Here is a 54682-nt window from a genome sequence, read left to right as displayed (position 1 = left end):
GCTCTCTATATGATGGAGGAAACCCCTTATCCTTTATATGTTTTTCAATTGCCTTCAACGCTTCTAATTGTCTCTCTGTGATTTTACGCATAATTCCTGACCCCTCTTTTAGTTGCTGCAGGAGAAACAGCAAGGATATTTTCGATAGTAAACGTCTTTGTTTGTCGGCTGGTGAAACAATAAGCTCGAATGTAACTCTGATTAATTTGCCGTACAATTATTGATCTCTTTGAAATAAAACCGTCATTTCTCATATAAATCATCTCTAGGACTGTTTTCTCTGTTAAAGAACGTTTTAAAATCGATTCCATGCTTTCCTCCTCCTTCTTTACCATTATTTTATACGAACATTAGTTCTATTTCAAGTTGAAAAACGAATGTTTGTTCTGGTATTATTTACTCAAGGAGTGATGAACATGTCTGAAGGAATTTATGATAAACGCTGGGAACAAAAATTTATTCTGCCCGAACACAGAGAAGCTTTATTACATAGAAAGATTGAAACTAAAAAAATTGAAAAGCCTGTTCTTGATGAATACCAACTCGAAGAAATGGCGCGGATTATTTCTGAAGCAATGGAGAACAATACGGCTATAACCATTAGTTTTTATAGAAATGGCTTTATTGAGGACATAATCGGGCATGTTCATTACATAAATGAAATCAAACAACAGTTACATGTGAAGGATTTAAAGGGGGATACAAACTTTATAGCGTTTGACTCTCTAACAGCTGTAAAAACAGAATAACCCTCTCTTATATGAGAGGGTCTAATATCGGTCAAGTCTGTAATCTAATTCCTGCCATCTGCATTTCAGCATTAGTCGTATGAGCCTCAATATGCTGGTTGGATTGCTCAGGAGCTGCATTAAACGCAAATAAACCAGTGGTAACAATAACAGCAGAGAGAAATACACAAACACCTTTTTTAATACTCATATAAACAGTCACCTCGCTGAATTTGAAGCTGCGCTTCAACCATTTTATCATAGAAAAAACTGGATTCTTCAAATTCTCCGCCTTCTCTATAATATTCTGCAGTTAGCAGCGTTATGTGTTCCGTAAATGAAAACATGTGACTTTCATTAAGATGATTCAATATATTGAGGATACCCTGTTTATCAACAGACTCAATATATAGGGCATTCAGAAACTGATTCATCGATAGGAAAAGTTCATCATTGAATTTTTGTGCTGTTTCGATCCCTTGCTGTAAAACCTTCTGTCCTTCATTAAACTTTTCCTGCTTGAATAAAACTGTGGCCAACGAATGGAGCGTATGAGGAAGTGTCCTTAAATTTGCTCTTTCTGCAACCTCAGCTGCTTCTTTCAAATATCCTTCAGCTTTACTTGGTTGTCCCATGTAATGATAACATTCACCTAAATTATACAAAGCAGAACTTATTAGTCTGTCGTGCCCTAATTCCTTAGAAAGCTTCAGGGCTTCTTCAAGATGTTTTAACCCTTTTTCATAATGTTTAAAATCGAGATAGTTACCTACGATTACAAACAAGCTTTGAATTTTCCTTACAGTATACAGCGGATTCTGATCATAAATCTCTAATGCCTTTAAAATGTGATGCATGGAAACGTGAGTTTGTTTCATGTTGTAATAAGCTTCTGCCACCTTAAAATGAAATTCAGCTTGTTCGATTTCATCAGTAACAGCATAAAGTTCTTTTTCAGCTTTACGGTAATAGTTAATAGCTTCCACGAATTCTTGCTGATCAAATTCATACATACCGCGGAAAAATAGTGAGTAATATTTCAGGAGACCGGTTAATTTCTTTTGGGGAGCTTCAATTTTTTCAAGTAATTCTGAGATGGTTGGACGTGCTGTTCTATACTTTTTTTCCGGCTCTAAGTAGTCGAGCATAAGTTGGTGTCGAAAGCTCATTAGTGAGTAATAAATTAGTAAATACTCATCCTCTTCCATTTGTTTAATTTCTCTTTCAACTTCTGCTTTTAAAATTTCAGCATCCGGAACACTAAACTGACGTATCATCTTATACCATTCGGTAATCTTAACCCCTACATGTGAGGAAGGTAAAACCGGATTCACAGGATCCCTCCTTTTTGTTTCTTTTTATGTAATATTCTAACATTTCCAAAAAGAGTTTGAACCGCAAAAAAACCGCAAACTTTTTCTTCGGTTAGTTTTGTGGTGGATTCATTTTCCAGATAAAAGGTTTTTTTGTATTTCTCACTCTCTTTATATGGTAAAATTTTGTTGATTATTGTACCGCAAAGCTTAACAAGAAAGGATATGATCATGAAAGTTTTTGAAGCCAAATCACTACTTTCAGAAGCAGATAGACGCGCAAAAGAATACAAGGAATTAAGAGGCCAGATGATCAATCTCAAGAAGGCATTTAAAGCCGTAGCTGATTTAGATGACAGTGAGTTTTCCGGCAAGGGCGCCGACAACATTAAAGCATTTTATCAAGATCACGCAGGTGTAGCTGACAATTGGATTGACTTACTTGATATGAAAATTGCTTTTTTGACAAGCATTTCAGGCACATTAGAGGACGCCAGCTTATCTGACGCATACATAGAAGAATCCTTCTTAGAACACGAACTAGCTAACGCTTACACAAAATCAAAAGCCATTATGTCTGAACAAAAGAAAGCGATGAAAGATATCTTACATGATATCGACGATATTCTTCCGCTTGATTTGTTCTCGACAGAAACCTTTAAAGACGAACTCGCCGATGCGGAGAACCAACGCAAAAAAACAGTCAATAAAGTAGGCAGCGTTGACGAAGCACTTGTTTCTGAATATGCTCAGTCAGAGCCAAACGAGCAATTCATCAAGAAGGACTTTCAGAAGCTTGAGGAATCCACTGGCAAGGGTAAGAATGCTACACCCATCCACTACAACGCTAAAGCGTATAGAGAAAGTGACATACATAAGAAAAAAAGCGATATTGAGAAACAAACTGAAGCTTATTTGAAAATCAAGAAAGATGAAGCGAAAGAACGAGAAATAAAAGATTTAAAGAAGAAGCTAGCTGACGGAGTAACGGATCCGGATGAATACTTAGAAATCGCCAAGAAGGTCGGATATGAGAACCTTACCCCTGAGCAGCTTGAATTTGTTTCATTTCTTGAACAGCGTAAAGCATTTATGGATAACGGAAAAGAAGTGTTGCGAATCATAGGTGATGGCACTAAAGGTGCGATTGTTGGTGTATACGATCTTGCCAAGGATACCGGTGAAGGAGCTATTCAATTCGGATGGAATATCGGTTGGACAATTGACAACTTAAACAAAGATCCTCAAAAAGTGCTGGATACAGTTCTGGAATACGACTATCAAGCTGCCTTTCAAAGCATGGTTGACACATTGAAGGATAATTGGGATAAAAAAATGATTCACGGAGATGCATACACACGGCTGCACTATGTTACTTACTTGGGCGGAAGTCTTATGTTATTGAAAGGTGGAAAGTCCTCTGTCTCAACAGGCTCGAAAGATCTTGCTAAAGTCGGGAAAGCAGCTAGTGAAAAGATTAAAAATGGTAATCCATCTGCCAAATCTTATGTTAATGAATACACTCCTGCATTAGAAGGGATTCTACAAGACGCCGGAAATACTATTAATGTTAAAAATACGCCACTATTAAAGAGATTAGTTCAATCAAAGGATGATTTGTTTACTAAAGCCGCACCATATACTTACAGAGATGAATACGGAAACCTCAAAACAGTTAACTTGAAAATGGGTCATCTTAAAAACGAAAAACATCCTAAAACTGGTGTTCCATATGATAAAGACGGTTTCCCAATTTTCAAACCAAAATTTGATACGAAGATTGATTCTAATCTTTATAAGGAAAGCGATTATTTACAATTTAAAAATGCAACCTTAAAATTAAAAGAAGAAATCGAAACGGATCCTTTACTTAGAAATCAATTCAATGACCTTCAAATCGAGATGATAAAAGCAGGCGAAACACCGGACGGTTATACTTGGCATCATCACCAAGATCCAGGGAGGATGCAATTAGTTGACCAAAAGGTGCATCGGAAAACAGGCCATACAGGAGGCCGACACCTTTGGGGTGGAGGAAGTAAGAACAGATAGGAGTTGGACAATATGACAGAGTGGAGATTTGCAGAAAAACCTATTGGGGAAACAACTGTTAAAAAAATCGAAAAGGCATTAGATATTAAGTTCCCTAGCGACTACGTTACAACTATATTAAACAACAATGGGGCGCGCCCAAGTAAAAAGATATTTGACTTTAAAAATACAAAAGGTGCTGTTTTTAATCGATTACATGGTCTAACTGAGGATAGTTCAAGTTTTATTTTAGAGGTCTTAGAAGATTACCAGGATGGAAGAATGCTTCCTGGGATAGTTCCTTTCGCCTGTGACCCTTTCGGTAACGAAATCTGCTTCGATTATCGTCTTAATAAAGAGAATCCGTCCGTAGTTTTCTGGGATCACGAGATTGCATATGAAGATCCTGATAAAGCTTTGAGTCATATATGTGATTCATTTACCGAGTTGGTTAATAAACTATACGAGGAATAAACGGATAAATCCCTTCTCATAACGAGAAGGGATTCTTTTATTTTAGTAGGGACTCAAGCTTCGCTTTTGTCTTAGGTCCATAAACGCCATCAGCAGTCAGACCATTTACTGACTGGAACCGTTTGACTGCATTTGCTGTTTTCGGCCCATATACGCCATCGATGCCGTTATTTTTCGCTCCTTTATCCGGGTAGAAATAAAGAGCAGCCAGAGCATTTTGAACTTGTCTGACATTCGTTCCTTTCGTCATCGGACTTGTCACTTTAATAATTCCGGAAGGAAGCGGGTATGATGTCTTTTTGCCGCTTGTTTTAGTGCTGCTGGATGAACTTGATCCTTTCAGTTTCAACTTTTGGCCAACTGTAATTTTATTCGGATCTTTAATGTTATTCCAGCTCTGAAGACTTGCCACACTCACCCCGTGCTCTTTTGCAATTGCAGAAAGAGTATCGCCTTTTTTCACTGTATACGTTGTTCCGGATCCTGAAGAACTACCTGAAGTCGTTGAGCTTTTTCCGCCGATTTTGCTTAATTCATCAGCAATAGCAGCTTTGACTTCATCCCATCTACCTTCATCTAAAATACGGTGCGGACAATACTTGCCGTTCCAGTCTTGATGCTTTCGCACACGATCAACACCCCAGCCGCGCTCTTTAAGCAGCTTCGCTACAAATTTGATAGCCAGCTTTTCAGCGGCGTAGTATTTAGGTCCTCCTGACTTGCTGTAGCAGATCTCTACTCCGATAGACTTGCGGTTTCCTGGACCATCTTTCCCGTCTCCTGTGTGCCATGCATTACGATTCAACGGAAGCCCTTGAATAACCTGTATATCATCCACCGCAAAGTGATAGCTTGTTGAGCTTGTGTTGTTCTTCATATAAGAAATTTCATTCTTCGCTGAAGCGTCGTTTGCTGTATTGTGAATAGTGATATATTCCGGAACCATAGGATTCGGACATTTCAAACTGTATTTTTCTTGGGAAACTAAATTTTTCACCACTTTTATGGCCATAGTATTTCCTCTCCTATCATAAGATTAAAAAAGGGCTGCCAGCCGGCAACCTCATTTAGTTAGATTGTTTTGTTTTAAAATTGCTTTCTGCTTGTGCCCTTTGGTTGTCACATAGTTATTTTTGAACCAAGCAGCCAGTGTCGTGCCGATAGTAAAGATGACAGACCCTGCTGTGTAAAGAGCATCCGCAAGCTGATTCACTTGGTCCTCAGTAATATCTAAAGGTGACTTTCCAAACATCAGCATAGTCTGGTTGATCAGTGCAATTGAAAGAAGCACCGTCCGAATGACCGTGCCTTTGTCGTAGTTTTTCATATTGTGTGTTCCTCCTTATTTTTGCAAAACAGTATAGAAAATAGCGATTGCACCGCCAATAACTCCGGTACAAACAGCTGTAATGATAGCGCCTGTGATGGAACGTTTGATCCATGTTGTATTTTCTTCTATTTTGTTTAGTTTTTCATTCAGCGTCATGATCTGCTGATCTTGCCTATCCGAGACACGCTCAAGGGCATTGACACGCTGTTCTATCGCTTTATTCTCACTTTTAATCTCTGATATTTCTCTTTGTAGTGCGAGCAAATCCGGTACCTCCGTCGGTTGTGACATCAGTACACCCCCCTTTTATTTCATCTTCTTCACCTCCTCCGAGGCAAAATAAAAGGACAACCGGATTTTATGAGACGGCCGTCCCTCTTACTGAAAAGTTTCCATTTGTTAACGCTGTGAGCTCCATCATGATTTCTTTAAAACCGGTAATGTCAAAAGACCAGGCTTCCGATTTCCCTTTTGTGCTAGTGGCAAACGTTCCGTCATCCACTTTCTGCCCTCTCAGGGCCCTTTTTGTTCCTGATAGGGATTTACCCCAGAATTTCAATTCGCTTGTCTCAGCTGTCCCATAAACCTCAATAAGCAACGTTTTAAATGATCCAACAGTGAACGGAGTACCTTCCCCAATCGTTTCTGTTTTATCGTGAAAAATAACATCTATCGTTTTTGCTTGAGTGTCTAATGAGCCGAGATTCAAGCCTTCAGTCTGAACTTTTAAGCGGCCATCATCGGTTAAGCCACTCTTATCTATTTGCATAGTGAGCGGAGCAGCTGTCGTAATTGGAACAGCTTGTTTAATATTTATATCTTCTTCCCCAGCACCCAGCGACTGATAAAGTAAGAATTCAGATTGCTGCAGGTTACCATTTGCATATCTGAAACGGAAATATCGTTGTGTTAAGTGGATCCATTCAGTCTCACCAAGTGTCCCTGACTTAACTACTAAGGAAGATACTGTGGTCCACGTATTCATATCATTACTTTCTTCGATGAATAAGGTTCCTTCGCGATCAGAATAAGCGTGCCCTTTCACTTTTGAAATTAGTACCTGCCCTAATCGATCCTGGCCATACTGTGTATATACTTCAGTTGCTTTTAAGACTGCGTTTGTCAGCAGATCTGCATTACCCGAAATGGTGGCCATCGGGACCACAAAATCTCTGTTTCCTTCTCTGTATGGCTTGGCTGCCCCCGGCTTACCGGCTGCATCTGTTGGAAATTGAAAACTGTACTGCGTCATTTTAAAATTCCTCCTTGCTTGTGTTAGTCTTTAGAGGTCTATCATGGGTGTTACATCGTGCCCACCCCCTTTCAGGCAAAATAAAAAAGCCCTACATGGCTTCTCCTGTGATTTCTTTATACTGTTCTGCAGTGATTAGATTTTTCTCTATTCCTTTTTGTAAATCCTCAGGCGAGCAATCTTTATAGTGGATTGCCTGCTTTACCATTTCAGGGGTAGCCCAGTTATAATACAAAGCCAATACCCAATAATTCATACGTTATCCTCTCCTTGTAAGGAAAGCAGCTGTAGCTTTATTTCAGACAGCGCATTTCCTAATGTCTGGTTTAATTCTTCAAGTTGTTTGCGGGCCAGCTTCTCTTGCGACAATTCTTGTGCAAGCAACTCGACCTGATCAGGAGGCTCATAAGGTGGATTGCTTTTCGATTCTTCCCACCAAGCTTGCAATTCTTCTTGTGTTGGTATCGGTGCCCTGATGTTCCATTCCGCTATATAAGATGGAGATCCATCTCCATTATTCTGAACAATAAAATCCTTCGTAGGATCGGCTGTCGGATATTTGTAAAGGATAGCTTCGCCTATATTCATTGTTACCTCCTAAAATCTTGGATAATTGCGACCTCCAAGTTCTTGAATATCAAAAAAGTTGAAAACACCGTTTTTGTCATCTACCGCTCTTTTTAGCGTTTCATCTCCACCGTAGTTACAATAACACCAGATCTCAACATAATCTCCTTTATTCATTGGTACAGTGGCATTCCCATTAAGGCCAAGATTCATTCCGTTATCCTTTTCAGAAAAATCTCCCCTCATATGGTGAAGGGTCTTATACTCCTGGCCATTTAAGTACACTTTCAAATGAAAGTTTATATATGAGGTGTAGTTTATTGTATATATTCCTGCTCCAATCAAATACATTCCGTCATTTGGCGCAATAAATCGATTATTTTTTGTATCAAAGGCATTATGACTGTCCTTGATTTTTCTATTAAAAGCAATTTTAGTGTGGTCAATCTTTTTCAAATATTGAATTCCTGTAGTTCCTATGTTTGCATGCGCAAATCCTGAAATTTTATCCCACGGAGTCCAGCCGGAACCGCTCCACCAATGCCTAACCCATACACCAGTGCTATCAAGATAAGTCCCTGACTCATTACCTGTGCCGTAAAAGTATTGTGTGAAGCGGGAATTATTATATTTCTCGTTTTTTACAATTCCATATCGCAAAGGATATCCAGTCGTATTTCCTTGGCCAATATCCATAAGAGTAAGCCCAAGCGGATATGATTCTCCACTAGTTCTCGCGTCTTGAATTGCATTTGTTCCCGTGAGGAGGGTGAGCTTCTGATTTGTAAAGTTGTTTTGAACAAATGCTTTTGCATCTGAAAGAGCCTTGTCAGCTTTCTCTTGTGATGCAGTTTCTGTTTCGAGTTTCTTCCACCCCTGCCATCCGACAGTATTACCGTCCCAATAATTCGTAAAGACATTATTTCTGTAGTCCATGGCATAAACCCAGCCATAGCTGCCTTTTCCATCAGATGATTGGCTTGTCATTTGATAAAACCCTCTCGTAGAGGCGGTAGAAGGAGAATTTACCGCTTTTCCATTTGCATAAAAGGTCCCCATACTTCTACCTCTATCTATAATTGCCTGAAGCATATCTTCGCCTTCATTCACTGCAAAAGATACACCCCCAACATCATTTGTAATTTTAGATAGTTGAGCACCATTCCATTTATCCTTATCACTTTTAGTAACATGGATATCTTTATCATCAGTGTGAACAGCCAATCTTTTTATTGATCTTTCTTCTGTTTCGTACTTTATCCAATCTGACCAAGTTCCATTAACTAATGACTTTCTCCAAAAGCCGCCATCTGTGGCCATGGCCATTGCTTCTCCGCTCGTCGAAGAGGAGCACAAGTAAATACCGCGAACCGCTTGGGGCGGTGCATTAATAGCATCACTCGACATGTAAAAAGTAAAAGTCTTTTTCTGCCCTATCGCAACACTATGAAAGTCATAGCCTTGACCGATGTTAATAAGAATGGATCCATCGTCTTTCGTCATTTTCGAAAGCTGCGCCCCATTCCATTTAGCTCGCTCTTCATTCGTAACATGCCGTTCCTGATCTTGATTGTGCAGATCAAAATCTTTCTTCGCCGCCTGCTGCACGTTATCAACATTACCCAGATCCAGCTGTTCCTTTGTCACCTTGTGAGGGTTGTTCATGTCATTTTTATGTGCGGCTAAATCTTTATGCGCTTCTTCAATACCTTTCTCCCAACGGTTCACATCATCCTCATTGATTGGATCATCCGGCAGCCAGTCTGTTTTTGCTTCATATGCCATTTGTTACACCACCTCAAAAGTAAATCTAAAGTCCAGCGTTCTGTTGTTACTTACATCTAAATCTGTTGTTCTTTCCGTAATCACGTTGTTTTGCTCATCAAGTATCTGAACACTCTTAATATGTTTGATGTCTTCCTCTCGTTGAGTAAGCACCGTGACAACGGCACCCTGAATGGTGAGTTCCACAATTTCTGTTTCATTTCCATTCAGCAGCACTTTCGATATTCTATTTTTCAAATCTGCAGCTGTACGCTCTCTATAAAGCTGTGTAATCATACAAGGACCACCTCGTTATTATTGAGCGTGACGGAATAACCTACCTTTAGCTCACTTGCTTTTCGATACCTTCTGTTATTCAAAATGACAGTATCTTTTATTTGGAGTGGCTCATTCAAAGCAGCTCGCAAGGTATACGCCAAGTGAGCCGGCTTCATATTTTCTAATGTTTCTATGAGCTCGCTCATGTGCTGCATATCATCTATATCAATATCAACATTAAAACGGTACTCTCCAGGAAGTAGCCGGACCTGAGCGGACGGATTCTTCAAGAACCGATTCAATGCCTGTTCAATGGCCATATATGTTGCGGGCGGTATATTGGACATTTTCGAGATCAGCCGCAGCCGGCGGATCTCATCGGTGTCACCTGATTCCCGCGGTACGTTCAAAATCTTTTCCCATCGTTCAAGCCCCCAGGTTGCCGTAGTAACAAACAGCTGATCTGTCAGATCAAAGATGCTATTATTTTGCTTTTCGAATTCCGGAGATTCCGCTTTAAGAAGTTCAGCCATTTCCTTTAACTTGGTAAGGAACGGCGGCAGGTAAGCAGTCATTTCATCGAGTTTGCTCAATGATGTTCACCTGCCCCAATTTAGGGATTTCGACGTCACTCAGAACCAAATTTTCAGCCAAACCGTTTATTTTAATATCTGCATAATCACTTACTGAGGGTGAATTATAGACAATATTATTGATCTGCGATAAGCGGATGACATTGTCTTCGAACGCCATCTTTTTAAAGAGGTTTAATACACCTGATTCGATTTCTTTCTTCACCTGATCAATAGAGCTATTGACCTCGGGAAGCACCTCAGCTGATATCTCAATCTCTTTCCAAACCGCACTCTCCACCGTGACAAAGGCGCCAATAGGCGCCTGTCCTTCGCCTTGTCCCGGTTCAGGATCAATATAGTTCTTGACCTTGGATATTAAAATATCGGATGCAGGTTCCAAGTTGGCGTTGGTCACGACAATTTTGACCGTTCCGTCCCCATTCCAAAGCGAAAAGATTTTTGCCTTACCGACTCCGTCAACTTCTTCCGCCCACTGCTTATAATGCTCTTTATTTGCACTAACAGCTTCCCGGCGTACGCGAGTAAAATATCTCGCTCTTAAACTGTCATCATCCTCTTCTTCACGTCCAGGTATCAGGATCTCTTTCACAATTGCTTTTTGAAGTCCTGGAATGGTATCCAATGACAATAGATTCTGGCCGGAAATATTCGCGTTCCCCGCTTCTCCGGCTGTTTCACATTCCAACGTCCCGTCAGCTGTGTATTGAAAATACAGATTATCAACAAAAAAGCGGGAACCCACTGGAATGGTTATTCCTTCAGTAAACTCCGCTGCCCTGACTGCTTTCGTGGCAGCCGTTCGCTCGATGCCGGCTTCAGTAGCCCGACGATCTAAAAATTCCCCTTGTGCTGTGTCCGAGAAGACAAGTTCCAGCACCGTATCGAGCCAAATATAAGACTTGGCCAATTCTGCAGCTGCAGGAGCTAACGCGTTATAAATCACGCTTCCTTCCCTTGTATCAATGTCAGCTGAAATTCTGTTCACCATCCGGTCCATAATTTCTTCAAAAGTTTGATCTTCAAACATCTTCACCAAGCACCTCCTCGATCTCCAGTTTTCCCTCGTCCGTTTCGACTGTAAAGGAAACATGGAACGAATCACCTTGTTTTTCAATTTCGAAATCTGTTACAGAGGAAACACGATCGTCATAGATCAGCGCTTCCTCTATTAGCCGCGGAATCTCCATTTTCTTATATGCGTCCGTTGTTTCATTATCTGCCAAGATGTCTTGAAGCTCATTTCCAATGTCATGGCTGAAAACAGAATAGGCGTATCGCTCAGTATGAAGGGATAAATATACAAACTGCCTGATTGCTTCAAGGCCTGTAATCATCTCATTTGTGATACGGCCATTTTCAAAATCTATTTTGTAGGTCTGCGAGGTCTCTATGACTTCGCTGTCATCTTCAATATCATCAAATTCAATTTCCAGCGAAAGGGCCAACTCAGGCACCCCCTATATTTTGTCGAGAATAAAAAATGATTGTCCGCCTTTTAAGGAGACAACCATCACATTCTCACCCATCTTTAGTTCTTCATCTCCTCCAGCGCGCAGCCGCTTAGGAATAATAATCAAATCAGACGGAATAATTAGCTTTTCATTTTCATTGAGTTTAATTTCAACAGGAGAAACGGAAACCACTTCAGCCGGCAGGATATCCACCGGCGACTCTGAACCAACGGCACCGACAGCCAAGTGCTTAATCGCTTCACTTAGTCTCATGAGGAAACACCATCAGGAATAGAGTTTTTCTCCACAACATCAATGGTCATCGTGTGCGTGGATCCTTTAAATTCATGTTTATCTGTATCGATCCAGTATGTTTTCTTAACCCCGACTTCCGGAATTGAGATATAGACAGGCAAGCCGCTCTGAAGATCCGGAATCCCAATCGCTTGAATACTCTTGAGTTCTTTTTTAACACCTTTTTTCTGTGCTTGTTTGACTTTCGCACGCTCCTGAAGCTGCGCCTGGTTAATGTTATCAGAAACCGTTTCGACATACTGAAGCACACCATATTTACTGATGCCTGAGCTGTCACTTGCGGTGGCTGTGTATGTTTTATTGTCTTTCTGCCGGCGGAGCTTTACTTTTGTGGCCGTGTCATTAATTGAAGTGCTGTATTGATAGCCAGTGATGTTCACACCCGTCTCCAGCACCCATACTTCTGACGGATCAGGCCATGCGCGAAGGCCAAGCTTTCCCTTCGCAGAATATAATTGATAATTCCTTCCGGTTTGGCTTTTCGTTTGTTTCAAGGCTTTCAGAATCATGTCATAAAGGCTCGTATCGTCTTTGAACACAAGTGATTTAATTGTATGACCTGTGTTTGCAATAGACGTTGTGGGAATCTGAAAGTCTCTTGCCAGACGTTTTATGATCTCGTCTGCACGCTTATTAGAGAACACATAAACATCCTTGTTTTTGACCAGATATTGCAGCATATCATAAGCCGTAAAGGTCAGCCCGTGTTCTTCCGGATTGCGAGAAAACACAATGCCCCGGAACAGTTCTTTGCCCTTCCACTTAAATAAAACTGTATCCCCTTCAGATACGCTGTAATATGAATGGGTTCCCTGTTTCGTAATGATCTTGGCCGTGATCGATCGCGGCGCCTGATACCGTTGCCCTTCGAGGGAAACACTTTCAGTTACCAGCTCAAGCCATTCCGTTTCTTTAATGACGAAAAGTTCTATCATGTCATCACCTGCTTATTGCGGTATCTTTAATTTTTGACCAGGAAAGATCCAGTGTCCTGGCTGCCTGATATTCCGTTTGCTTCGTTTGATCATAGCCTTTTTATTGACGTTCCAAATCTTGCGCCATTTTGTGCTGTCCCCATAAAATTTGCCGGCAAGGTCCCATAAGGTATCCCCTTTTTTAACCGTGTATGTTTTAGGAGCTGATTTAGACGGCCGTTTTTTCTTCGTCTTTTTCTTTTGCTTGATTCTCCGCGGCGAAGCAGTTTTGTATTCCTTCAGTTTGATTTCATAATCACGATCACCTATGTCTTTTTGACCCTCACTATAAGAAAAGCCCTCAATGCTGCAGGTGAAGTTTATTTTCGTGCCAGTAATCAAAAATTGAACCGGTTTTTTCGCTTTTGCCCATTTCTCAATCTTAGCGATAGCATTTTCAGGAGAAGGAAATCCCTTATACTCAGCAAGCGGACTGTGTTTCTTTGGAAAAAAAGAAGAGAACGAAATCTCTTTCGCTCCCGGTTTATCAATAAAAGTGATCTCCCCAAAACTGGCCACTTTTACTGATTCATTTTGAATTGTGTTGGATATATCAATTTGTTCAGGAAGGACAGGAAGCCGCAGCTTGTCCTTCCCTTGTGAAATCCAGAATTCATAAACAGATCTAGTCAAACGCGACGACTCCCTTCGTACCGGTGTTAATATCCTGTTCAAGCTCAGCGACAAGGGCCTGCTTAATTTTTGAGACCAGACTGTTCACGTCTTGATCATTGTAAAAATGTTGGTCGCCGTTAATCTGAATAACGACCTCTTTACCTCCCGCAGCAGTAACAGTTGTTTGTTGGCTGCTTGTCGTGGCAGCAGTTACCTGGCCAGATGATAATTCAGTTTGGCCTTTTTGTGCAGGATCCGTGACTTCCATTCCGAGAGCTTTAGCTGCTTGAGCCAACAGATAGCGGCCACGTATGCCCCGCTCCTCCGGAATGATCCATTCACGTTTATTTCCTTCACCAACACGTGCAATCTGCTCTTTGGTAATGAGTCCGCCGTTAGCGTAACCAACATACGGTCCACCGCGTCTCATGCTTTTAATACCAGGTACATTGTCAATAGAGCCATATCTGCTTTTGATGTAGCCGATTGCGGCAGCAGCGTTATGAATCGGGTTTCTAATGTTACCCATGCCTGGCGCTTTATGTGCGTTAAAAGTGGTTGGTACTGTCTGCATGAGCCCTTGGGATGGATTGCCTGCCTTCGCGTTACTATCCCACAGGTTAATGGCGTTAGGGTTGCCTCCTGATTCAAACTTTGCAATTGTCATCAATCCTGGAAGCCAACTTAATGGTGTTTTTGTGGCCATCATTGCAGCCATAAGCCACTGTTTCACGTTTCCGCCTACTGCACCCATTCCGGAATAAGCAGCTGCCAGTGATCCAGCTTGTTTTTCAGCATATTTTTTCACATCGACAGAATCCAATCCTTTTACGACACCGACAGAGGCAAAGCGGCCGAGACTCATCATAACTCGAGAAGGTGAATGAATATCTAACTCTTCACGAAAAGCTTTCTCGACTTTTTTTGCTAGTTCCTTGGCTGCCTCATGGACCTCACTGCCCTTAGAAGTCATGCCTGAAACAAAATTACCGATCATACCGCTTCCCCAGCCGTTTGATGATTCTTTAGAGCGGATAAACGGTTTATTCACATGAGTATTAACGTACTGATCAGTGCCAGTTTGTGAACTATTTTGACCGAAAGCAAATCCTTTGATCGTACCAGTTCCCCATGAAGAGGATTTATTCACAGTGTTCTGAAATGGTGTTTTGACTTTCGTCTGCAAGAAGCCATCTGTTCCAGTTGCCGAACTGTTCTGTCCGTTAGCATAACCATTGACCACTTGTTTTCCGTAATTCGGAGAGTAGGAGATCAAATTTTTCATTGGCTGGCCCACGTTTTTCTGTTTCCAAGCATCCATTGAAACGACATTATCGCCAATACCTTGATCAAAGCCCTGCGTGAACTGTTGACCGAAAGAAGCAGCCTGTTCATTAAGGCTCGATGTGTCAACGGTAGGAGATACTGTAGCAGAAACTGTTGATCCACCCGCTAATGAAGAAACAGCAGCTTCTCCACCTGCAGATGAAGCAGAAGCCATGTCGTCAACAACGCTCATTCCCAGTTTAGAAGCAGCTTGAGAAAGAAGCATTTTACCGCGGCCCTTGTTGTTATCAACAGGGATGACAAACTCTTTACCCGCTTCACCAATCCATGAAATGGTTGGTTTCGTAATATAGCCACCCGTCGCATTCCTTTCAAGAACGCTCTTTTGTTTAGGGAAAATACTTGTAGGCGCTGACGACTGAGATCGGGCAAGCCCGATTCCCCCTCCACTAGATTTACCACTAGATGAAGATTTGCCAGATTTCTTTTGATGAAGACCTGTTGCATCTTCACCTCTACCGATAAGGTTATTTATAAACCGTCCTCCAGCGCCAGCCAATTCTTGGAGTTTAATGACCCATGCAAAAGTATCTTGGAATTTCTCCTTAATTCCGTCGGCTATGTCACTTAACGGATCACCAACATTTTCACGGAACCAAGTCTCAATACCTTTCCAAGCGTCTTTAACTGCTGTTTTAGCTGACTCGAACTTTTCTGAAATGGATTTTTTGGCATCTTCCACTTTTGAGACAATTGGATTCCAAACATTTTCACTGAACCAAGCTGAAACAGCACTCCATTTGTCAGATATCCATGTCCATGCTTCGTTAAGCTTTGTCCAGATCCAGTTTGCTGCATTAGTGACTGCATCACTTACCGGCGTCCAAACATTTTCCATGAACCAAGTTGAAACTGTAGACCATAATTCTGAAATAAAAGTCCATGCTTCGTTGATCTTCGTCCAAATCCAATTTGCTACGTTACTAACAGCTGTACTGATTGGGTTCCAGACGTTGTCATAAAACCAAGTTGCCACCTGAAGCCATTTTAATTGGATCCAGATTCGCGCATAATCAATATGTGCTTGTATCCAGCCGGCAACAGTTGCAACTGCATTACTAATAGGATTCCAGACATTATCCATGAACCAGGTTGAGACAGTGGACCACGTGTCCGAGATCCAAGTCCAAGCGTCATTTATTTTTGTCCAAATCCAATCAGCAGCATCAGTGACACCGTAAACTAATGGATTCCAAACATTATCCATGAACCAAGTCGAAACAATCTTCCAGAGAGCTTTGATACCATCCCAGGCAAATAAAAAAGCACCTACTACTAAATTTATAATCGGAACTGCCGTGTTATAAATAGGTGTCCACACGTTATCCACAAACCAGGATGATACGTCGTTCCAGGTATCAGTTAGCCATTTCTTAGCATCCTCGAATTTGTCAGTAATCTTATCAATCTTATCGCCGGCCCAATCACTAACTGGGTTCCAGACGTTATCCATAAACCAATCTGAGAAATCAGACCAAGTATCCTCGATCCAATCAACGGCTTTTCCTGCACCGTCCTGAATTCCATCCCATGCTTTAGAAGCGCCGCCATCATCAAACCATTTGCCAATGGATGATCCTAAATCTGAACCCCCGATCCCGCCTGCAATACTACCGACAACGCCGCCGACAGCAGTGCCAACAACGGGGACGACAGAACCAATGGCTGCACCCGCGGCCCCACCTGCCGCAGCACCGCCAAGATTCCCGGCGAAAGAACCAACTTTCTCACCTGCATTTTCTTTGTTCATCCCGAGCAAATCAGTTGCCGCTAATGCAGTTCCCAAAAGAGGGATACCTTTCGCAAATTTACCGACACTTTTCAGAGGACTTAAAACTTTCCCGAACTTCGAGGTTCCGCCTGTCGCTTGGCCTGCTGCACGGAGTTCTGATCTGGTAGTGTTTACTGAAGCTCTTGAACCTGCGCCTCTAACAGGATCAGCTGCGGTTCTTCCTGAACGCCTTCTTTCTAACTGTTCAGATGTCACAGTAATAGATCTATTAGAAGGGTTCACCCTCGTTGGATTCCCGCGCCGGCCTGAAGCACTTTTCCCTCTTCCTTTACGGCTTCGGTCACTTCCGCCGATACCGCTACAGCAACAACATGTTAAGCTACCGCTCCGTGGTAGACTTGTTGGACTCGAAGCAGATCCGGAACTTCCGCCCCTTCTCCCTGAACCACGAGCAGCCTTTCCATTACGTCTGCCGCTTCGTGTATTAGGGTCACCGCCGGGAGTACGGTTGGGAATCAACTTCCGAATTACTCCCGCTGCATCACTTCCGACAGTTCCAATTCCTTTTAAGAGCGGCCGTAGGATTTTCAAATATGCAATCAATCCAATTAAAGAAGGAATCACAACTTTAAAGGCTGTTTTTAAATCGTCCCAATGATTCACCGTCCACTCAATGGCCACATTCAGCTTGTCACCTATGGCCTCGCCAAGATCAGTAATATCCTTTTTGATCTCTTTGAGTTTTTCTTGACCTTCCTTGCTGTTTAGGTACGAGTCGATCTTGTCAAAGGCTGGGCCTAAACCGGTAAGCAGTGAAGTTCCCATATCCTTAGATATGCTTTCAAAATCCCGCATGGCGTCATTAATCGGCGTCATTGGGTTGTTATCCCGAAGCTGAGAAAAGCTGCGTTCCAGTTCACCTGTTGTTTTTGCACTTGTGCCAATGCCTTCAGCCATATCTAAAATCGGCTGCTTCAGGTCCTCATATTGCGTTCCTATTAGCTCCGTGGCGATAGATGCCCGCTTAGTCTTGTCTTTGACTTTTGATAAGGCATCAGCAACCTTAAATAAGCTTTCTTGGCCACTGATAGAACCATCTTTAAACCCTTTGAACATCTTCTCTGTTTCTTTGGCTCCGAATAGCGATTTGAACGCGTCCACTTGACTATCAGACATTTCAGTACGGCGAATGTTAAATTCACGCATACTGTCAGCAAGGTTGTCGAAGTTTCTGGCCCCGCCTTTTGTCCCTTTAATCATGGCGTTAGCGATCTGGCCGCCTGTGAGTTTCATGTCTTTAAAAGTGGAACTGTATTCATTCATCGTGTCCAGCAAATCGTCAGCCTGGTCACCCGCGTTCCGGTACACATACGCAATTAAATCTCCGCTGTCTTTCCCGGACATTTTCAAGTTGTTATACATTGAACTGAAGGCCCGGTCCACTTCCACCTGATCAGCGTTCATGAGCTGTGCGATCTTACTAGACGACTCAGTCAATTCAGCCAGGGCTTTTTTAGATGCGCCTGTCTGTTGTGACAAGGTTCTCAAAGATAAGCTGACTTCTTCCCGGGATCCTCCCGCTTTGTTGTCATAATAGATCTGGTCTGTCATTCTAGCAGCGTCTTTTTTACTGACTTTCGAAGTCGCAGAAACATAGGCGTCTTGGGACATAGCACTTTTCCCGCTGCCCATAATCGCACCAGCCGACAGTCCGCCGCCAACTGCCATGGTGACAGCAGCGTTTTTCAGACCGTCTAACTTTGCTTCAATTGCATCCAGAACCGCTGAAGCCTTGTCCTTAATAGAAACAGTGGGCTCTGCATGTTCGCTGTCTACATCAGACACATGGCGCCGGATCTCATCTAATTGGCTTGAAGCACGATCACGAACTGAAACAATAGGTTCAGCATGCGAGCGATTCAAATCTGAAAGGCCTCCTCGAATTAAGCGGAAACGCGGTGTAGCCAGATCGTTAACGGAAACCGTAACCTCATGGTTACCCTCAGTAAGATCCTCTGTTTGCTGGCGTATAGAACGCAAACCATTTGAAACCCGATCATCTAAACCGACTTCAATTGATCGAGCCCGCCCAGTCAAGCGGCTTGCTGATCGGTCAATTCGTCTCATAACCCGCTCAGTTCGATCTTCAGCATCAAAAATAAGAGGGCCATTAGCGGCCCTCTGAAGTCTCTCTGCATTTCCTTGTATCTTTCGAAGCTTGCGGGTGATCTTATCCTGTAAATCAAACGTAGCTGTTAGTTTAGCCATAGTTAATTACCTCCCTTCTTCGCTTCCTTTTCTAACAGCTCAAGCTTGTAACTGATCAAACCATATAAGAGCGCCTTGAATTCTCTCGGCGCCTCATATAGTTCTTGTAATTCTGACGGGGCATATTTGAGCTCGTGCATAGCGTAATAAAGATACACGGTCTCTTTATCCCCGTCTTTTATTAGTTTTTTGCTGCTTCTTCAAGGTCTTCGGGATCATCCTCAAAGCCATTGATCTCAATTGCTTTGTTCAGCCAGTTTGCATATTCACCGCCGACAGAAAGAATGCGTTTTGCAACTTCCACTGGATCCTCTGTTTTGTAAGCTTCGCGAAGCTCTTTAGATTTGAAATTCGGGTAAACAGTCGTTTCAACAGCAATACGAGCATAGAAGCGTTGGCTGTCCAAATCTTTCACACGGCCGCGGCCTTTTACATTTTTGTAAGTTGTGTTTTCTTTCTCCAGCTCGTCAATGCGTTCTGTGGTAATAGCTTTGAATACAAACGGAATCACCTTTCCTTGCTTGTCCACAAACCGCTTTGAGATAGGCACTTCTACTTCTTCCGCTTCAATTGTTTGTCCTGGCATAAAGAAAGAAAGATCATATACTTTTTCGTTTTGTTTTTCGCTCATGTTAATTAGCTCCTTTTTGTATTGAATGTATTTCGAATAAAAAAAGCACATGCTTTTTGAATAAAATTCACAAGAGTGGAATTTTACAAAAAGATGTGCTTACCAGTATAATGAAAATCGTACATAAAGCGTCGTAAGGGAAGTCTTGCATCCCCGTTAGAAAGGGGGTGATATATAATGTCAACTGAAGCTTATCAAGCTCTAATGGTATTTATTAGCTTCCAATCATCATTAGTTGGTTTGGGTTCTTTAATTGTTGCCGTGTTGACTTATAAAGATAAAAAATAGACTATCCCTTGAGCGTAGGAAACTTAAAGGGATAAGTCTATCACGAAAAATATGCGAGCAAGCTCCCTTAAGGACAGCTTGTGTACAGACCGGAGTGTTGGCGCACTCCGGTATTTTATTTTATGCAAAAACCTTAAGTGCTAACCCTGTAACTTTTCTGTTCTAACCGCATTGTGCGATCGAACAATATATATTGAGTATATATTCTTTGAATGTTTTTTGCAATTCTATAAAAACTTTAAAAAACATATTTAAATTCCAAAAAAATTATTTTTAAGGATAAATAAAAGGCGCTTAAAATCTTGCGCCTATGAGTTTAAAAAGTCGATTTTAACTGTTCAGGAAGATCAAAGTCCTCGAAGGTAAACGGTACTTCCTCTTCCAATGCTTCGGAATCCACATCCAGTCCCGCAATCTTTGCAGAATCAAAGTTCACATCATAGAGAGTAACACGCTCAGTCCCACGGCCAGATGATTTATCATCAAGCACCGCTTGCAGAGTGAAATACGGATCTTCACCTTTTTTCACATAATTAAGCATCAGCTGCACAAAGCGGGATGTGACCTTATAAAATGTCGCTGTGCCCGTTCCGTTTGCGCCTGTTGTTTTATGACCGGTCATGCGGCGGCCCATAACGTTGACTTCCGATTTATTTTTCTCCACATTCGCTTCAAATGTTTTGATAAACGCCAGTTCCTCACCGTCCAAGAAAAGGCGCCCCTCTTTACCAGATATCGTATTCTGTGCTTTAAAAGCCACCTTACTTCACCTCCACGTTAAAGTAGAATTTTTCAGCTGCATCGACCGGCTGCACAGCAAGATCAATCAGGAAACCGTCACGATCGCTATTCAGAGCAATTGTGATGTCATTCTCTGAATCAAAGTTGGTAATGCCCCCGTTATCTTGAAGAACACTCAAGTATTGAGTAATCAACGTTTTCACAAATTGAAGGCCGTCATTTGTAGCTGGAACGTCGCTGCCGCTCGCTTTACGTGACTTAATCAGTGCCTTCAATTGAGATGTCAGGTCATTATTAATTGCATCCAGCACCCGCACGATTTTGTTTTTCTGGAACATCTTATTTTTCTCTGCTGTTAGGCTTGTGAGTGAGTTAATATCCTTTTCAACCGAAACAGATTTGTCTCGAGAATCATAAGTAAACAGGAATTCCCCATTCGCCAGCCGCTGAATTACCTGGTCATTGTCCAATCTTGTAAGGACGTCCACCGCTCCTGCATACTCTACAAACGTAAGCGACTGATTGAACGTAGCACCCGCACTGGCGCCGGCAACCCAAGCAGTAGCTTTTTCCGAAGTGATCTCCGTTCCGTCTTCAAGCAGAACCCCGCCTGTGACATTAATAATACCTTCGTGGTCGCCTTTGTAATTAGAGAGTACTCCTTGAACCTTTAAGCCTTGATTGTCTCTCAGCCGTTTGATGAATGCGACAAACGTCGCTTTTAATTGCTCGTTATCCTCAACAGGCAGTGCGATTGTGTCAAAGTATTCCGTTTCAGCTGCTTCCAGGAAAGCTGTGTAATCAGCATTTGTCGGTGTCTTGTCTGTTCCACCTGACAAGCGGATTCCGGAAGATGCAGGAAGATCCCCACTGACGTCTTCCGGAGCTGTGCCTGTTAGTGGAATAGAAACTGTTAAATCCCCTTTGCCTGTAAACTCAACAAGCTTATTTGCTTTCAGCTCCTCAGCTTTGGATACCGTTTGTTTATCCACTTCCGACTGATCCAGATAGGTAGTGACATCAACTTTTGAAGAATCAATAACGTTTTCTGTAATTCTGATAATGATGTCATTTCCTTTAGTTCCGCCATAAAGAGCGGTTGCTTTCACGCCTTCGCTAATGTCTGCTTGTGCGCGTAGCCCCTCCGTCAAACGGTAAAGCAAGACTGTACTTGCCTTCTTCATTGCCTCACGAAGAAGCAACAACGAAGGATCATCAATGTTCAATCCTACTTTTTTATTCAAGTCCTCGATTGAAGAGATAGAAATAAATTTCTTAACCTCTCCCCAGCTGGATGCTATCGGCAGCGCAACTGTTCCGCGTTCGCCTACTGATACCCGATCTTCTGCGGTCGTTTTAAAGTTAAAATAAATACCAGCACGCTCTTTTTCCTTGCCGACTGTAAATGTTCCGCCGTTCATTTATTTGACCTCCTTCTGAAGAAACTGATCAATCAGCTTCTTCGCTTCTGATTTAGTGATTCTGTTTTTTTCTGTATGAAAAAGAGCACCGTCAAACACCTCGGGCCTTACCCCAAAGAGGTCTCGACTGTGCTCTCGCAAATCCTTAATATAAAAAGCATTTTCTGTTCTTTCCTTTTTCGTGGCCATCATTTCACCCCGCTTGTAAATTCAAAGTTTTCAAGAGAAGGATGCTGTTCTCGTTCATACCAATAGCGACTCGTCCAATTTAGAACAATGCTCGCATAATCATCTGAGATCCGGGTTTCTATACGTGATAAGCGAATAAAATCCCGCGTATCTTCGCCAGATTCCCGCATGAGCGGAATTAACGCCCTCTTACTCCTAAGTGTATCCGCGATCCTTTCTGCTTCGTTATGAGCCTCCTGCGCGTTCTTATGAAAGAGTTTCACGTTTAAAACATAGGATTTTTGAAACGTAGATACTGTGTCCACCCCATCGACTGTGGAAGCCGGCGGAATGTAAAGAGATGGGACAACAAAGTTCTGCGGTATTTCTTTTTCATACACTTGCACAGGATACAGTTTGTATAGGTAGCCCATAATTGAGCCCACTTCTTGATTCATGGCAGCACCGCCTTAAAATTCTTCATCGATCCACTGCTGTAGCTTCCGCTCAAGACTTCTCTCAAACATTAGTTCAAAGATGGCCATAGCATTATCCCAAAAGCCGGACCCGTCCACCCATTGGAATTTAAGCAGCATTCCAGAACTTCTTTCGGCGGGATCATATTCGAACCGTTCACCCTTCCAGCGTCCGGGGACCCACCGGCGATCCTGATTTTTAGATGGATCAATTGTAAAGTGCCCGTCATTCACGTATGAGGCGTATTCCAGATTTGTTCCGACATCCAGTTTTAAGCTGCCTGATATCATTGAAAAAATATTATCCTGATCACCTTTCTGAAAGGAATTGAGCAAGCGGCGGGTGTCCACGGTCTTTGTCCTGATAATCTCATCTTGAATGGTATCTAAGAACTCAAAACCCATTGCTTCAAGCCACTGCTCATATTTCCTCTTCAGTCCCCCTCGAGAAGCCCGGTCTAATGATTGTATGAACTGATCGAGACCCCTAATTTTCATAAGTATTCCACCTCCCGGACTGCCGTTACTTCCCAATGATGATTCCTGATCTTACGCGGCTTCTGTAGTTTATAAGCTGTGCCTTCCCAAACCACCCTGTCGTTCAAGCGAATATCTGCAGATGCTGGGAAATGGACCAGAAATGATTGATATATGGCCGTGTTCGGTTCCTGCTGCACAATGGATTGGTTCTTTTCTGTGAAGTAACACGGCAGTCCCGCTATATCTGGAACTTCAGGATATGAAAAAGCCGGCTGAACATCTTCAACCGGCACCCCAAAGGATTGTTTTTTGTTTTCCGCTTTCTCCTGCAGGTGATAAACATCGCATCGATGAGTTAATAAAGATCGATAGCTCATATGGACCTCATCCGCATTTTTACTTCTGTACCTTCCAAACTTGGCTCAGATGATACAACATAATCTTTAATGAGTGTGTAGACGTCTGGTTTTTGAATAGAGCTGCCGTTTCCAAGAGAATATGAATAGTCTCCGATCTTCTCGGTTGTATATCCTTTGGTGATTGACTCATCAGAATTAATTAACGCGAAATACTGCGCCATTTTTAATAAAGCCAGCCGAACCGTTTCAGGGAGCGGATCATATTCTGGGCCAGAAAAATCATGGCCAACTTGATAGGTTATTTCAGCTATACCTTCTATGATGTCCTGAGTAAGAAGGGAATCAGACCGATCCTTTACAGAATCAAAAACAGTGTAATTCTTAAGGTCAGCAGGAGTGATTAGCACGCCGCTCACTCCCCGCTGTTTTCTTGCTGATTAAGGATGAAGGCAATTCTTTCGTCTGCGTTTTTGAAGTGAGACGGATTGCCACCAAGATTAGAAATAATGGTTTCATGATCCGGTTTGTGCATACCTTTCAATTGATCTTCTGTATAATGTGTCGGCTCTTCTCCGCCATTTTTCTTGTCTTGCACCTCATTTACTTCAAAGGCTTCGTTTTGCTTCAAGTAAAGATACAATTTTCTTGAAACCGGCTGTTCTTCTCCGATTTTAAAGACTTTGTCCATCACGTGATAGTTCTTGCCTTTAATGAGTTTAGCTTTATACATAGCTCCTCACCTACTCTTTCACTTTCACGATTTTAGCCACAGCATCTTCCTCTTCGAATTTGCTGTCCAGCTTAGCTGTCAGGACAATGATAAATTTACGTGCTCTAATATCTTTGTCTACTTCAATTCTGATATTACGAGAGAAGCCGAGAATGATATTCTTCGGATGGGTTAGGATAATGTCAGAAACGTCAGTAGTCGCATCCGCTTCACCAATCGTATAAGGCTGCATGTTCGCAATTCCCTTGACCGGAACACCAAAAGCTGAAGAAAGACCACCTTGAACAGCTGCATCCCCTAAGCTCGTTTGTCGATCAGCAACACGATCTTTCCACTCAACTTCAATACCAGGAGAAGTATAGAAGCGGAACTCCTGCGGAATACGCAAATATTTAGGCGGAACAGCTTTGTATCCACGTTTAAATATCTGACGTGACAGTTCTTCGCCCGCCGCGTCAACAATATGGGAAGCGGCTTGTTTACGGATACCGTTTATCTGAGCCAGAAACGGATCTGATGAAGATGTATCTCCATTAACAATCAACTCTTCAATATCAACGGCGGCCCGCTCCGCTAGAATTTGCATGATTGTATCCTGGAGACCTTCTCCTTCAATGTTATTTTCGAGAGTGTCATAAGTGATATCAATCTCTGCAATTACTTCTTTTGTGCTGAGGTTGACGGTACTTGTTGTCGGTACTGCCTTTTGATCATCAGCCAGAGCCTTTCCTTCTTGGGCTGCTCTTAAGATACGTTGGCCAAACCCGATTTTTTCGATTTTCTGAGTGTCGTGATCCATTTGAATAACACGAGAATCCTTCAGGATAGTTGGTGTATCTTGAACCATTCGAATAAATGCACTTGCCTGTGTAGGATTCATTAAACCGCCGCTTTTTAAGCTGGACAGCGTCATTTCTGCTTTTCTAATTGCCTCTTGGTTTGTCACTTCATTTCCTCCTTATGAAAAGAGTCAGGGTTTAAAGAAGCCCTGACCAGATTGATTTATTAACTTGTGTTTCAGTTTCGGAATTTGTTTCATCTTGTTTAGAAATTCCGCGGCTTTTTTCAATCGCTTCAATACGATCAGCGAGCGGTTGAACAGCGTCAGTAATAGCTTTTTTCAACTTCTTCTCAGCTTCTTCCTCAGCCGTTTTTTCTTCGTCTTTCTTCTTTTTAGGATCTTCTTCCTTTTCTAATTCCGTGAGCCGCTTCTGAATTGGCTCTAATGCTTCTTCGATGGATTTTGCTACATCCTCTGAGTTCATTTCTTCTTCTCCTTCCGTCTCCACCTGACTCAGCAAGTTGCCGAGAGCAGTATGAGCGCTTTTAATTTCTTGTAAGTTTGAAGCCGAGAATTTCCGGCCGGCTTTTTGCAATTCTTCAGGCTTTGATCCGATAGCTTTTAAAATGTCATTTGAGATCAACACTTCCTGGGCGATATTCACAAAGTCTTGCAGGGCTTCTCTGATTTTTTCAGGATCTGTCTCCATACCTTCAGAATAATCCCATTTGAACAAAGCAGAGTTTAATGCATCCTGAGCCGCCCAAAATTCACGGCGTTTACGCCCTTCATCATATTTCTCCTGTACAGCGCCCTTGGCAAGATGAGCATTGCCAGTAAAAAAGTTTTTGAGCAAATTAAAAAGCCCTTTCTCGTCGTGTTTTTCTTGAGAAACAGGCTTTTCTTCTTGTTTTGCAATATCTGCGATGCCGGCCATTGAATAACCGGTGATCTCGCCTTTCTTGATTTCCTCCCATATTTCCTCGGAGGCTTTTGTCACAAGGACCCATGATCCTTTTTTGATGGTTTCCCCATTCATTTCAAAGTCTGCAGGTGCGACGTAGGATTCAACCACCGCGCCAACGCCACCCTGAAAGTCATGCTGTTTATCAATTTCACGGGCATCTTTCAGGAATCCATGAGCGGCTTTTTCGATTTCTGCAGCTGTCATGAAATCACCGTGCGCGTCCACTGTATCAGGTTCATATACGATACCGTAAACGAGTTTTTGCTCGTCCGCTTCTTTTGCAATGACCTTGACTTCCTTTTGAAAGTCCGGCTGTTTTTCTGATTTCATAAAAAAGAACTGCTTTTGATTAGCAGCCTTGTCTACGTAAGAAACATGCGTGATTTTTGCGTTTACCAATTCTCTTGGCAAGTCATTCACCTCCTTTCAAGAAATATCACTTTCCTTTTTCCTGAACTAAAGTAATAAGTTGCCGAACTAACTCCCCAGTGAAATTTTCACTATCATTTTGATTCAGAGTATCAAGCTTTCCTTCTTTTCCAAATATCTTAGGGAATAAAACTTTTTTTAGATTCTCTTGTTCTTCACTATCAAAATTTGCTATATAAGGGTTAAGCGTTTTTAATTCAACTTCTAATTGCCTGTTTTTAAATTCAACTTCTTGGTTTATTTTTGCTTGTCTAGCAGTATATGCTGTCAGTGAACCTAATGATCCAATCACTAATATTTTAGCAACTAGGTTCGGCCAAGATAATTCAGTAACCTTATTAAAGAATAGTGCAAAGACAGAAAAGAAAATTGTCGCAGCAAACGAAACTACAGTAACAAATTGCCAAATCTTCTTCGATTTTTCTGCTTTATCAGCTACTTCTTTATGATGTCCAGAGATTGTATTAGTCGAAATAATTCCCACTAATTCTTCGACTGATCTCTGATGTTCTTTCAATATTTCATCATATTCCAATAATTTCTCTTGTGTTACTGTAAGGAATTGATCTTGCCCTTGCTGTAGATTGCTGTACAAATCATCAAATTCATCTTTGCTTTCATCAAGTTTTTCCTTTGTAGTATTATTCCACTCTGATATAAACTCTTCAAATTTTTCTTTAAACTCAGATTTCTGAGATATAAATTTATCATTTCGTTCATTTTCTTTTTCTAAATAATTTTGATGTAGCTCATCTAGTCGAGATTCCATATTAGACATTTTTTCATCAATTTTATTCCTAAAAGCTTCACTTTCATTTTGGCAACTAGTTAATTCACTTTGTACCTCTCTACTGAAATCCTTTAGATCATTTACTTCTTTTTCTAAATTTGCTTTTTGAATACCTATAGATCTACGAAAACTCGTTGCTGCTTCTTTAATGCTTTCTAAATTATTTTTGGTTATCAGTGGAATATAAATACTAACGTCTAGCAATCTATCTAAAGTATTATCCAAATTTATACGGTTTTGTTCATTATTAAAAAACTCTTTATTACCTAACCAATTTTTTATATTAATTATTTGCGCTCGTATATTGGTCAGGTGTGTTTCTCTTAACAACATACTATCAGCGGAATTAAGATTATTATCAATGTAGTCTATGACTAGTTTGGTCCTATTGATTAATTCTGTGCTCCGTTCATCGAGATTCGCAATAAAGTCTTCATCGCTAAGCAAATCTTCTAATATGATCTTAAGATCTGACAAGTCAATAAATAAGACATGGTTATTAATTTGTTCTAATGTAGCCATAATTATTTCTCCCCATTATTTATTTAGTAAAATTATACTTCATTTACTACAAAAAGGAGAGTCTACTTTAAAAGTTTCTTATTTTCTAACCTTATGGCTTCTTTTTCCTCAGCTGACAGCCCTAAAATCTTGTTATCTACTACAGGAGATAATACACAATGACAATGAACCCGCTCCCCTGCTGATAGTTTAGGATCCCTCGGAAACATACAGGTCTCGCTGCTACCTGGGATTTGAAATTCTTCATCCACTCCAATGACTGTGCCGTCAAGATCGATGTGATTTTCACGCGGATTGTTTTTCTTCCCTCCGCTGTGCCTCCATTTCTTTTTCTTTACTGCCGGCGATTGTGCATATGATTCATGCTGAGCGGCAGAGGAAGCGGCAAGCACTTCAGTTATGGCCGTGGTACGTGCCCGATCCCTATCAAATTGCGGCATGTCTTTGAGAGTCAATTCAATGTCCTGTATAGATGATCCATTCTCGATGGCGTCTGCCAGTACGTTTTCCACTGCTTCATGAGTATTCAGCTGCATGATATTGGCCAACTTTTCGGACCAACCTTTGATCCAATCCGCTGCTCTGGTCGATAAAGCTTCAAATGGAACATCCGGATCCAATGAATCCATGATCACTTCAGCGAGCTCCTCGACGGTCTGCTGCAGGAATCCCTCGGTAAGCTCCTGAAATTCTTCCTCAAAGTCATCCTCGGCAAATAGGTTCTGTGTAAAAAACACTAGAAGGGCTTCCAGCGTCTCTTTTGAGTCTTTGCCTATAAAACCATTCAGACCATTTAAAAACTTCTTACGCTGGCGCCTGAGCAATCTAGCGATACCTTTTTCATATTCCTCGACAAATCCGGGTATCTTAGTGAGGCCGGGGAAATCAGGTACGACCTCCACGAGCTTCTCTCTCTCAACTTCCTCGGCTTTTTGAATAAAAGCAGTTAAGCTTTCCAGCAGCTTATCCGTTTTGTTCATCGCTTCATATCCTCCAGAACATCCCGCATATCTTTTAATAACCCGATCAAGTTAGGAGCGCCACTTTTTGCTTTAAAGAGCGCTGCCAAAGGATCCGAGGCAGGCGCCGCGGTATTTTTATTTATCGGCCTGCTATACTCTTCCTCTGGCCATTCTTCAAGCGTCTTACCAAGAATACGTCCAGCAAGATCCCGCAGATCATTCGGTGAGACTGCGCCAGCATTAATAAAAGGAGTCAGAACCTTCGCGATCTCGATAGGATCCCGGAAATCTGGTCCTTTTAACTGCAGCTCTACTTTGTGGATTTCAAGATCATTCAAGAACAAGGCGTTCAGCTTACCAGTGATTAACTTTCTTTCTGGTTGAAATACCTGCTCCTCTGTAATCTTTCTGGCAGTGTCAGCTGTCGCCTTGTTATAGTCCTGGGCTTCGCCAGTATAGAGCGGCGGCAGACGGAAGGCAGATCGGAACTTGTCCCTGCTCTTTTGGTCATATTCCAGGAATAAAGCATCTTGCTGAAGGATTTCAGCCAATGACTTGATTTCTACCTTAACCGGTGTAATTTCCTCATCGCCCTCGATATTCTTTCCCTTGGCTATCCCTTCCGCTTCAAGCAAAAGAAACTTATGAGCGTTTTCCACACCTTCAAGACCGTTCATATAGTCCTGCAGCTGCTTATATGAGTCTTCAGAGAGCATTCCATTTTCAATGGTTATAGCAGCGGGAACGTGCCGGCCCTGTTTGAAGTACATGAAATTCAACTCTTCAGCCTTACGCGCGCCGTATAAATTGACAATGTGGCCAATCCACCGCGGCTTCCCGTATGCTCCGCTCCCTATTTTAAAATGCACAACCTCATTGGCCTGTTTATCAAAAGGAGTTTTGTCGCTATATTCTCCTGTTTCGGAATTCAAGATTCGAGGATCTCCGTATTCTTTGAAAAACACCCTTTTACCATTGACGATCTGCACATATTTCCGGAAGCGTTTTTGACGCCGGATCTTCTTTAACGTACCTGACTCAAAATAATTGTATGGAACCTCAATAGGTTCTGATAATGAGCAAACTCGGACATATTCAGATGCCATATGTTCAATGCCAGCCGGTTTCCCGCTCCCGTTTCGAATTACTTCGATATATCCATTACCGGTCTTTTCCCGGTCTTCTATGCTAAAACCCAATAATGTTTCAGCTGATTCATCAAAATGAATATACTTAATGAATTCTTCAAGTTGCTGCCACTCTTTATCCGCTGCCGTTTTTTCTGCAGAATCCACTTCATCAGAATTGATATCCTTTGAGTATTTCATCTCGAAGCCGAAGCCCACTATATTGGTCTTGTACGCATCGACACACTGCTGTAAGATCGTCGAATACTCTGCGATGTGTTTAAGCTCTTTAAGGTTATACGGCGGGGGTATGATATTCTCTCCGTACATATCTTCAAATTCATCTTTATAAATCTGTTTTGTTGTTTCAGTAGGCGGAGCAGCTTTAAATACTCGCGCTTTAACTGTAGATTTACTCATTCACTTACCCCCTTTCTCTGCTTCGTGGTCTTGACCGTTTAGGTCTTCCTTTTGATTCTTCTTTCAAATCGGTTACCTCGTAATCATCAAGCGCGTACCATATCGCTGAAAGTGTATGCGGGTCTATGGTGAACTCGTCTTCTATGATATGGCCCAGCTTATCTTTTGCGTAGGTGAGCGGCTTCAGTTCATAGATCGTATTCTCACATCGATCAGAACAAATAATTTTCTTGAACCGCTTGATCTTCTTTGTATATTGAAGGCGGGATCCTTTATATTTGTGGGCGCCCACCATGTTGAATCCTTGCCGTTGAAAATAACGGATCGTTTTGGGCTCCGCTGAGTCCGCCTTTATTAATTCCTTAGTCTCAGTAAATTCACTGAGTTCTTCGGCCGTCTGATCGTCCGTCATTCCATTTTTGTAATACTCCCAATAGATATAAAGGTATTTCTTTTCATGGTCCACAGCGAGCCGGACAACGGCGTTATACGACTCCTCAAAACCAAAGTCCATGCCTACCCGCTTAAGCGGTCGATTAATATTAGCGATTGCTGTCATAACCTCTTCATGTGACCGCTCTTCAAACTGCGGCAGCACACGAACCCCATTCACGCCAAAATGACCTTTCCGCGCAATTCGGTAAAGGTCTGGATCGTATTCTTTCATTTCATCGAGCTGCTTCACGTAGCTTTCCGGAAGAAATAAATTATCGTCCGCTGTTGAGTGGTGATAATAGGTGTCGTTAATTATGACAGTCCGCTTTTCGTATAGCTCTTTATCATCGAGCACAAACCGTTTTTGGCGGTCATCTTTGAAGAAATGCTTATATGTCCAGTTATCTTCTCCGACCGGGTTTGTTGAAAGTATCATATGAAGCGGCAATGTTGGGTGACGCAGACGTCCAAGCAGCTCCTTGAACCCCTCATACTTCACCTCAGAACATTCCTCAATCCATATGAGAGAAACATTATTGATCGATTTCAGCTTGGCCGGCTTATCCAGCCCTTTAAATATGATCCGGCCTCCGTTTGGAAAGCGGATCTGCATTGGTGAAGAAACGCATCTAACTATATGATCGATCTCAAGGTCATTGATAATTTCATCAAAGAGGGAAAAGGTTGAGTCCCTATGCGTGTCGTATACTTCCCTCACGACAAGAACGGTCCGCTTCTCTTCCAGTAATTTAAGAACAATCTTGAGCGCCACATGATAACTCTTCGAGGATCCATAACCGCCGACTAGAAACTGAAACTTTTGATTCCAATCAAAAAGAAAATCCTCAAAGTGAGGATTTACTGGCTTTACCTTCTCAATCATTTGTCCTCATCCTTACGCTTGCGCTTTATCGTAATGTGAACTGAATTATCAACCGGACGGGCTGTGAGTCTTTCAAGCTCTGCTTGCTTCGTCTCATTTGTAAGATAAATGCCGCGCAGCTTTAATTCATGTTCATCCATTGATCGAGTCATATCATGTTTCTGTCGGATGGCTTTTAGCCGCTTATCGGTAACTCGGGTCATCGCTTCCTCTAAGCGGAGAATTTTATCAATGCTCGGCTCAGAAACTTCTTCGATTTCTGTAACGACCAGACGCTCATTCATAAGCGCCTGGTGCTTGACTAAACCTGTTTTTTGATCCTTTGTCGGCACAATGTCTTTTACCTTACGCAGCTGCTGAAGGACCCGGCGTTGCGTTTCATTCAATCCATTTTCAAATTGCATGATACGCATCATCATGCGGCGCTCTTTTAGATACAACTCACGTATCGTTAATTCAATTTGATAGAGCGGGTCTGTTTCAATCTGGCCAAATAGTTCTTTTTCGGTATCATCCATGAAATCAAATAGGATTGATTCATATTCGCCAGTGCGCAAAGAGTTTTTATTTCCTTTTGGAGCTGCGCCACCTTTGTTTCCTTTAGCGTTTTGGTTGCCAGGCGGCGCCTTCCCTCTTTTATTTCCTTTATTTCCTTTTGCATTTTTATTTCCTTTTGGAGCACCAACGGGATTAGTAACGTTACCATTGGATTGATCACTTTGTTTAGTAACGTTACCATTCAATTTTTCTTCCCAGTGATCTTGGTTTTTCCACTTGCGGATAAGCGAAGGAGAACAACCAAGCTCCTCAGCAATATCTTTTAGTAAGCGGGTTCCGCCACTTTCTTGCCACAGACGGAACGCTTCATCTCGTTTAGGATCTCGTGGTCTTGGCATTACATCATCACCCACCCCCAGAGCATGAATTGAGTTTTGAGTTTGTTTTTAAGAAATCAAAAAGGGCCTTGTAGGGCCCCTTTAGATTATTTACCTAATACATTTTTTATTTGTTGCAACGTTAGATTTTTTCCACCAGCTTCTTCTCTGACTCGCGTCCAACGAGAGAGCAACTCATTATAATAACGAACTCTGTTTCTATGAGAATTCATTTCTATTTTTCCTTCTTTAATTAGGTCTCTCATTTCAGAATAAAGTCCGGCTTCTTTCACAACAAAGTTTGCGAAACAGTAATGATCCGATTCTTCATTCCCATCAAATCCTTGGAATAAAACATCTTCTTCAGAAATTTCTTCTTGTTCTTCACTTGTTAAATTCTTATAGCCAAAATATAAAGCCCTATACATAGTTAGAACATCAAAAACCTTACGGGTAGTTTCCTTCGAAAACTCCTCTTCAATATGCCCAAAAATATCTCCATAAAAGTGAGAGTAGCCATTATAAAGCACTTCTATGTTTCTTTCATATTCATCAGAATTCTGCGGATCCACTCTTTTTAAAATTTCCATTTGGTTGATCAATATGGCTCTTTGCTCTTTTGTGAACTGGAGTGTCATTTTACATTTCCCCTTTAGTCTAGTTTTATTATGAGAACGAGGTTTATTCCGACCTTTGCCTCATTCACCTAAATTATATATACAAATACTAGAAATGTAACCAAACTATGAAAATTTTAAATTTCTTCATCTTTCTGAAGCTCTATATCAAGCTCTATGAGCTTTTTTAAATCGTCCACAGTATTCACCTTTATATGGCCACTTTGGAAGTCTTTGACCCACTGGGCGATACCTGCTTGAATGATTTTTCGGTATTTCTCTTTTGATTGACTGATGTTCTCTAACAACTCAGCACTATGCAGGAGAAGGAGATTTTCTTTTTCATCATCAGAAAGGGAACATACGTTTCTATTTTCTATTGCCATCCTCCCTGTCCTCCATTACAATATGAGATGAGAGCGTGATGTTTTCCCACAACGCGGCCGCGTCTTGATCACGCTCTTTGACAGGGAGCTTCTCTCTGCTTAGAAAGGGAGGGTGTTAGCAGCACCCTCTTTTTTTATTATGAAAACCATTGTTTGTGAATCTGTTCCGCTATCCCCTTCATCATTAAAGGCGGCACGCTCATACCACAAACATACTGCACTGAAGCGTCCATAAAGTCATAATCGAGAGGAAATGATTGCATTAAAATAATGTCCCGTTCAGAGATATAATAAGGCTCGTCATATCGGACAAAGACAGAACCACTGGCAAGAGTAGGCGGCACAAGACTGTTTTTCACTAAAATCGTATTGAAATTAGATTCTTTCCCTTCTGTCCTTTTCGTTATGTCACCTATGTTGCTATCAGACGGCCTTCTCTTCACCCATCTCCTATACAATTTTGATGTCTCTTTCAATCTGGATCCACGCCCGCTCCTAAACTCTTTATAAGGGATAGGCCGCTCTTTAAATGAGAGCTTTAACTGAGGCAGGTTCAGATCTTTTCTCCGACCAATAAAAAAGACCCGCTCTCTTCTTTGCGGGACTCCCATTGTGGCAGCATTCAACAAAAACACCTGAACGTCATATCCGATTTCTTTCGCTCTTTCTATAACAAGCTTCACATATCCTTTCGCTTTGCCAATGATCATGCCTTTCACATTCTCGGCTACAAAAGTTTTTGGTTTCAGTCTTTCAACTGCATCCAGGTAATCGAAAAACAAATCATCAAGCGACTGCTTGGCCTGTCCTTCTCTGAAAGCTTTTTCCTTCCCCCAAGCATCCTCACGATCACCTGCCATTGAAAATACGCTGCATGGAGGGGATCCATCGAAAATATCCAAATCGAATAATTCCTCCGGCAGATCGTCCAATTTGTTGAATTTCCTGATATCCATTAAAAACGAGTATTTAGGATTGTGATTCTTTCTATAGATTTTCATCATTTGCGGATCAATTTCACAGTTTCCGAGAAGGCTATATCCAGCAAGCTTATAACCCATGGAGGAACCTCCGCCACATGAAAACGTACTAAAAACCTTCAATCCGTTCAGCTCAACATTTTTCAGATCAGACAGATACCATCTATAACTGTTCATTGTTGCTCACCTACTCATTGAAAGAGAACCCACATTTAGGACAGGTATGTTCAAATTGGTCCTCCTCGTAATCATCAAGATCAATCTCATGATTATCGGTAACTTTCCCGCCGTTCCCTGCATGTTCTGTCAGATCTTCTAAAATACTTTCTAGTTCGCCTTCTGAAAAGCCGGTGAAGGACAGGTCAAAATTATTTTCTTCCAGCTCTCTTAAAACTTGTTCGAGCTTGTACTCATCCCAATCGCCGCCTGTTTTGTTTAGTGCAATATTTAAGGCTTTTTCCTCGTTATCATCGAGATTTACCACCGAAACAGTAAGCTCTGCAGGGTTATTCTCCATATGTATTTTGAACCGCTGATGGCCACCTACAAGGTTTCCTGTTCTTTCGTTCCAAACAAGCGGCTCGACATTACCGAACCGTTCAATAGATGCTTTTATTCTTTCATAATCGGGATCACCTGGCTGAAGATCAATCCGGGGATTGTAGGGAGCGGGGTTAATCTTTTCTACTGGTATAGTTCTAATATCCATGATGTTTCGCCTCCAATAAAAAAACACCTTATTTACTAAGGTGTCTGGTACTTTTTTATACTCTTCTTCTAAAATATTTTTTCTCCGGCATTTCATCTAAACACTCTTGTAATAATCTTTTATAACTGCTCAATTTTTTTAGTCTCTTTGAATCCTTAAAAGATAACAAAAACCAAATTCCTACAGCAGTATAAAAAACCAATATGATAATTGTTGAAGCAGCACTTCCTTCTGCTTCTTCTGCCAGACTGAGACCATAATTTAATGTACTTCCTAAAATAAAAGATAGAATTGCAAAAAAGGCTGTAGTAAAGTGACTTAAAGCTTTTTTATTTTCAATCATATCTTCTAGCCTTCCCAGGAGCATTTGAATTTGCTTTTTATCATGACGCTTTTTGATTTCTTCTTTAAATGCAATTTGATCAGAGAAGCTTTTTTTATGTATGTCCTTTTCAACTCGTTGCAAATAAATTTCTGCGTCTTTGATTTCACCAAATTCAATTATTTGGTTGGTTTCGTTCATAAATAATCACCTCCTAAAACTTATATCGGAGGTGATTTTTCAATATTTAGGAATTCAAGATAGTGTGTTTATTTAATATAAAATTCGTCAGTATAGAATGTGCCTTCTGTTTTGATGTAATTTCCTTTGGAATCATAGCGCTCTACATCAACTTTAAAGCGATATGTTCCTTTTTTGTTGTCCAACATCTCCTTGATGCCCCAATCATCATAATCCTTCTGATCGGGCTTAAGTGGGTTTGGAGAATTCGAGTTAAGAGTCTTCCACTTCCCGCTCTCTTTCCGCTGAGGAATAAGGTTAGGACCTGCAATATAGTCATTGTCATTTTTGACTGCGACCTTTACAACTTTATCCTCTCCTAAAATATGATTCTGTTTTGTTGGATTGGCGCTTACTCCCTTTAATGAAGCCATTCCGATTTCCTCCCTTATTTTGTTTTTGTGCTCCTACCCCTCTCCAAAGCACCGGCAGCCATACTCCCGATACATGACGGCTGTTCCCATCATTTCACTTTCTCCGGATCCGGCCGCCTACACGTCTGAAGGTGTCACGTCTCGTTCCCATGATTTCTTCCCAATCCCTTCTCGTCAAAGGTTCATCCACCTTTGTTGAGGGACTTAACACTTTTTTAAGCTGCTGTTTCGTATCAGCAGATAAAACGTCTCTCATCTTCATCTTTCATTACTCCTTGCCGAATAAGCACCGCCTTACGCTATTCGCTTTTATCTATTTGTGGCCCGCCGATTTTCTTCAGGAGGTAAGCAAAGAAAACAGAGAGCCATGTTAGACTTTCCTTGCAAGCGGGATCTCACCGCTTGCGTTCCCCGTGACTATCGCGCGCAATACTGCATAGACTCCAGCCGCTCCTCCTGTGAAGCTAACGACCTTCATAGTCATTCGATACATCCGAGTGCACACTTGATAAAGGAAAGGTGCGTCTCCTGGTTTGGCCATAAAAAAACGGCCACTAATCAGCTGTACAAATTTCCATGTACAAAAGATCAGCGTCCGTAGGTATCTCCTTTTGGGACTGTTATTCACGTTCGTTTTCTTGTCTCTATCTTATGACAAAACACGATTTAAAAAAGCACCCATTTTATCCCCCGTTTTGTCGGCTTTTTATCGGTATTTTATCGGTGTATTTAGAGCAATAAAAAAAGCACTCTTTTATACAGAGTGCTTTTCAGTAGGTTTGAATGAAATTGATAGCTTTCTTAAATCTTGTACACTTTCTAATTGCACTATGCAATCTCTCAAATTTCCCAACTCAATTGTTGTGCTATCTAAGTCTAATGGATTTGCTAATACTATTCTATATTCTTTTTGATGTTTAAAAAAATCTCTTTTGTAAAAAAGCGTATCAGAAAAGACATTCTCTAGTTGATCTAATTTTAAAGGGTAACCTGAATATTCATCAAAATACTTAACGAGCCCTCTTCTAAAACCAATCTTTTTGGCTTTTGTATCAAATCGTTCAAAAAAAGGTTTATGTTTAATAAAAATTGGTATACGGTCTTGAAATTCTTTCTCTAATCCTTCTAATACTTCCGATTTAATTTTATATTCATGATTACAGAAATCTTGATAGAAATTATCCGGGTTAAACGGTATATTTGTAAAACAGCTTAAAAGCAATTTACGAATGGATCCATTTGTTAGAGTCATAAACCCTTTTTCTAAAGGGAGATTATGTTTATTGCCATCAATTTCTATAGTTACTGTATGTGTCTCATTATCAAAGAAAGTGAAATGAGAACCTTCGTATTTGTCTCCTATTCCTTTATTTTTTTTATCGTTCTTTTCTAAATCTATAAAATAACCAGTATTCATAAAGAAAAGAGAACCGTCTAAAAAAGCAGATACGTGTTCTGGCCTTAGAAATTTTATCAACAAAGCGTACACCCCCTTTCCATATTTATACTACAATTAAACATAAAAAAACAGCACTCAGATTATTCCGAGCGCTGTCGCAATGTTGTATATAGCCTGTCTTTTCACCTGATAGAACTTATCTCTTTTGAGACCCAGCTCAATCATGATTTCGAGATCCTTTATTTTTTCCGGATACAAATATTTCTTTTCTATGATGCTGTATTCGTCTTGATCAAGGCAGTGCTTTAGCGCCCTATCCATCTGCTTGACCTTCAGCTCATTATATTCACTGCTTTTCCTCAGCTGCGGGAATAATCCAATGACTCCCTTCTCCTTCTGCTCTTTTCTATTCTCCGCTTGAATTTTTAAAGATCTGTATGTCTTAAGCTCTTTAATAACAGTGTTTCTTACTTCTTTTTCATTTACATCCGGAAGAAATGACAATTGTTTAATTACTTGCATAGATTCTCTCCTTTTTAAATTAAAATAGACATCTGATATCAGTATTAACTGATTTCAAATGTCCTTATTTTCACTTATTTTTATATAAATCGTATATTTTGAATGCCTTTTCAACTGTATCATGGAAATCAGGAACACAATCTTCTGGGGCTATTTCACTTACTTTGTCTTTCTCTACCCACTGTATTTCCGAATGGTTTTTCTCATTAATAGTAAGACCATCCACATTCAATATTTCAGCAACAAATAAAATTCCAGGCACAACTCTGTCTTCTTCATCTATAAATACATTATATGTCTTTACGGGTAAAGGATCTTCTTCAATAAAATCCAGATCTGCATTAAAGTCTTGTTTATAATTCTCTTCTAAACATTTTTTTATAGATTGATTTATAGTTAGTTGGCCGCAGCCAAATTCCCATAGATTAGCTAGACGTTTCTTTTTTTTAGAACGCTTGGCAAGTAAAACTCGATTTTGATTATCCAAGCACACCACTGCGCAATGGATTTCAGCTAATCTTTCTTCCGGTACATTATAGGTTACTTCTCGGTTTCTTTCCTCTGCTTTACTATTCTCAATAGCTTGCATTATATCTTCTAGTTCTTTTGTTTTGTTTAAATCAGATATTATTTTTCCAATTTTATTTATATCTTGATGTTTATTGTTGACCACATTCATGACTAAAGAAGATTCAATATGTTCGTCATAATCATACTCTTCTTTACTCCAACTATCGCCATACCATATAATCGGATAACGTCGATTATTCCAAATCCCTTTTAAAATTTCATAAGATATTATCTTATATGAGTCATCTATGACCATTCTGTCTTCTCTTTCGTAAGATTCAATGTCTCCTTTTTTTCTATTTAGTATGTAAGCTAGGTTAGCACTAATGAGGACTTTTGATTTTTGAGCGAATTTAGAGAGTCTGAATCCCAAATCAATATCTGGCCCTAAAAAATCAACCTGAAGTCCATCCATCCAGCTAGGACTATTCCCTACAAAAAAAACAATATTTTTTGCTCTCTCTTCTATATGGCTAACTCCTGTTGGCACTTTAGGATTTTGAAAAGTAACATCTGCCATCCAAATAGTACTTTTTATAAATATTATTTTTTTAGAGTCTGGATAATCCTTATATAATTGGTGAATCACTTCTCTTACAACCTTGCTACAAACAGGTGCACACTTATATAGTTGATCAAAATTTGTGACCTTAAGAAATAATAACACTTCGTCTCCAATGTATTTCCAAAGTCTAATTTCTTTAAACTCTTTTTTAAGCATAGTTTCAATTAGTTCATAAAATCTTTTGAATACCTCTTGCCAAATATTCGAAGATTTAAAAATGGTTGAATTAACTAAATCAAAAGAAAAGAATAGGTAAACACCGTTATATTCACTATTATCGAGATCTTTTACTTTAACTAAATTTGGCACCAACTCCTGAAAACTGGCTCTAATCTTTTCTTGTAAATCTTTAATTGCTTTAATTTCCATTCAACTATCACCCCCAGCTAAAAATGCCTAACCATCGCCCTCTATTTGTTGCAGCTTCTTCTGAAACATCAAAAGCCTGAGCTATATTTGTAATATTGAATAGTCCATCCTCTAAATTAGCACGAGCTACTTCTAAAAATTCCTGTTCTGGCATCAGAATTGCAGCAGCAAATTCATTAGCTTCATATTCTTCCGCACTATGTCCAAGTCTATAGTATACAGAGTCTCTGTAATCACCAACTGAATCCCAAAGTTCATCGTCAATTAAATATCCCATATGCAAAAACAGGTGTCCAAGTTCGTGTGCAATTGAAAATCTCCTTCTATTTAAAGAGCTCTTAGGAGATATTTGAATTGTAAAACTCTCTTCTGCTTTGTAAATCATGGCCTCTAACCTATCATCTTCAAATTCTTTATAAATTAATCTACCTCCTAACATTTCAGGAACTATTTCAATTTCCACTGGTATTTCCAAATTTAATGCATCCATTATTGAAGTTGCAATATCGTTTATAGTCCTTCTTTTTGTTGCGTTCAAATTTCACACCTACTTTTAAAAAGTCAAATAAGCTCTAATACAATATATAACAGAACAATTAAAATTGTTACCGAGCTACTAACGCTAAAAAATGCGTTTTTTCTTCTGACAAGAGTTGCAATTGAAAGAACTTGAGTAGCTAAGTCATATGAATAGTTATCGCTATAGGAAATATCCAAATCGTACCTTTCATTTAAGCTTTCGATAAGAGACTTTTGATTTAAGTCTTCTAGGTTTTTATAAAACAATAAATTTTTAAGGTGATTCTGATTCATACAGATGCAATTTTTTTTTGATTTTATTCCTTTAGAGGGTTTAAATGAGTATAGATTAATTAATAGATTCAATATCAGTAATATTAAACAAATTTTCAACCCTAAAGACAACTTCCCATGTAATTGTTGAACATACTCCGTTGCACCAAATAATAAAGCTCCATTAAAAGTTAATAAGCCGGCATTCTTAGCCTCCGAAAACTTTAACCATTCGTTAAAGTCTTGATAAAGTTCTTTGAGATAAATATTATCATTGTTTCTAGGCAAGTTAACATCTCCTCCATGAATACAGATTACCGTTACATCTTAGAAAGTCAATTACCTTTGCTAATAATTCACAAAAAAAATCAATAAAATTTTTCACGGTTTATAACCATAATCAAAATGAATTCTTGTATATTTATTGCCAGTCGTATGCACGGTTGTAATGCCGTACTCAGGTGTATCGGCTAAATATGCGCAACCATTCTGACCATCAAGAATAACTAGCTTTATTTTGTTTCGTTCAATCAAGTCTCCAACGGAAAGTTGGTGTATGTTTTCAAGTTCGATAGGTCGGTTCATTTTGCAGCACTCCCCGTGTTATAATTAATTGACGAGATTAACTAAACTGGGGCCTTGTGCTCCGTTTTTTTATATATCCTCGTCCTCAATATCTTCTTCCCAAGCCATCTCAAAAGCAGATTCTAAAAATCTCAATTGCTTTTCAAGTTCTTCATCTGTCATCTGGGAAAAGTCAGGTCCGTGTCCTGGAACCATCATGAAATCTTCCGTAAGACGTTTTATAAGATACTCTCTCCTTGAGACCAACAATAACCCTCCATCCATTTTTAAGCCGCTGGAGCAGCTCGTATTTTCTTAAAGGCTCATAGAGGTGGACTGCTCGTCCTTCCTCCATGCGAAACAGCAAATACCAACGCCGCTGCCTTTTAACCATTAAGCCGCTCCGTGTTCGCCCTCATCCTGGTTGTCTTGCTCTTTTTCATCCTTGGATGATGCATCAGTTGCTTCACTTTCATCGAGAGGGATAGGTGGTGCATCTTTCTCCATTGGCTCAGCCTCAGCTTCTTGATCTTGCTTCCAATCCCACCAGGCTACAGCAAGCGGAGCAACCTCTTTTCTGTACTCGTTAATGAGGTCTATAGTGGCACTTGGAGACATTCCAAGCTCATCTGCAAGCCTGCGGTATGATTCCCCTTCAATACGGCGTTTTGCAATTTCATCAATATTTTCAGGAAAACCATCACGAACTGGAGGCGTACCTTCAGTGATGAAAGAATCAACAATTTCTCGATCTATCTCCATTGGTTTTTCTTCAATTCTTGGTTTTTCTTCGGGGAGCCCTAACTCTGCCTCGAGTTGTTCCGGTTCAGGATCCGCAACATTAACAATTCCTCTTTGATCAACCGTGTAATTTGTAATTGGTTTCTCGGTTTTCGCATTTATTTCTAAGACATATTGAACTGTTTCAGATTCCAGCTGAGCTTGTACTTCTTTATCAATCATTTCAGAAAGGCGTGAAATTCTAGACCCTCCTAATTCTTTTGTGCTGACCTCCAAAACGATTTCAGTAATACCTTTTGGCTTCATATTCACCTTTTTAACGAGAGATTTTAGATTAATGAAAGACATAACTGCTCCTCCTCTTGTGATAGTGGCTTTACTTGTATTTCGATTCTTGGATTTTGGCTATAATACTTACTGACATGAAGGTCTACAATTTGGCTGTCATCATGCCAGATGACTTTATTTAGTCCGTCCTTAATGCCCTTAATATAGTTATCAACATCTGGCTTTTTGCTCGGCCTCAACAAACCTTGTTCTGCTTCTGCAACTTTTTTCTTACTGAAGCTTTTCAGAGTGGATTTATAAACCCTTACTGACAATTCAAGTGGTCCTTCTAGCAATTTAGATGGACGATAATCTGAAGCAGCCAGCTTTACATATTGCTTAAAGTCTCTTGATTTCTTTGGATCATATAGCCTGGTCATCCCATTAACCGTGGTGGCTCTCGGTCTCCCTTGGGCTACTGGCTCACCGTAAACTGTAAAACTAATCAATGCTGTTACCTCCCGTCAGCTATCTCCAGCTGCTCAATTTCCGTCATGATTAAATCTGCGTTCATGATAATGAATGATAAGGAGTGGAGAACGCCGATCATCAATCTCCCTCCTCGAAGGACATTTCACGGCCAAACTTGCATTTAACGTTAATATGTAGCCGCTCCAGATCCAGTAAAGATAGTTCGTCCAGCTCCCGTCCGTCCTCCGATTCATATTGGCCATACTTTATAAGTTCATTCGTTAAAAATTCACGCCGCTCTTCTGAGGTAGTCTGTATTACATCTGAAGGCATTTCATGTACTCCTCTCTTTTTATGCAAGCTTCGCTTCCATTTGTTGATTAAGATTTATAAATCGTCCAAATTCCTTTACGAAGGTTGCCTGAATTGTTCCCGTAGGGCCGTTCCTTTGTTTAGCGATATCGATTTCAACTATATTTCTCAATTCACTTTGTTTGTTGTAATATTCATCGCGATATAAGAAAGAAATAATGTCAGCATCCTGTTCTATGCTGCCCGACTCTCTTAAATCAGACATCATGGGGCGTTTATCTTGTCGCTGTTCAACAGCACGAGATAATTGAGACAAAAGAATTATTGGGAGTTTAAAACTTAAGGCCATTTCTTTCAGTTCTCGGGTAATGGCCCCTACTTCTAAATCCTTTCTTTCAAATCTCCCGACAGTCCTAACAAGTTGTAAATAATCAATAATCACCAAATGCTTTTTATCTGGGTTTTCTTTTTTTGTTTGTCGCATTTTAGACCTTATATAAGCTAAAGTTTGAGAAGGTTGATCGTGAATATTAATATCCCATTTTTCATATACACCAATGGCAGTAGTTACATTCTCATAATCTTTAGCACTAAAGAATTTTCTAGGGTTCTTCCACTTGGCCCCGTTAACTGAACCGATATTACTCAACAAACGGCGTGTCAATTGTTTATCAGGCATTTCAAGAGAGAATATATCTGTAACTCCTCCAGCCTCACAATTCGCTTTTCCAAGACTTAGAGCAAAGGCCGTCTTTCCCATTGAAGGACGCGCTGCTAACACTATGAGATCACCATCTTGCCAGCCTCCAGTCATTGCATTCAGATCGTGCAATCCAGTTGGGATTCCGGTAATGTCTCCTTTTTCCTCGTGCATGTCGTTATATATTTCTAAAAGCACGTCTTGCTTGGTTCTAACTTTTTCAATGCCAAAGTCTTGAAGCTCAGAAGAACGCTTATATAACCGCTCCATGCCCTCATCTGTAGGCTCGTTTACAAACGAAGCACATTCTTTCTGCATTTCTCTCAACCTATAAGCTTCAAGGATCATCGTTTGATAGTGCAGAAAACTAGCTGTGCTTGCAATTGCACCAGCTAACTCAATCAAATAACCAGTTCCCCCAACTTCTTCAATAGCGTTTCCAAGTTGAGTTGTAACAGAAACTATATCAACAGGGATACCGTCTTGATCTGCTTCTTTCATTGCTGAAAAAATAACACTATGTTTTTTCACTCCGAATTGTTCAGGCTGAAGGGATGTCTCTTTTATCAGATCGCCTTCAACTAAAATACAACCGAGGACCGCTTGTTCCGCTTCAGTGTTTAGGACCGTATTTTGCATTTTGTTCCCACTCTTTCTGTTGCTCTAAAAAACTGTTTTCTTCACGATGCTGAACGTTCACCTCTGCAATTGAGGGAGGGAATGGTTTATTTGCAATATGATCATCAATCTTCGCCTTTACCGCCTCAAACGGCATTTTCAGAAGATGATCCATCCACAGTTCAATACGTTCTTTTCCAACATCTCCGCTTAAATCAAAACGTGTGTATGCTGCCGCAAGCCGTTTTAATAGTGTCATTGCTTCCGTTGTTTTCAAAATAATCATCACCTACCTTAAATGCCGATGCCATTCTCTTTGGCATATGCTTCAAGAGCAGCAAAGCTGTTTTGTTGTACCGATCCGCGCGGCTTAAATTCAGAAACATTAGAAGGCTGTTTTTCGCTTTGTTTAGCAGCCCATCTATCGCGAATAATTGGTTCACAGTAAGTAAAAGAATTTATCTTGTCCCCTGGATATTTAGGTTTATATTGATCAAAAATTTCATCTATCCAAGTCAAAACATCGTCGATAGGTATCTCTGCCTCTATGACTCTTTTGATTGCCGCTGTATCTACAGCTGATAGAAATAGAGAGCCTTTTCTCGAAGCGAATTTATCTTCGATTTTTTGGAAAGAAGTCGAACCCTCGTTCTTCGGCTGAGGTGCTCTTGACTTGTCTTTAGCCTTACTTTCATATGCAGGTTCTTCAGCAGCACCTTGGAATTTCGAATAATTTAAAACGGTCCAAAGCATTCCGTATTCAGTTTCCTCTGCAGTAATCATTCCTTTTGCCTGAAGCCTTTCAGCTGCAGCCTTTACTGCGGCTCTTGTGAATTTTGTTAAACCTCTGCCCTTTTTAATCGCTAAGTCATCACATAGTTTTGAATATGAGCGGATATACTGACCTTTTTTCAACTCATAATCATTAATCTTCATACCGTCCTGAAACGCAGCTTTGGTAATTAAAAAAGTGAACAACCTAAAGCCGACATTATCTGTAAAAATCTCATGATCGACCATTGACTTATATAGTCTCACCCATCCAGCCAAGGGCCTCGCCTCCTTTCCATCGCTATTTCTTTCTGCAGATAGCTTTTAACCCTTTGATTGTCACAAGAGTAAGATTGGGTTCATATTTACGAAAATAGGTTGAAACGTACATTAATAGAGTATCCTTACGCATATCTGGGGCCACTGTCTTGGCCAATGACACATAACAATAAGGGTAAGGTACCGCAATTAAGTCATTGTCAGTCATGGTATATAAACAACCTTTCCAGTCAATTTCATGATGTCTTCTTTAAAAAGCTCCTCGTCGCTGTTTGATTCAGAAAGATGCAGCAGCCAAATTTCCTGAACCCTGCTCAAGTCATTTGCCTTCAAAAACTCTTTTACGTTTTCTAAACTGAAGTGTGACTGTAAGAGTCGTCTTTTCATAAATGGCGGTGTACGGCCGCTTTTGATGTTTTCATTCAGTATTTCATTCGAGTAATTGCATTCCACCATAATGTGAGTGAGTCCTGGAAACTTGTATTTGATGTAATAGGTATCAGTGGCAAACAGAAGCTTGTCACCGTCCTCATTAGCCAACAGGAAGCCATATGGCTCCGCCACATCGTGCTGCACGTCAAAGGGCATAATAGACCAAGAACCAACTTTAAATAGCTGTTTAGCACGCACAGGCTTTATTCTGTGATGAGAAATGCCAATTGCTCCGGCCGTCCCAGGAGACATGTAACAATCAATGCCGGCTTGCAGAACATCCTTAATTGCTTTGCAGTGATCCCCATGCTCATGAGAAACGAGGCAGCCAGCGAATTGAGAAATTTTATACTGAAACCCCTTCTGCATTTGTTTAAAGTTGATGCCGCATTCCAAAAGAAGTGGGGTCTTACCATCGGTGACCCGATAGCAATTTCCCTTACTGCTCGATGACAGGGCTGTAATTTCAATCAAAAATCTGGTCCGTCCGATTCAAAGACTGAGGGCTTCTCATCTTTTTTTGTTGGTTGGGGCTCCGGCTGTTCTGTTTGTGGATCCGGAATTGGTTCGATATCGATAACCTCTGAATTCGCGTTTTCCTCAATTTGCTTCTGTACTTCGGCTGGAGTTACATCTACACGTTCGTTGTCATATTCATTTTCTGTTGAATTATTAATCGCCTGTACAAGTAAATCGCTGTCATCACTTGTGTTTATAAAAGATTTTGCGGCACGATTGATAACAGTTCTTTTGGCCATTTCCTGAGGAAACTTGTTTTGAACGCTCTTTGTTTTCGCTTGAGTCCATGAAGTTTCAATTTCTTTACGCGTCATAACAGTTAATATTTCTTCATCTTCTATTGTTTTTATAACTGCATAAGCCCCTAAAATTTCGTTGTCTCTGTTCTGGAATTTGGTTTCATGCTTAAGTAGCTTTTCGCGCCCGCCCACAATCTCGTAATCGAATACATCACCATCAAAAATTACGTTTGACCAAATATCCTTGACATTGGTCAGCCGTTTAAGCACAGCTTGTGTTCCAAAATAAGAACGGTTAAGTTGTAGTTGATTTCCATAAACTATGAAGTAGCACTGTGTCTTTGCTGGACTTAAACCTTGAACAACCATATCTAACAAAGAGTTAGCTATTGATTCCCTAGAACACACTTCCAATGCTGGCTTTCCGTTTTTATCTCTTACTTCTTGCAGTTTAAAAAAAGCACTTTTTAAAGCATTACTTGCGTTGTAGTTAGAAGGCAGGACTAAACCATCGTCCTGCAATCTGGTTAAACTTTTGTTCACATCATCAGTTATATCTTTTTGAATAATTGCCAATTGATTCTGGCTATTCATTTGAATCCCCCTCTTGTGGCGCAGTCAATAATAGTTGCTTCTCCCTTGGAGTACATGCTTCTTTGACACTTACATGAGTTTCAACTTTGATTTCACTGTCAAACTCGTCATAATAGCCACGTTCAAGACATCTGTAAGCATCCTGTGCGCTGTCAGCAACAATTAACGATTTAGTAGTTTTGGTCTCAACATGTTCGATAATGTCATAGGCTCCCATTAGATTGCCTCCTGAACGAGTTCGTCTTGAAACTCAACACGAAGCTGTTTATCTTTCTCGGAAACAATCAGACTGAGGATCTGTGAATTTGTGTTGATCAATTTCGTCACCGCTTCAGAGTTATCAACGAAAATGGGAGCAGTGATTCCGTAGTAATCATTAAGGGTATTAATGATATCTAAGCCAACGTTAATACGTGCAGCATTGTTTAAGCCGGACGAATACGGCACACCTTCATAAAGGGTTTCACATGTCTCTTCCAGTCCCCCGTTGATCTGGTCCTTGAAGAGCTTGAAACGAGCATATTTAAACTTACTGTTTATCTTCTCTTCGAGGAGATGCACCTTAGTGCGAACAAATTCTTCAGTCAAAAAGAGTTGATGATGTAGCTGTTCATATTGTTCCGCTAACTCTTTTTGTTCCTGCTCAAGCTGCCTTACCCGATCATTAACATGCCTTGCGTGATCAATTTTTGCTTGATCTTTTTGAAGCAGCAAAATCTCTTGTTTTCTACTGTTGATATCATCCTTAATCAATTGAACGGCTTGATCTACGGAAGATTCTAAATGCTGAATTTCATTCTGGACGGCCTCAATTTCAGCTTGTTTATTTTGATAAATTGGATCCGCTGAAATATCTGTTCTATTGCTTTGTGCGCCCTCTAATTCTTTTTCAAGTGATAGTAAAGTCTCTTCTTCACTCTTATAGGCATCCTGCAAATTAGATATTGCAGCTTCTAATTCCTGAATAGCATCCTCAGACTTTTCTTTTTGAATCTTAACCGACTTGCCTTTTTCATTGATTTCAGCTAAAGCTTGGCTTTTATGAAAATTGAATTTTTCAATGGCTTGATCAATTTTTTCTTTCGGTAATTCTTGGCCGCATGTAGGGCATTCAGTTTGATGTTGATCAAACGTCTCCTCATTCTTGTCGCACCAACTCTGGCGCAGCGACTCGATTTCCGTATTTAATCGATCTAAATTGTCTTTTTCAAGTGATAACTGCCGCTGATTCGATTTAATCTCCATTGAAATTTCATCAATCTTGCTTTTCACAGGGTATAGCTGCTCTTTAATCTCATTGATCTTTTTGTATTCTTTTTCCTGATGACTATTTTTGATTTCCTGAAGATCATTCTGCAGCTGGAGAATCACTTTCCTCTTCTCAGAAATAGCTTCACCATTACGAGCTGAACGAAGTTTCTCCTCCAATGACTCAACTTCTTTTTGAAGAAAATTTATCTCGTCATGTAATTCTTGTTCATCTAGACCAGATGTATCTTCGACTGTGCGCTGGACTTCATCGATTCTTACCGGTATTGCATCGAGCTGTTTATTGATCTCGCGCTGTTTTCCCGCGATCACCTTTCTATGCTCTTCAAGCGAACGTTTATTTAAGACGCTTTCCAAGGCAGCCAAAGAAGGGTTTTTACTGAATACTTCCTCGGCTGTTACATCGCCGCTAATCTCAAGTAGAATCTTCCGTCTGTCTTGCCATTTCAATTGCTCATTGAAGAATGATGGAGAAGTAATGAGTTTAAATTTGTCTTCTGCAATAATTGAGCTGACTCGATCATTAAACTCTTTTTTCTTTGATGGCACTTCGTTAATAAAATAGTCAGTGGTATGTCCAGAGAATACGGCTTCGGCACTACTCCGCTTTCTTGTCCACTTCTCGGAGTACACCTTTTTCAGAGACAATTCAGCTCCATCGATCAAAAACAATCCGCTGACTTCATGATTTAGTCCGCTAATAGGCTTGTTTTCTTTTGTGAGGGTTTTAATCTGAAAATCCTTTTTGTTTTGGCTGTCCTTATCAAATAAGAGCCAAATAAAAGCATCAAACAAAGTTGTTTTTCCTGTTGCATTATCACCGTAGACCTTGACGTTCTCGCCTCGAGTATCAAGAGTAAACTGTCTAACTCCCTTAAAATTGCGAAGTTCTAATTTGAGCAGTTTAATTTCCTTCTTCATTTCTCTTCACTTCCTTTCTCTTTAGTCTTGAGAGAAAGATATTCATTTCGTGCCTCAGCTGTTGGGAAGTGAAAACATGCATTCCCCTTAATATCAAAGGAAATTGATCCACCTACAGTGGCAAGATTAATCTGATCGCGGCGTTGATCGCTAAACGGCTCAGTGTAAAAAGCTTCATTCATTTGTCAAAGACCTCCAAAGATTTGATTTTTGGAAGGTGATACAGTAAACTATCAATACCAAAGTTTGTAACACCTTCTACGGCTCGCTCTGCAAAGCGAGCTTTTTTATTTAGCTTTTTGAAGTAATTCCTGAACACTATCAGGAATTTTGTGTTCACATTTGCTGCAATAAATTTTGTAAGATCGTTCTTCGACCTTTCCGCAATTAGGGCACTTCCTTGGCAGAATAACCAGGTAAAACACCGAAAATCCTCCTTTCTGATGCTTGTACGCATCGTCAGACCAGAGAGAGGATGGTGGTAAAATAAAGGGGGTTTAGGATGGATAAAAAAGATCTCCCCCTGGCCTGACGACAAGAACAAGCTTGCCGTGCTCAATAAAGAGCGATATAATACTTTCATAACGTTTTATATTTTCCTTAAGCAGTGAGTGTAGGAGCTTGCTGCTTTTTTATATTTTCAATAGCCTTCTTCGCCTCGGCATTCACCAGAAGAATCTGTGCTGGATTCCTCTTTACTTCCCGACAATGATTCACAACCTCAGAAGCTTTCATTAAACGGCTTGCAGATAATACAAATTTCATTCAAATCATCCCCTCTAACTTTTTTTCAAAAAAATCTTTTGACGGAATCACTTCAACAATGCGATCGAAGTCTTGCTTGGATTTTATGTAGTGATCTAGTTGTTTTACAGATTTGCGAAGTTCATTAACCGTTTCATTTGCCTTTTTCATATCTCCGTTGGCAACAGCTTTGATTAAACGCTTTGAGTATTCCTCAATAAAAATTTGTTCCCGCCTTGCTGAATCAGAGTGTATTTTTAAAACCATGTCCTCAAGAAGCACCTTTGATTAACCCCCTCGTTAAAAGCTTCATTTTATGCTTGCCCCACATCTTCACCCACGAAATCGAATATTCCTTACAGAGAACAACGATTAGTTGAGTTAAAGCTGTTATGACGTCTAAACATTCTTGAATCGATTTCTCAATCATTTTTGTATCTGACAATGTTTTGGGATTGACTGAGATATGTTCAACTGAATTTTGTAAGGCGTCCAAGGCTTCTGTCATTTGTATCTTGGATTGAACAAGAAGATTCACCCTGTGCAAATCGGCTGTTTCCCCGTCCAGAATTAAAGGTCCCCACCCTGTATAATCAGAAGCAGCTTCAAGAGCAGGACGCGGATCATTATGTTTCTCAGCAAAATACTGGGCCACCTCCGGCTGAACTTTGTGGCGGCCGCATTCCTGATGAGATACAGATTCACGAGAAAGAAATAATTCATCGTCCATAGATAACTGCTGTTGTGTAAGTTCCGCCTCTTTACGAGCGCTTTTTAGTGCTTTCGGTGCTCTACCAAATTTCACTTTAAACATCTCCTTTTTCTACCAAATTTTTAACCGTATATTGGTAAACTTTAGTTAAAAGATATTAAGCAGAATCATCAACACTGTTCTGTTCTAATTGTCTTATCCAAGCATTTAGGGTTTCTGGTCGGAAAAATATTTTCTTTCCAATTCTGAAATGCGGAATTTCCTTATTTCTAACCAAGGAATAAATGGTTTCTTTATGAACCCTCAGTAAACTAGCAGCTTCCTGAGGGCTTAATGGTTTGTTGCTCATAATGAAATCCTCCTAAGCACTGTTTGTTTCTAAATCAGAAACGTTTTCGGCAAAAAAATCTGTGATTTTGCATTTTAAATGTTGCGCTAAGGTCGGCAATTGATCTGCTTTAAAAGCATAAACACCCTGCTCATACTTTAAATAACTTGAACCAGTTTTTAATCCTAGCTTTATTGCTAGATCTCGCTGAGAAATTTTTAATTCGATTCGTCTATTCTTGATAAAAACTAAATCGAGTTTCTGCATATCTTTCACTCCTTTCATTTCTGTTTCAGAAACTTTGTAACCACATAATACAGTTCTAAAACGGAAATGTCAACAAGTTTTGTTTACGATTTAGAAACTTTTTTTATTTCCATAACGGAAACATGTTATCATTTGTCTTACTTAGAAAGTGGTGAAAACAATGAATATAGGCGAACGGATAGTTTTATTAAGAGAAAGAAAAGGTTGGTCCCAAAGGGAACTAGCCCGCCGTGTAGACCTAAATTATGCTGTTATGAACCGTATAGAAAAAGGCACTCGACCTATTACTGATTCAGAAATAATCAAGTTAGCTGAGGTCTTGGATGTCACAACAGACTATCTGTTAAAGGGAAATTCAAACGACTCTCAAATAGATGAACTTTTAAATGATCCAGAAACCCTAATTGCTGGTCGTGATGGAAAAATCACTAAAGAACAAGCAAAAGAACTTTTGGATTATCTTTTGAAAAAAGGGTTCGATGAATAGTAGCAGCTATTCTTTATTCTTAATTCTTTAATTCTTCTTCTGGTAAAACATTTGTTAAACATTTGTTTAATAAAAAGAAGCCTAAGTGTTAAATAAAACTTTTTGTACTCCCTAAAAACATAGATATATCAAGGGTTTATGAAAGGTACACACTGTAAAACAAACTGTTTAACATTCATTGAGTTAATTGAAAGATAAAGAAAACATAACTGGAGTAAAAAGGGGAACTAAAATTGTTTAAAAAATTGGGGACTTTACTATTAATCACTTCACTGATATTGCTCGCAGCCTGCAAAAATAGTGAAGAGTCTTCTACATCTTCAGAAGGTACAAATAGTGTAACTGATACCAACGCATCAGAAAGCCAAGACATCTCTGTTAACGGTCCTGAAAAAGTTGGGGATATATATGAAATTGATGGCGGTACGGCCAAAGTAATGGCCATCAGCAATAAAGAAACCACTGGGAAAACTGGCCCGATGCAAGTAACGGTAAAAAAAGTAATTGCTGCTGTGGCGAACGAACAAACACCTTTTATTGAGGTTCAACTTGAAGCAGAAAACACATCAGATAAAGTAGTTTATTTCGGCCTAGACGATGCAAAATTAGCAACAAGCACTGGGGTACAAGTCAATGAGCCATCTCCTGACGAAAGTGACAAATTTCTTGGAGAGTATGTGGGGAAAGTAAATGATAATGGATCTGTCTTTTATACTTTTGAAAACGAAGAGGATATAAAAGGTTTAGATTCAATTCGGCTGAAAATCGCGCTTCCAGTTGATGAGGACGCAAATGCTTTAGGTGACGATCTTGATTTAAAAATTAACTTAGAGCATTAAAAAGAAGCCCTATTTTGGGGCTTTTATTTAGAAAACAAAACCGAACATAAGTTTGCATTTCGTTAGTAGGAGGCTTTACCTTGTATCATTTATCACTTCTTGAGGAAAGAATACAGACAATTTACACCGGCATCGGTATTATAGAGCCTGGTTCATGGGACTTGGAACTAATTGCAGATAGGTTAAAAATAATAGTCCATTACAAAAACCGTTCATCTGTAGCAGTAAAACTGCTGGGAATGGCTTGCATTATTCTTGATTCGCGAATATCTAAACAAAAGCAATGGGAAGACTTTTCCCATGAACTGTGCCATCACATAAATCATGTGGGTGTTCAATACAAATTACCCCCACTTTTTAGAGAATTACAGGAGAATCAAGCAAATGCATTTATGTATCACTTTGCTGTACCTAGCTTTATGCTGAAAAACATTAAATTACCGGCAACCAAGCGGGAATCTATAAGTCTTATATCTGATCTTTTTCAGGTTACTCATCCTTTTGCGGAAAAAAGATTGGATATGTACTTCCGTAAGTTATTCAGCTTTAAGTACCAATCATTTATTATTCAAAAGAATAAAGAAAGGGAGAAAATTTTATATGCCAACAATTGAAAAAAGAGGCGAAAAGTCATTTCGATTAGTTGTTGATATCGGTACAAAGAGCAAGCGTAAAAGAAAGGTCAAAACAATTAGAATAGAGGATCCGACTTTATTAAAAACCACTAAAAAGCTGCGCAATTACTTGGAGAGTGAATGGTATAAATTCAAAACAGAAGTTGAAGCCGGCGCTTATATCACACCACACAAACGAACATTCAATATGTTCATAGAGGACTGGGAGAAAAAATACGCCCTGGATCATCTCGATGATAAAACTCGTGAAACTTATGAATATATTATGGGGAAAGAAATACAACCCTATTTTGGAGACATGTACTTAGACGAGATTCAGCCGATTCACATATTAAATTTCTTAGAAGAATATCAACGAGAAAATGATGTCTCAACGTCAAGCATTCATGCAAGATATCGAATCATTAGAGATATCTTAGGAAGAGCAGCTGAGTGGAAAATTATAAAAGAAAACCCTGCAGAAAATGTAAAGCGGCCAAAACAAAAATACAATGAATATGAAATTTATACTGAAGAAGAAATAAAGGAAATCTTTAAGCTATTAGATGAACACGCTCCATTGAGGAACAGAGTTATGATTAAATTTGCTTTTACAGGTGGATTTCGTAGAGGAGAACTATTAGCAATCGATGAAACAGATTTATTTTTTGATACTAATGAAGTCAGAATTGATGAGTCTTTACAATATACAAAGAAGAAAGGTTATCGGTTTAAAGATCCTAAAAGTAACTCTTTCCGTAAAGTTACGATGCCACCCGATATAATGCAAGAAGCAGCTATTTTGCTAAGAGAGATCAAGAAGAATAAATTACTCTTGGGAGAACTGTGGAGAGGAACAGATAAGCTTTTGTTATTTGGTGGGGATATGGGGCAACCCCAGTATCCAACCTCACCTAATACATGGTGGCAGAGATTCACTAAGAGGCACAATATTAAGCCAGGACGTCTTCACGATATGAGACACTCACACGCAACAATGTTAATAAACCAAATTGGGAAAGTACCTGGATTAAACATTAAAGCTATTTCTCAGAGGCTTGGTCATGCTAACGTCCAAACCACATTGAATATTTACACTCACGCTAACCGTGAATCAGATATTTTAGTTGCTGATGCAATCAATAACATATTAAAAACGGGGACATTTTAGAGAAATTCTCTAATTTGCCACCCGTATGACACCCACATATTTTAGACAAAAAAAATAACAGTTCCTTATTTCGCGGAAACTGCATAAGATCAACGTATTTTAGATAAGCTTCCAAGCGGGCTCGAACCGCTGACCTCTTCCTTACCATGGAAGTGCTCTACCTGCTGAGCTATGGAAGCAATGGCTCCGCAGGTAGGATTCGAACCTACGACCGATCGGTTAACAGCCGATAGCTCTACCACTGAGCTACTGCGGAATAATATAAAGCTTCATAAACAAACATGGTAGAATTAATAAATCTGCTTGGCGGCGTCCTACTCTCACAGGGGGAAACCCCCGACTACCATCGGCGCTGAAGAGCTTAACTTCCGTGTTCGGTATGGGAACGGGTGTGACCTCTTCGCTATCGCCACCAAACAAATTGAGAGTGTTCTCTCAAAACTAGATAACAGGTGTG

The 54682-nt window shown here is 40.2% G+C and carries 72 protein-coding genes, 2 tRNA genes, 1 rRNA gene and 2 pseudogenes (1 of these 77 cut by a window edge); 7 read left to right on the top strand and 70 right to left on the bottom strand.

What is annotated here, in order from left to right; translation table 11 throughout:
- Together NSQ83_RS01330 and NSQ83_RS01325 are read right to left on the bottom strand one after the other, a co-directional pair.
- Positions 1–91, bottom strand: the start of a protein-coding gene (locus NSQ83_RS01330; RefSeq protein WP_087961652.1) for a transcriptional regulator. Its footprint begins 122 nt before the window's first position; the window shows 91 of its 213 coding nt (coding positions 1–91); its start codon is at positions 89–91; the stop codon falls past the left edge of the window.
- The gene (locus NSQ83_RS01325; RefSeq protein ID WP_087961653.1) at positions 84–311 is read right to left on the bottom strand and encodes a hypothetical protein; all 228 of its coding nucleotides are present in this window, start codon (positions 309–311) and stop codon (positions 84–86) included. Before NSQ83_RS01325 ends, NSQ83_RS01330 begins: the two co-directional genes overlap by 8 nt.
- Positions 312–416: 105 nt before the next feature.
- On the opposite strand from NSQ83_RS01325, the gene NSQ83_RS01320 reads away from it, so the two are divergent.
- Positions 417–749: a YolD-like family protein gene (locus NSQ83_RS01320; protein WP_087961654.1), complete on the top strand. Its 333-nt coding sequence runs from the start codon at positions 417–419 to the stop codon at positions 747–749.
- A gap of 31 nt (positions 750–780) precedes the next feature.
- Here the strand turns inward: NSQ83_RS01320 and NSQ83_RS01315 are convergent, their stop codons facing one another.
- A complete protein-coding gene (locus NSQ83_RS01315) occupies positions 781–939 on the bottom strand; it encodes a hypothetical protein (protein WP_164907155.1) in 159 nt (52 codons plus the stop codon).
- Positions 929–2062: a tetratricopeptide repeat protein gene (locus NSQ83_RS01310; RefSeq protein WP_087961655.1), complete on the bottom strand. Its 1134-nt coding sequence runs from the start codon at positions 2060–2062 to the stop codon at positions 929–931. The genes NSQ83_RS01315 and NSQ83_RS01310 overlap by 11 nt, the downstream gene beginning before the upstream one ends.
- A 210-nt stretch (positions 2063–2272) precedes the next feature.
- Between NSQ83_RS01310 and NSQ83_RS01305 the strand changes: the two genes are divergently transcribed.
- Positions 2273–4093: a T7SS effector LXG polymorphic toxin gene (locus NSQ83_RS01305; RefSeq protein ID WP_128473524.1), complete on the top strand. Its 1821-nt coding sequence runs from the start codon at positions 2273–2275 to the stop codon at positions 4091–4093.
- A 12-nt stretch (positions 4094–4105) separates the two neighbouring features.
- Entirely contained in the window at positions 4106–4546 is a 441-nt protein-coding gene (locus tag NSQ83_RS01300) for an SMI1/KNR4 family protein (RefSeq protein WP_042977637.1), read from the top strand.
- 37 nt (positions 4547–4583) lie between these two features.
- Here NSQ83_RS01300 and NSQ83_RS01295 read toward each other — a convergent pair whose 3' ends face one another.
- The 63 genes and pseudogenes from NSQ83_RS01295 to NSQ83_RS00985 all read right to left on the bottom strand — a co-directional run bounded on the left by NSQ83_RS01295 (position 4584) and on the right by NSQ83_RS00985 (position 51114).
- On the bottom strand, positions 4584–5558 hold the full coding sequence (locus NSQ83_RS01295; RefSeq protein WP_095843440.1) for an N-acetylmuramoyl-L-alanine amidase: 975 nt from the start codon (positions 5556–5558) through the stop codon (positions 4584–4586).
- A gap of 51 nt (positions 5559–5609) precedes the next feature.
- Complete coding sequence (locus tag NSQ83_RS01290; RefSeq protein WP_095843439.1) at positions 5610–5873, bottom strand: phage holin; 264 nt, start codon at positions 5871–5873, stop codon at positions 5610–5612.
- 15 nt (positions 5874–5888) lie between these two features.
- A complete protein-coding gene (locus NSQ83_RS01285; protein WP_017696800.1) occupies positions 5889–6167 on the bottom strand; it encodes a hemolysin XhlA family protein in 279 nt (92 codons plus the stop codon).
- A gap of 67 nt (positions 6168–6234) precedes the next feature.
- Entirely contained in the window at positions 6235–7128 is an 894-nt protein-coding gene (locus NSQ83_RS01280; protein ID WP_095843438.1) for a phage portal protein, read from the bottom strand.
- 91 nt (positions 7129–7219) lie between these two features.
- Complete coding sequence (locus NSQ83_RS01275; RefSeq protein ID WP_087961660.1) at positions 7220–7384, bottom strand: XkdX family protein; 165 nt, start codon at positions 7382–7384, stop codon at positions 7220–7222.
- Positions 7381–7716 (bottom strand): XkdW family protein, encoded by a 336-nt coding sequence (locus NSQ83_RS01270; RefSeq protein WP_095843437.1) that lies wholly within the window; start codon positions 7714–7716, stop codon positions 7381–7383. Before NSQ83_RS01270 ends, NSQ83_RS01275 begins: the two co-directional genes overlap by 4 nt.
- A 9-nt stretch (positions 7717–7725) precedes the next feature.
- Positions 7726–8541, bottom strand: a pseudogene (locus NSQ83_RS01265) (terminase); the annotation flags it as partial.
- Positions 8542–9216: 675 nt separating this feature from the next.
- A pseudogene (locus NSQ83_RS01260) lies at positions 9217–9480 on the bottom strand (terminase); the annotation flags it as partial.
- A 3-nt stretch (positions 9481–9483) separates the two neighbouring features.
- Positions 9484–9756 (bottom strand): hypothetical protein, encoded by a 273-nt coding sequence (locus NSQ83_RS01255; protein ID WP_095843435.1) that lies wholly within the window; start codon positions 9754–9756, stop codon positions 9484–9486.
- Positions 9753–10331, bottom strand: a complete 579-nt coding sequence (locus NSQ83_RS01250; protein ID WP_095843434.1) for a YmfQ family protein — start codon at positions 10329–10331, stop codon at positions 9753–9755. Before NSQ83_RS01250 ends, NSQ83_RS01255 begins: the two co-directional genes overlap by 4 nt.
- Complete coding sequence (locus NSQ83_RS01245) at positions 10315–11361, bottom strand: baseplate J/gp47 family protein (protein WP_095843433.1); 1047 nt, start codon at positions 11359–11361, stop codon at positions 10315–10317. The genes NSQ83_RS01250 and NSQ83_RS01245 overlap by 17 nt, the downstream gene beginning before the upstream one ends.
- Positions 11354–11779, bottom strand: coding sequence for a DUF2634 domain-containing protein (locus NSQ83_RS01240; RefSeq protein WP_095843432.1), 426 nt, complete (start codon positions 11777–11779; stop codon positions 11354–11356). Before NSQ83_RS01240 ends, NSQ83_RS01245 begins: the two co-directional genes overlap by 8 nt.
- A 12-nt stretch (positions 11780–11791) precedes the next feature.
- The gene (locus tag NSQ83_RS01235; RefSeq protein ID WP_095843431.1) at positions 11792–12058 is read right to left on the bottom strand and encodes a DUF2577 family protein; all 267 of its coding nucleotides are present in this window, start codon (positions 12056–12058) and stop codon (positions 11792–11794) included.
- The gene (locus NSQ83_RS01230; RefSeq protein WP_017696791.1) at positions 12055–13035 is read right to left on the bottom strand and encodes a hypothetical protein; all 981 of its coding nucleotides are present in this window, start codon (positions 13033–13035) and stop codon (positions 12055–12057) included. Before NSQ83_RS01230 ends, NSQ83_RS01235 begins: the two co-directional genes overlap by 4 nt.
- 12 nt (positions 13036–13047) lie before the next feature.
- Positions 13048–13707, bottom strand: coding sequence for a LysM peptidoglycan-binding domain-containing protein (locus tag NSQ83_RS01225; protein ID WP_095843430.1), 660 nt, complete (start codon positions 13705–13707; stop codon positions 13048–13050).
- The gene (locus tag NSQ83_RS01220) at positions 13700–19036 is read right to left on the bottom strand and encodes a phage tail tape measure protein (protein ID WP_153939943.1); all 5337 of its coding nucleotides are present in this window, start codon (positions 19034–19036) and stop codon (positions 13700–13702) included. Before NSQ83_RS01220 ends, NSQ83_RS01225 begins: the two co-directional genes overlap by 8 nt.
- Before the next feature lie 2 nt (positions 19037–19038).
- Positions 19039–19176: a hypothetical protein gene (locus tag NSQ83_RS01215; protein WP_180960774.1), complete on the bottom strand. Its 138-nt coding sequence runs from the start codon at positions 19174–19176 to the stop codon at positions 19039–19041.
- Between the two features lie 41 nt (positions 19177–19217).
- On the bottom strand, positions 19218–19667 hold the full coding sequence (locus tag NSQ83_RS01210; RefSeq protein WP_095843428.1) for a phage portal protein: 450 nt from the start codon (positions 19665–19667) through the stop codon (positions 19218–19220).
- Between the two features lie 604 nt (positions 19668–20271).
- Positions 20272–20715 (bottom strand): phage tail tube protein, encoded by a 444-nt coding sequence (locus NSQ83_RS01205; RefSeq protein WP_010330125.1) that lies wholly within the window; start codon positions 20713–20715, stop codon positions 20272–20274.
- A gap of 1 nt (position 20716) precedes the next feature.
- Positions 20717–22117 carry a phage tail sheath family protein gene (locus tag NSQ83_RS01200; protein WP_095843427.1) on the bottom strand — a complete coding sequence of 467 codons (1401 nt, stop codon included), beginning with the start codon at positions 22115–22117 and terminating at the stop codon, positions 20717–20719.
- The gene (locus NSQ83_RS01195; RefSeq protein ID WP_095843426.1) at positions 22118–22309 is read right to left on the bottom strand and encodes a hypothetical protein; all 192 of its coding nucleotides are present in this window, start codon (positions 22307–22309) and stop codon (positions 22118–22120) included.
- Positions 22306–22743: a DUF6838 family protein gene (locus tag NSQ83_RS01190; protein ID WP_153939942.1), complete on the bottom strand. Its 438-nt coding sequence runs from the start codon at positions 22741–22743 to the stop codon at positions 22306–22308. Before NSQ83_RS01190 ends, NSQ83_RS01195 begins: the two co-directional genes overlap by 4 nt.
- A gap of 12 nt (positions 22744–22755) precedes the next feature.
- Positions 22756–23259, bottom strand: coding sequence for an HK97 gp10 family phage protein (locus tag NSQ83_RS01185; protein ID WP_095843424.1), 504 nt, complete (start codon positions 23257–23259; stop codon positions 22756–22758).
- Positions 23256–23618, bottom strand: coding sequence for a YqbH/XkdH family protein (locus tag NSQ83_RS01180; RefSeq protein WP_095843423.1), 363 nt, complete (start codon positions 23616–23618; stop codon positions 23256–23258). The genes NSQ83_RS01185 and NSQ83_RS01180 overlap by 4 nt, the downstream gene beginning before the upstream one ends.
- Positions 23615–24007: a DUF3199 family protein gene (locus tag NSQ83_RS01175; protein ID WP_010330131.1), complete on the bottom strand. Its 393-nt coding sequence runs from the start codon at positions 24005–24007 to the stop codon at positions 23615–23617. Before NSQ83_RS01175 ends, NSQ83_RS01180 begins: the two co-directional genes overlap by 4 nt.
- A gap of 5 nt (positions 24008–24012) precedes the next feature.
- Complete coding sequence (locus NSQ83_RS01170; RefSeq protein ID WP_010330132.1) at positions 24013–24330, bottom strand: YqbF domain-containing protein; 318 nt, start codon at positions 24328–24330, stop codon at positions 24013–24015.
- 10 nt (positions 24331–24340) lie between these two features.
- Positions 24341–25276 carry a phage major capsid protein gene (locus tag NSQ83_RS01165; RefSeq protein WP_095843422.1) on the bottom strand — a complete coding sequence of 312 codons (936 nt, stop codon included), beginning with the start codon at positions 25274–25276 and terminating at the stop codon, positions 24341–24343.
- Positions 25277–25307: 31 nt separating this feature from the next.
- Positions 25308–26489, bottom strand: coding sequence for an XkdF-like putative serine protease domain-containing protein (locus NSQ83_RS01160; RefSeq protein ID WP_014112399.1), 1182 nt, complete (start codon positions 26487–26489; stop codon positions 25308–25310).
- Between the two features lie 25 nt (positions 26490–26514).
- Positions 26515–27819 (bottom strand): hypothetical protein, encoded by a 1305-nt coding sequence (locus NSQ83_RS01155; protein ID WP_095843421.1) that lies wholly within the window; start codon positions 27817–27819, stop codon positions 26515–26517.
- A gap of 62 nt (positions 27820–27881) precedes the next feature.
- Positions 27882–28799 (bottom strand): phage head morphogenesis protein, encoded by a 918-nt coding sequence (locus NSQ83_RS01150; protein WP_095843420.1) that lies wholly within the window; start codon positions 28797–28799, stop codon positions 27882–27884.
- Positions 28796–30328, bottom strand: coding sequence for a phage portal protein (locus NSQ83_RS01145; protein WP_153939941.1), 1533 nt, complete (start codon positions 30326–30328; stop codon positions 28796–28798). Before NSQ83_RS01145 ends, NSQ83_RS01150 begins: the two co-directional genes overlap by 4 nt.
- A gap of 4 nt (positions 30329–30332) precedes the next feature.
- The gene (locus NSQ83_RS01140) at positions 30333–31646 is read right to left on the bottom strand and encodes a PBSX family phage terminase large subunit (protein ID WP_095843418.1); all 1314 of its coding nucleotides are present in this window, start codon (positions 31644–31646) and stop codon (positions 30333–30335) included.
- Positions 31643–32542 (bottom strand): phage terminase small subunit, encoded by a 900-nt coding sequence (gene terS, locus NSQ83_RS01135; protein WP_095843417.1) that lies wholly within the window; start codon positions 32540–32542, stop codon positions 31643–31645. The genes NSQ83_RS01140 and terS overlap by 4 nt, the downstream gene beginning before the upstream one ends.
- Before the next feature lie 86 nt (positions 32543–32628).
- Positions 32629–33159, bottom strand: a complete 531-nt coding sequence (locus tag NSQ83_RS01130; protein WP_095843416.1) for a YfbU family protein — start codon at positions 33157–33159, stop codon at positions 32629–32631.
- Positions 33160–33275: 116 nt separating this feature from the next.
- Complete coding sequence (locus NSQ83_RS01125; protein WP_086352723.1) at positions 33276–33524, bottom strand: hypothetical protein; 249 nt, start codon at positions 33522–33524, stop codon at positions 33276–33278.
- A 137-nt stretch (positions 33525–33661) separates the two neighbouring features.
- Complete coding sequence (locus tag NSQ83_RS01120; RefSeq protein ID WP_095843415.1) at positions 33662–34681, bottom strand: DNA cytosine methyltransferase; 1020 nt, start codon at positions 34679–34681, stop codon at positions 33662–33664.
- A 10-nt stretch (positions 34682–34691) separates the two neighbouring features.
- Positions 34692–35213, bottom strand: coding sequence for a ParB N-terminal domain-containing protein (locus NSQ83_RS01115; RefSeq protein WP_019712756.1), 522 nt, complete (start codon positions 35211–35213; stop codon positions 34692–34694).
- 55 nt (positions 35214–35268) lie between these two features.
- A complete protein-coding gene (locus tag NSQ83_RS01110; RefSeq protein WP_095843414.1) occupies positions 35269–35736 on the bottom strand; it encodes a hypothetical protein in 468 nt (155 codons plus the stop codon).
- 68 nt (positions 35737–35804) lie between these two features.
- A complete protein-coding gene (locus NSQ83_RS01105) occupies positions 35805–36149 on the bottom strand; it encodes a structural protein (RefSeq protein ID WP_095843413.1) in 345 nt (114 codons plus the stop codon).
- Between the two features lie 94 nt (positions 36150–36243).
- A complete protein-coding gene (locus NSQ83_RS01100; protein WP_172843755.1) occupies positions 36244–36411 on the bottom strand; it encodes a hypothetical protein in 168 nt (55 codons plus the stop codon).
- A gap of 492 nt (positions 36412–36903) precedes the next feature.
- Positions 36904–37629 (bottom strand): hypothetical protein, encoded by a 726-nt coding sequence (locus tag NSQ83_RS01095; RefSeq protein ID WP_339238877.1) that lies wholly within the window; start codon positions 37627–37629, stop codon positions 36904–36906.
- A gap of 54 nt (positions 37630–37683) precedes the next feature.
- Complete coding sequence (locus NSQ83_RS01090; RefSeq protein WP_095843411.1) at positions 37684–38070, bottom strand: ArpU family phage packaging/lysis transcriptional regulator; 387 nt, start codon at positions 38068–38070, stop codon at positions 37684–37686.
- A 70-nt stretch (positions 38071–38140) separates the two neighbouring features.
- Positions 38141–39574: an NUDIX hydrolase gene (locus NSQ83_RS01085; protein WP_095843410.1), complete on the bottom strand. Its 1434-nt coding sequence runs from the start codon at positions 39572–39574 to the stop codon at positions 38141–38143.
- Positions 39575–39581: 7 nt separating this feature from the next.
- Positions 39582–40112: an ImmA/IrrE family metallo-endopeptidase gene (locus NSQ83_RS01080; RefSeq protein WP_095843409.1), complete on the bottom strand. Its 531-nt coding sequence runs from the start codon at positions 40110–40112 to the stop codon at positions 39582–39584.
- A gap of 23 nt (positions 40113–40135) precedes the next feature.
- Positions 40136–40654, bottom strand: a complete 519-nt coding sequence (locus NSQ83_RS01075; RefSeq protein ID WP_095843408.1) for a hypothetical protein — start codon at positions 40652–40654, stop codon at positions 40136–40138.
- A 93-nt stretch (positions 40655–40747) separates the two neighbouring features.
- Complete coding sequence (locus NSQ83_RS01070) at positions 40748–40951, bottom strand: XtrA/YqaO family protein (RefSeq protein WP_095843407.1); 204 nt, start codon at positions 40949–40951, stop codon at positions 40748–40750.
- A 69-nt stretch (positions 40952–41020) separates the two neighbouring features.
- Positions 41021–41149, bottom strand: a complete 129-nt coding sequence (locus NSQ83_RS01065) for a hypothetical protein (protein WP_284691034.1) — start codon at positions 41147–41149, stop codon at positions 41021–41023.
- Between the two features lie 174 nt (positions 41150–41323).
- Positions 41324–42019 carry a hypothetical protein gene (locus NSQ83_RS01060; protein ID WP_095843405.1) on the bottom strand — a complete coding sequence of 232 codons (696 nt, stop codon included), beginning with the start codon at positions 42017–42019 and terminating at the stop codon, positions 41324–41326.
- On the bottom strand, positions 42001–42447 hold the full coding sequence (locus NSQ83_RS01055) for a RusA family crossover junction endodeoxyribonuclease (protein ID WP_010330157.1): 447 nt from the start codon (positions 42445–42447) through the stop codon (positions 42001–42003). Before NSQ83_RS01055 ends, NSQ83_RS01060 begins: the two co-directional genes overlap by 19 nt.
- A 100-nt stretch (positions 42448–42547) precedes the next feature.
- Positions 42548–42742 carry a Fur-regulated basic protein FbpA gene (gene fbpA / locus NSQ83_RS01050; RefSeq protein ID WP_095843404.1) on the bottom strand — a complete coding sequence of 65 codons (195 nt, stop codon included), beginning with the start codon at positions 42740–42742 and terminating at the stop codon, positions 42548–42550.
- A gap of 19 nt (positions 42743–42761) precedes the next feature.
- Complete coding sequence (dnaB, locus tag NSQ83_RS01045; protein WP_095843403.1) at positions 42762–44060, bottom strand: replicative DNA helicase; 1299 nt, start codon at positions 44058–44060, stop codon at positions 42762–42764.
- A complete protein-coding gene (locus NSQ83_RS01040; protein WP_095843402.1) occupies positions 44035–44316 on the bottom strand; it encodes a replicative helicase loader/inhibitor in 282 nt (93 codons plus the stop codon). Before NSQ83_RS01040 ends, dnaB begins: the two co-directional genes overlap by 26 nt.
- Before the next feature lie 17 nt (positions 44317–44333).
- On the bottom strand, positions 44334–45089 hold the full coding sequence (locus NSQ83_RS01035) for a hypothetical protein (protein ID WP_095843401.1): 756 nt from the start codon (positions 45087–45089) through the stop codon (positions 44334–44336).
- Positions 45090–45293: 204 nt separating this feature from the next.
- The gene (locus tag NSQ83_RS01030) at positions 45294–45995 is read right to left on the bottom strand and encodes an MBL fold metallo-hydrolase (protein WP_095843400.1); all 702 of its coding nucleotides are present in this window, start codon (positions 45993–45995) and stop codon (positions 45294–45296) included.
- Entirely contained in the window at positions 45992–46873 is an 882-nt protein-coding gene (locus tag NSQ83_RS01025; RefSeq protein ID WP_095843399.1) for a RecT family recombinase, read from the bottom strand. Before NSQ83_RS01025 ends, NSQ83_RS01030 begins: the two co-directional genes overlap by 4 nt.
- Entirely contained in the window at positions 46866–47090 is a 225-nt protein-coding gene (locus NSQ83_RS01020; protein ID WP_095843398.1) for a hypothetical protein, read from the bottom strand. Before NSQ83_RS01020 ends, NSQ83_RS01025 begins: the two co-directional genes overlap by 8 nt.
- Positions 47090–49063, bottom strand: a complete 1974-nt coding sequence (locus tag NSQ83_RS01015) for an AAA family ATPase (RefSeq protein ID WP_095843397.1) — start codon at positions 49061–49063, stop codon at positions 47090–47092. Before NSQ83_RS01015 ends, NSQ83_RS01020 begins: the two co-directional genes overlap by 1 nt.
- A complete protein-coding gene (locus NSQ83_RS01010; RefSeq protein WP_095843396.1) occupies positions 49060–49245 on the bottom strand; it encodes a hypothetical protein in 186 nt (61 codons plus the stop codon). Before NSQ83_RS01010 ends, NSQ83_RS01015 begins: the two co-directional genes overlap by 4 nt.
- A 418-nt stretch (positions 49246–49663) precedes the next feature.
- Positions 49664–49828 (bottom strand): hypothetical protein, encoded by a 165-nt coding sequence (locus tag NSQ83_RS01005; protein ID WP_014112369.1) that lies wholly within the window; start codon positions 49826–49828, stop codon positions 49664–49666.
- Positions 49829–50089, bottom strand: a complete 261-nt coding sequence (locus tag NSQ83_RS01000; protein ID WP_019712778.1) for a hypothetical protein — start codon at positions 50087–50089, stop codon at positions 49829–49831.
- Positions 50079–50612: a helix-turn-helix transcriptional regulator gene (locus NSQ83_RS00995; RefSeq protein WP_014112367.1), complete on the bottom strand. Its 534-nt coding sequence runs from the start codon at positions 50610–50612 to the stop codon at positions 50079–50081. Before NSQ83_RS00995 ends, NSQ83_RS01000 begins: the two co-directional genes overlap by 11 nt.
- A gap of 64 nt (positions 50613–50676) precedes the next feature.
- Positions 50677–50868 (bottom strand): helix-turn-helix domain-containing protein, encoded by a 192-nt coding sequence (locus tag NSQ83_RS00990; RefSeq protein ID WP_095843395.1) that lies wholly within the window; start codon positions 50866–50868, stop codon positions 50677–50679.
- 12 nt (positions 50869–50880) lie between these two features.
- Complete coding sequence (locus NSQ83_RS00985) at positions 50881–51114, bottom strand: helix-turn-helix transcriptional regulator (RefSeq protein ID WP_014112366.1); 234 nt, start codon at positions 51112–51114, stop codon at positions 50881–50883.
- Positions 51115–51274: 160 nt separating this feature from the next.
- Between NSQ83_RS00985 and NSQ83_RS00980 the strand changes: the two genes are divergently transcribed.
- The 4 genes from NSQ83_RS00980 to NSQ83_RS00965 all read left to right on the top strand — a co-directional run bounded on the left by NSQ83_RS00980 (position 51275) and on the right by NSQ83_RS00965 (position 54225).
- Positions 51275–51601: a helix-turn-helix transcriptional regulator gene (locus tag NSQ83_RS00980; RefSeq protein WP_095843394.1), complete on the top strand. Its 327-nt coding sequence runs from the start codon at positions 51275–51277 to the stop codon at positions 51599–51601.
- A gap of 233 nt (positions 51602–51834) precedes the next feature.
- Positions 51835–52440 (top strand): hypothetical protein, encoded by a 606-nt coding sequence (locus NSQ83_RS00975; RefSeq protein WP_095843393.1) that lies wholly within the window; start codon positions 51835–51837, stop codon positions 52438–52440.
- An 80-nt stretch (positions 52441–52520) separates the two neighbouring features.
- On the top strand, positions 52521–53054 hold the full coding sequence (locus NSQ83_RS00970; RefSeq protein WP_095843392.1) for an ImmA/IrrE family metallo-endopeptidase: 534 nt from the start codon (positions 52521–52523) through the stop codon (positions 53052–53054).
- The gene (locus NSQ83_RS00965; RefSeq protein WP_095843391.1) at positions 53041–54225 is read left to right on the top strand and encodes a tyrosine-type recombinase/integrase; all 1185 of its coding nucleotides are present in this window, start codon (positions 53041–53043) and stop codon (positions 54223–54225) included. The genes NSQ83_RS00970 and NSQ83_RS00965 overlap by 14 nt, the downstream gene beginning before the upstream one ends.
- Positions 54226–54331: 106 nt before the next feature.
- Here NSQ83_RS00965 and NSQ83_RS00960 read toward each other — a convergent pair.
- From NSQ83_RS00960 to rrf, 3 genes are all read right to left on the bottom strand, one after another.
- Positions 54332–54404: transfer RNA gene (locus NSQ83_RS00960), tRNA-Thr, on the bottom strand.
- Between the two features lie 2 nt (positions 54405–54406).
- Positions 54407–54481: transfer RNA gene (locus NSQ83_RS00955), tRNA-Asn, on the bottom strand.
- A 45-nt stretch (positions 54482–54526) separates the two neighbouring features.
- Positions 54527–54642 (bottom strand): 5S ribosomal RNA (gene rrf, locus NSQ83_RS00950).
- Between the last annotated feature and the right edge of the window lie 40 nt (positions 54643–54682).

It is taken from the genome of Bacillus sp. PS217, from assembly GCF_037963535.1.
In the GTDB taxonomy this organism is placed as follows: domain Bacteria; phylum Bacillota; class Bacilli; order Bacillales; family Bacillaceae; genus Bacillus; species Bacillus subtilis.
Note: the sequence above shows the minus strand (reverse complement) of the source record. Positions and strands in the feature narration are given on the sequence as shown.

Bases quoted from the DNA above. Each gene is read 5' to 3' on its own strand.
- NSQ83_RS01325 (WP_087961653.1), bottom strand. From the start codon at position 311: ATGGAATCGATTTTAAAACGTTCTTTAACAGAGAAAACAGTCCTAGAG.
- NSQ83_RS01320 (WP_087961654.1), top strand. From the start codon at position 417: ATGTCTGAAGGAATTTATGATAAACGCTGGGAACAAAAATTTATTCTG.
- NSQ83_RS01315 (WP_164907155.1), bottom strand. From the start codon at position 939: ATGAGTATTAAAAAAGGTGTTTGTGTATTTCTCTCTGCTGTTATTGTT.
- NSQ83_RS01305 (WP_128473524.1), top strand. From the start codon at position 2,273: ATGAAAGTTTTTGAAGCCAAATCACTACTTTCAGAAGCAGATAGACGC.
- NSQ83_RS01300 (WP_042977637.1), top strand. From the start codon at position 4,106: ATGACAGAGTGGAGATTTGCAGAAAAACCTATTGGGGAAACAACTGTT.
- NSQ83_RS01295 (WP_095843440.1), bottom strand. From the start codon at position 5,558: ATGGCCATAAAAGTGGTGAAAAATTTAGTTTCCCAAGAAAAATACAGT.
- NSQ83_RS01290 (WP_095843439.1), bottom strand. From the start codon at position 5,873: ATGAAAAACTACGACAAAGGCACGGTCATTCGGACGGTGCTTCTTTCA.
- NSQ83_RS01285 (WP_017696800.1), bottom strand. From the start codon at position 6,167: ATGTCACAACCGACGGAGGTACCGGATTTGCTCGCACTACAAAGAGAA.
- NSQ83_RS01280 (WP_095843438.1), bottom strand. From the start codon at position 7,128: ATGACGCAGTACAGTTTTCAATTTCCAACAGATGCAGCCGGTAAGCCG.
- NSQ83_RS01275 (WP_087961660.1), bottom strand. From the start codon at position 7,384: ATGAATTATTGGGTATTGGCTTTGTATTATAACTGGGCTACCCCTGAA.
- NSQ83_RS01270 (WP_095843437.1), bottom strand. From the start codon at position 7,716: ATGAATATAGGCGAAGCTATCCTTTACAAATATCCGACAGCCGATCCT.
- NSQ83_RS01255 (WP_095843435.1), bottom strand. From the start codon at position 9,756: ATGATTACACAGCTTTATAGAGAGCGTACAGCTGCAGATTTGAAAAAT.
- NSQ83_RS01245 (WP_095843433.1), bottom strand. From the start codon at position 11,361: ATGTTTGAAGATCAAACTTTTGAAGAAATTATGGACCGGATGGTGAAC.
- NSQ83_RS01235 (WP_095843431.1), bottom strand. From the start codon at position 12,058: ATGAGACTAAGTGAAGCGATTAAGCACTTGGCTGTCGGTGCCGTTGGT.
- NSQ83_RS01230 (WP_017696791.1), bottom strand. From the start codon at position 13,035: ATGATAGAACTTTTCGTCATTAAAGAAACGGAATGGCTTGAGCTGGTA.
- NSQ83_RS01220 (WP_153939943.1), bottom strand. From the start codon at position 19,036: ATGGCTAAACTAACAGCTACGTTTGATTTACAGGATAAGATCACCCGC.
- NSQ83_RS01215 (WP_180960774.1), bottom strand. From the start codon at position 19,176: ATGCACGAGCTCAAATATGCCCCGTCAGAATTACAAGAACTATATGAG.
- NSQ83_RS01210 (WP_095843428.1), bottom strand. From the start codon at position 19,667: ATGAGCGAAAAACAAAACGAAAAAGTATATGATCTTTCTTTCTTTATG.
- NSQ83_RS01200 (WP_095843427.1), bottom strand. From the start codon at position 22,117: ATGAACGGCGGAACATTTACAGTCGGCAAGGAAAAAGAGCGTGCTGGT.
- NSQ83_RS01195 (WP_095843426.1), bottom strand. From the start codon at position 22,309: ATGATGGCCACGAAAAAGGAAAGAACAGAAAATGCTTTTTATATTAAG.
- NSQ83_RS01190 (WP_153939942.1), bottom strand. From the start codon at position 22,743: ATGAATCAAGAAGTGGGCTCAATTATGGGCTACCTATACAAACTGTAT.
- NSQ83_RS01185 (WP_095843424.1), bottom strand. From the start codon at position 23,259: ATGAAAATTAGGGGTCTCGATCAGTTCATACAATCATTAGACCGGGCT.
- NSQ83_RS01180 (WP_095843423.1), bottom strand. From the start codon at position 23,618: ATGAGCTATCGATCTTTATTAACTCATCGATGCGATGTTTATCACCTG.
- NSQ83_RS01170 (WP_010330132.1), bottom strand. From the start codon at position 24,330: ATGTATAAAGCTAAACTCATTAAAGGCAAGAACTATCACGTGATGGAC.
- NSQ83_RS01155 (WP_095843421.1), bottom strand. From the start codon at position 27,819: ATGGCTACATTAGAACAAATTAATAACCATGTCTTATTTATTGACTTG.
- NSQ83_RS01150 (WP_095843420.1), bottom strand. From the start codon at position 28,799: ATGAACAAAACGGATAAGCTGCTGGAAAGCTTAACTGCTTTTATTCAA.
- NSQ83_RS01145 (WP_153939941.1), bottom strand. From the start codon at position 30,328: ATGAGTAAATCTACAGTTAAAGCGCGAGTATTTAAAGCTGCTCCGCCT.
- NSQ83_RS01140 (WP_095843418.1), bottom strand. From the start codon at position 31,646: ATGATTGAGAAGGTAAAGCCAGTAAATCCTCACTTTGAGGATTTTCTT.
- terS (WP_095843417.1), bottom strand. From the start codon at position 32,542: ATGCCAAGACCACGAGATCCTAAACGAGATGAAGCGTTCCGTCTGTGG.
- NSQ83_RS01130 (WP_095843416.1), bottom strand. From the start codon at position 33,159: ATGACACTCCAGTTCACAAAAGAGCAAAGAGCCATATTGATCAACCAA.
- NSQ83_RS01125 (WP_086352723.1), bottom strand. From the start codon at position 33,524: ATGGCAATAGAAAATAGAAACGTATGTTCCCTTTCTGATGATGAAAAA.
- NSQ83_RS01120 (WP_095843415.1), bottom strand. From the start codon at position 34,681: ATGAACAGTTATAGATGGTATCTGTCTGATCTGAAAAATGTTGAGCTG.
- NSQ83_RS01115 (WP_019712756.1), bottom strand. From the start codon at position 35,213: ATGGATATTAGAACTATACCAGTAGAAAAGATTAACCCCGCTCCCTAC.
- NSQ83_RS01110 (WP_095843414.1), bottom strand. From the start codon at position 35,736: ATGAACGAAACCAACCAAATAATTGAATTTGGTGAAATCAAAGACGCA.
- NSQ83_RS01105 (WP_095843413.1), bottom strand. From the start codon at position 36,149: ATGGCTTCATTAAAGGGAGTAAGCGCCAATCCAACAAAACAGAATCAT.
- NSQ83_RS01100 (WP_172843755.1), bottom strand. From the start codon at position 36,411: ATGAAGATGAGAGACGTTTTATCTGCTGATACGAAACAGCAGCTTAAA.
- NSQ83_RS01090 (WP_095843411.1), bottom strand. From the start codon at position 38,070: ATGCAAGTAATTAAACAATTGTCATTTCTTCCGGATGTAAATGAAAAA.
- NSQ83_RS01085 (WP_095843410.1), bottom strand. From the start codon at position 39,574: ATGGAAATTAAAGCAATTAAAGATTTACAAGAAAAGATTAGAGCCAGT.
- NSQ83_RS01070 (WP_095843407.1), bottom strand. From the start codon at position 40,951: ATGAACCGACCTATCGAACTTGAAAACATACACCAACTTTCCGTTGGA.
- NSQ83_RS01065 (WP_284691034.1), bottom strand. From the start codon at position 41,149: ATGATGGTTCCAGGACACGGACCTGACTTTTCCCAGATGACAGATGAA.
- NSQ83_RS01060 (WP_095843405.1), bottom strand. From the start codon at position 42,019: ATGTCTTTCATTAATCTAAAATCTCTCGTTAAAAAGGTGAATATGAAG.
- fbpA (WP_095843404.1), bottom strand. From the start codon at position 42,742: ATGCCTTCAGATGTAATACAGACTACCTCAGAAGAGCGGCGTGAATTT.
- dnaB (WP_095843403.1), bottom strand. From the start codon at position 44,060: ATGCAAAATACGGTCCTAAACACTGAAGCGGAACAAGCGGTCCTCGGT.
- NSQ83_RS01025 (WP_095843399.1), bottom strand. From the start codon at position 46,873: ATGAATAGCCAGAATCAATTGGCAATTATTCAAAAAGATATAACTGAT.
- NSQ83_RS01020 (WP_095843398.1), bottom strand. From the start codon at position 47,090: ATGGGAGCCTATGACATTATCGAACATGTTGAGACCAAAACTACTAAA.
- NSQ83_RS01015 (WP_095843397.1), bottom strand. From the start codon at position 49,063: ATGAAGAAGGAAATTAAACTGCTCAAATTAGAACTTCGCAATTTTAAG.
- NSQ83_RS01010 (WP_095843396.1), bottom strand. From the start codon at position 49,245: ATGAATGAAGCTTTTTACACTGAGCCGTTTAGCGATCAACGCCGCGAT.
- NSQ83_RS01005 (WP_014112369.1), bottom strand. From the start codon at position 49,828: ATGAAATTTGTATTATCTGCAAGCCGTTTAATGAAAGCTTCTGAGGTT.
- NSQ83_RS00990 (WP_095843395.1), bottom strand. From the start codon at position 50,868: ATGAGCAACAAACCATTAAGCCCTCAGGAAGCTGCTAGTTTACTGAGG.
- NSQ83_RS00985 (WP_014112366.1), bottom strand. From the start codon at position 51,114: ATGCAGAAACTCGATTTAGTTTTTATCAAGAATAGACGAATCGAATTA.
- NSQ83_RS00980 (WP_095843394.1), top strand. From the start codon at position 51,275: ATGAATATAGGCGAACGGATAGTTTTATTAAGAGAAAGAAAAGGTTGG.
- NSQ83_RS00965 (WP_095843391.1), top strand. From the start codon at position 53,041: ATGCCAACAATTGAAAAAAGAGGCGAAAAGTCATTTCGATTAGTTGTT.